Origin of the sequence: Streptomyces mutabilis, assembly GCF_046628145.1 — a bacterium.
Taxonomy (GTDB): Bacteria; Actinomycetota; Actinomycetes; order Streptomycetales; family Streptomycetaceae; genus Streptomyces; species Streptomyces mutabilis.
Genome location: NZ_CP176874.1, coordinates 573,286 through 628,955, shown reverse-complemented (window position 1 = coordinate 628,955; position 55,670 = coordinate 573,286). Strand labels below are relative to the sequence as shown.

General features: G+C 72.7%; 55 protein-coding genes and 1 pseudogene. 31 read left to right on the top strand and 25 right to left on the bottom strand.

What is annotated here, in order from left to right; translation table 11 throughout:
- Window positions 1–66: 66 nt before the first annotated feature.
- Window positions 67–846, top strand: coding sequence for a PepSY domain-containing protein (locus tag ACLIN4_RS02410; RefSeq protein ID WP_100044042.1), 780 nt, complete (start codon window positions 67–69; stop codon window positions 844–846).
- Window positions 847–938: 92 nt separating this feature from the next.
- Here ACLIN4_RS02410 and ACLIN4_RS02405 read toward each other — a convergent pair whose 3' ends face one another.
- The 3 genes from ACLIN4_RS02405 to mdlC form a co-directional block, all read right to left on the bottom strand.
- Complete coding sequence (locus ACLIN4_RS02405; RefSeq protein ID WP_289907911.1) at window positions 939–2,192, bottom strand: MFS transporter; 1,254 nt, start codon at window positions 2,190–2,192, stop codon at window positions 939–941.
- 93 nt (window positions 2,193–2,285) lie between these two features.
- Complete coding sequence (locus ACLIN4_RS02400) at window positions 2,286–3,740, bottom strand: benzaldehyde dehydrogenase (RefSeq protein ID WP_364909547.1); 1,455 nt, start codon at window positions 3,738–3,740, stop codon at window positions 2,286–2,288.
- Window positions 3,741–3,813: 73 nt separating this feature from the next.
- Window positions 3,814–5,394, bottom strand: coding sequence for a benzoylformate decarboxylase (gene mdlC, locus ACLIN4_RS02395; protein ID WP_100044039.1), 1,581 nt, complete (start codon window positions 5,392–5,394; stop codon window positions 3,814–3,816).
- Window positions 5,395–5,488: 94 nt separating this feature from the next.
- Here mdlC and ACLIN4_RS02390 point away from each other — a divergent pair, with 94 nt between their 5' ends.
- On the top strand, window positions 5,489–6,427 hold the full coding sequence (locus ACLIN4_RS02390; RefSeq protein WP_411575449.1) for a LysR substrate-binding domain-containing protein: 939 nt from the start codon (window positions 5,489–5,491) through the stop codon (window positions 6,425–6,427).
- Window positions 6,428–6,444: 17 nt separating this feature from the next.
- Here the strand turns inward: ACLIN4_RS02390 and ACLIN4_RS02385 are convergent, their stop codons facing one another.
- Complete coding sequence (locus tag ACLIN4_RS02385; protein WP_107479784.1) at window positions 6,445–7,260, bottom strand: SAM-dependent methyltransferase; 816 nt, start codon at window positions 7,258–7,260, stop codon at window positions 6,445–6,447.
- A gap of 417 nt (window positions 7,261–7,677) precedes the next feature.
- Between ACLIN4_RS02385 and ACLIN4_RS02380 the strand changes: the two genes are divergently transcribed.
- Complete coding sequence (locus ACLIN4_RS02380) at window positions 7,678–8,106, top strand: hypothetical protein (RefSeq protein ID WP_289908022.1); 429 nt, start codon at window positions 7,678–7,680, stop codon at window positions 8,104–8,106.
- Window positions 8,107–8,321: 215 nt separating this feature from the next.
- On the opposite strand, the gene ACLIN4_RS02375 is transcribed toward ACLIN4_RS02380, so the two are convergent.
- Complete coding sequence (locus ACLIN4_RS02375; RefSeq protein ID WP_107479783.1) at window positions 8,322–8,831, bottom strand: molybdenum cofactor biosysynthesis protein; 510 nt, start codon at window positions 8,829–8,831, stop codon at window positions 8,322–8,324.
- A 109-nt stretch (window positions 8,832–8,940) separates the two neighbouring features.
- On the opposite strand from ACLIN4_RS02375, the gene pgm reads away from it, so the two are divergent.
- The gene (pgm, locus tag ACLIN4_RS02370; protein WP_107479782.1) at window positions 8,941–10,581 is read left to right on the top strand and encodes a phosphoglucomutase (alpha-D-glucose-1,6-bisphosphate-dependent); all 1,641 of its coding nucleotides are present in this window, start codon (window positions 8,941–8,943) and stop codon (window positions 10,579–10,581) included.
- Between the two features lie 24 nt (window positions 10,582–10,605).
- On the opposite strand, the gene ACLIN4_RS02365 is transcribed toward pgm, so the two are convergent.
- Complete coding sequence (locus ACLIN4_RS02365) at window positions 10,606–11,808, bottom strand: cytochrome P450 (RefSeq protein WP_373429081.1); 1,203 nt, start codon at window positions 11,806–11,808, stop codon at window positions 10,606–10,608.
- 132 nt (window positions 11,809–11,940) lie between these two features.
- On the bottom strand, window positions 11,941–12,912 hold the full coding sequence (locus ACLIN4_RS02360) for a LysR family transcriptional regulator (RefSeq protein WP_107480331.1): 972 nt from the start codon (window positions 12,910–12,912) through the stop codon (window positions 11,941–11,943).
- A gap of 180 nt (window positions 12,913–13,092) precedes the next feature.
- Between ACLIN4_RS02360 and ACLIN4_RS02355 the strand changes: the two genes are divergently transcribed.
- Window positions 13,093–13,563: an ATP-binding protein gene (locus ACLIN4_RS02355; protein ID WP_100044034.1), complete on the top strand. Its 471-nt coding sequence runs from the start codon at window positions 13,093–13,095 to the stop codon at window positions 13,561–13,563.
- 28 nt (window positions 13,564–13,591) lie between these two features.
- Here ACLIN4_RS02355 and ACLIN4_RS02350 read toward each other — a convergent pair whose 3' ends face one another.
- On the bottom strand, window positions 13,592–14,149 hold the full coding sequence (locus ACLIN4_RS02350; RefSeq protein WP_411575448.1) for a GNAT family N-acetyltransferase: 558 nt from the start codon (window positions 14,147–14,149) through the stop codon (window positions 13,592–13,594).
- 4 nt (window positions 14,150–14,153) lie between these two features.
- Window positions 14,154–14,849, bottom strand: a complete 696-nt coding sequence (locus ACLIN4_RS02345; RefSeq protein ID WP_289907918.1) for a hypothetical protein — start codon at window positions 14,847–14,849, stop codon at window positions 14,154–14,156.
- 131 nt (window positions 14,850–14,980) lie between these two features.
- Between ACLIN4_RS02345 and ACLIN4_RS02340 the strand changes: the two genes are divergently transcribed.
- The 4 genes from ACLIN4_RS02340 to ACLIN4_RS02325 all read left to right on the top strand — a co-directional run bounded on the left by ACLIN4_RS02340 (window position 14,981) and on the right by ACLIN4_RS02325 (window position 19,665).
- Window positions 14,981–16,876 (top strand): SpoIIE family protein phosphatase, encoded by a 1,896-nt coding sequence (locus tag ACLIN4_RS02340; protein ID WP_381914746.1) that lies wholly within the window; start codon window positions 14,981–14,983, stop codon window positions 16,874–16,876.
- A 212-nt stretch (window positions 16,877–17,088) separates the two neighbouring features.
- Entirely contained in the window at window positions 17,089–17,523 is a 435-nt protein-coding gene (locus ACLIN4_RS02335; protein WP_100044031.1) for a hypothetical protein, read from the top strand.
- A gap of 136 nt (window positions 17,524–17,659) precedes the next feature.
- Window positions 17,660–18,346, top strand: coding sequence for a class F sortase (locus ACLIN4_RS02330; RefSeq protein ID WP_179342309.1), 687 nt, complete (start codon window positions 17,660–17,662; stop codon window positions 18,344–18,346).
- Between the two features lie 158 nt (window positions 18,347–18,504).
- Window positions 18,505–19,665: a SchA/CurD-like domain-containing protein gene (locus tag ACLIN4_RS02325; RefSeq protein WP_307653319.1), complete on the top strand. Its 1,161-nt coding sequence runs from the start codon at window positions 18,505–18,507 to the stop codon at window positions 19,663–19,665.
- Window positions 19,666–19,773: 108 nt separating this feature from the next.
- Here the strand turns inward: ACLIN4_RS02325 and ACLIN4_RS02320 are convergent.
- Together ACLIN4_RS02320 and ACLIN4_RS02315 are read right to left on the bottom strand one after the other, a co-directional pair.
- A pseudogene (locus tag ACLIN4_RS02320) lies at window positions 19,774–20,818 on the bottom strand (methyltransferase).
- A 52-nt stretch (window positions 20,819–20,870) separates the two neighbouring features.
- Entirely contained in the window at window positions 20,871–21,944 is a 1,074-nt protein-coding gene (locus tag ACLIN4_RS02315) for a right-handed parallel beta-helix repeat-containing protein (protein WP_107476726.1), read from the bottom strand.
- Between the two features lie 144 nt (window positions 21,945–22,088).
- On the opposite strand from ACLIN4_RS02315, the gene ACLIN4_RS02310 reads away from it, so the two are divergent.
- The 5 genes from ACLIN4_RS02310 (at window position 22,089) to ACLIN4_RS02290 (ending at window position 26,837) form a co-directional block, all read left to right on the top strand.
- Window positions 22,089–22,886, top strand: coding sequence for a restriction endonuclease (locus tag ACLIN4_RS02310; RefSeq protein WP_411575447.1), 798 nt, complete (start codon window positions 22,089–22,091; stop codon window positions 22,884–22,886).
- 75 nt (window positions 22,887–22,961) lie between these two features.
- The gene (locus ACLIN4_RS02305) at window positions 22,962–23,498 is read left to right on the top strand and encodes an isochorismatase family cysteine hydrolase (protein ID WP_100044025.1); all 537 of its coding nucleotides are present in this window, start codon (window positions 22,962–22,964) and stop codon (window positions 23,496–23,498) included.
- A 382-nt stretch (window positions 23,499–23,880) separates the two neighbouring features.
- The gene (locus ACLIN4_RS02300) at window positions 23,881–24,810 is read left to right on the top strand and encodes a dihydrodipicolinate synthase family protein (RefSeq protein WP_289907921.1); all 930 of its coding nucleotides are present in this window, start codon (window positions 23,881–23,883) and stop codon (window positions 24,808–24,810) included.
- 90 nt (window positions 24,811–24,900) lie between these two features.
- Window positions 24,901–26,370 (top strand): sialate:H+ symport family MFS transporter, encoded by a 1,470-nt coding sequence (locus tag ACLIN4_RS02295; protein ID WP_411575446.1) that lies wholly within the window; start codon window positions 24,901–24,903, stop codon window positions 26,368–26,370.
- A gap of 134 nt (window positions 26,371–26,504) precedes the next feature.
- Entirely contained in the window at window positions 26,505–26,837 is a 333-nt protein-coding gene (locus ACLIN4_RS02290) for a transglycosylase family protein (RefSeq protein WP_289907923.1), read from the top strand.
- Window positions 26,838–26,854: 17 nt separating this feature from the next.
- Here ACLIN4_RS02290 and ACLIN4_RS02285 read toward each other — a convergent pair whose 3' ends face one another.
- The 4 genes from ACLIN4_RS02285 to ACLIN4_RS02270 form a co-directional block, all read right to left on the bottom strand.
- The gene (locus ACLIN4_RS02285) at window positions 26,855–27,820 is read right to left on the bottom strand and encodes a YihY/virulence factor BrkB family protein (RefSeq protein ID WP_100044021.1); all 966 of its coding nucleotides are present in this window, start codon (window positions 27,818–27,820) and stop codon (window positions 26,855–26,857) included.
- Window positions 27,821–28,148: 328 nt separating this feature from the next.
- Window positions 28,149–28,979 (bottom strand): ABC transporter ATP-binding protein, encoded by an 831-nt coding sequence (locus ACLIN4_RS02280; protein ID WP_107476722.1) that lies wholly within the window; start codon window positions 28,977–28,979, stop codon window positions 28,149–28,151.
- Between the two features lie 117 nt (window positions 28,980–29,096).
- The gene (locus ACLIN4_RS02275; protein ID WP_179342308.1) at window positions 29,097–29,825 is read right to left on the bottom strand and encodes a S1 family peptidase; all 729 of its coding nucleotides are present in this window, start codon (window positions 29,823–29,825) and stop codon (window positions 29,097–29,099) included.
- A gap of 141 nt (window positions 29,826–29,966) precedes the next feature.
- Window positions 29,967–30,719 carry a sulfite exporter TauE/SafE family protein gene (locus ACLIN4_RS02270; RefSeq protein ID WP_411576725.1) on the bottom strand — a complete coding sequence of 251 codons (753 nt, stop codon included), beginning with the start codon at window positions 30,717–30,719 and terminating at the stop codon, window positions 29,967–29,969.
- 333 nt (window positions 30,720–31,052) lie between these two features.
- On the opposite strand from ACLIN4_RS02270, the gene ACLIN4_RS02265 reads away from it, so the two are divergent.
- The 6 genes from ACLIN4_RS02265 to ACLIN4_RS02240 all read left to right on the top strand — a co-directional run bounded on the left by ACLIN4_RS02265 (window position 31,053) and on the right by ACLIN4_RS02240 (window position 36,259).
- The gene (locus ACLIN4_RS02265) at window positions 31,053–32,231 is read left to right on the top strand and encodes an ATP-binding protein (RefSeq protein WP_289907924.1); all 1,179 of its coding nucleotides are present in this window, start codon (window positions 31,053–31,055) and stop codon (window positions 32,229–32,231) included.
- Window positions 32,228–32,629, top strand: a complete 402-nt coding sequence (locus ACLIN4_RS02260; RefSeq protein ID WP_073730178.1) for a roadblock/LC7 domain-containing protein — start codon at window positions 32,228–32,230, stop codon at window positions 32,627–32,629. The genes ACLIN4_RS02265 and ACLIN4_RS02260 overlap by 4 nt, the downstream gene beginning before the upstream one ends.
- Entirely contained in the window at window positions 32,626–33,003 is a 378-nt protein-coding gene (locus tag ACLIN4_RS02255; RefSeq protein ID WP_100044017.1) for a DUF742 domain-containing protein, read from the top strand. Before ACLIN4_RS02260 ends, ACLIN4_RS02255 begins: the two co-directional genes overlap by 4 nt.
- Entirely contained in the window at window positions 32,978–33,571 is a 594-nt protein-coding gene (locus ACLIN4_RS02250) for a GTP-binding protein (RefSeq protein ID WP_100044016.1), read from the top strand. The genes ACLIN4_RS02255 and ACLIN4_RS02250 overlap by 26 nt, the downstream gene beginning before the upstream one ends.
- A gap of 15 nt (window positions 33,572–33,586) precedes the next feature.
- Window positions 33,587–34,936: a cytochrome P450 gene (locus ACLIN4_RS02245; protein ID WP_107476720.1), complete on the top strand. Its 1,350-nt coding sequence runs from the start codon at window positions 33,587–33,589 to the stop codon at window positions 34,934–34,936.
- 207 nt (window positions 34,937–35,143) lie between these two features.
- Entirely contained in the window at window positions 35,144–36,259 is a 1,116-nt protein-coding gene (locus ACLIN4_RS02240) for a tryptophan dimethylallyltransferase family protein (protein WP_381943803.1), read from the top strand.
- A 92-nt stretch (window positions 36,260–36,351) separates the two neighbouring features.
- Here the strand turns inward: ACLIN4_RS02240 and ACLIN4_RS02235 are convergent, their stop codons facing one another.
- The 3 genes from ACLIN4_RS02235 to paaI all read right to left on the bottom strand — a co-directional run bounded on the left by ACLIN4_RS02235 (window position 36,352) and on the right by paaI (window position 39,569).
- Complete coding sequence (locus tag ACLIN4_RS02235) at window positions 36,352–37,650, bottom strand: flavin-containing monooxygenase (protein WP_381943806.1); 1,299 nt, start codon at window positions 37,648–37,650, stop codon at window positions 36,352–36,354.
- A 126-nt stretch (window positions 37,651–37,776) separates the two neighbouring features.
- The gene (gene paaK / locus ACLIN4_RS02230) at window positions 37,777–39,123 is read right to left on the bottom strand and encodes a phenylacetate--CoA ligase PaaK (protein WP_381914733.1); all 1,347 of its coding nucleotides are present in this window, start codon (window positions 39,121–39,123) and stop codon (window positions 37,777–37,779) included.
- Entirely contained in the window at window positions 39,120–39,569 is a 450-nt protein-coding gene (paaI, locus tag ACLIN4_RS02225) for a hydroxyphenylacetyl-CoA thioesterase PaaI (protein WP_257002895.1), read from the bottom strand. Before paaI ends, paaK begins: the two co-directional genes overlap by 4 nt.
- A gap of 179 nt (window positions 39,570–39,748) precedes the next feature.
- On the opposite strand from paaI, the gene paaA reads away from it, so the two are divergent.
- The 6 genes from paaA to ACLIN4_RS02195 all read left to right on the top strand — a co-directional run bounded on the left by paaA (window position 39,749) and on the right by ACLIN4_RS02195 (window position 45,145).
- Window positions 39,749–40,726: a 1,2-phenylacetyl-CoA epoxidase subunit PaaA gene (gene paaA, locus ACLIN4_RS02220; protein WP_107476716.1), complete on the top strand. Its 978-nt coding sequence runs from the start codon at window positions 39,749–39,751 to the stop codon at window positions 40,724–40,726.
- Window positions 40,723–41,016 (top strand): 1,2-phenylacetyl-CoA epoxidase subunit PaaB, encoded by a 294-nt coding sequence (gene paaB, locus ACLIN4_RS02215; protein ID WP_100044009.1) that lies wholly within the window; start codon window positions 40,723–40,725, stop codon window positions 41,014–41,016. Before paaA ends, paaB begins: the two co-directional genes overlap by 4 nt.
- A 9-nt stretch (window positions 41,017–41,025) precedes the next feature.
- Entirely contained in the window at window positions 41,026–41,853 is an 828-nt protein-coding gene (gene paaC / locus ACLIN4_RS02210) for a 1,2-phenylacetyl-CoA epoxidase subunit PaaC (protein WP_100044008.1), read from the top strand.
- Window positions 41,847–42,368: a 1,2-phenylacetyl-CoA epoxidase subunit PaaD gene (paaD, locus tag ACLIN4_RS02205; protein WP_307653323.1), complete on the top strand. Its 522-nt coding sequence runs from the start codon at window positions 41,847–41,849 to the stop codon at window positions 42,366–42,368. Before paaC ends, paaD begins: the two co-directional genes overlap by 7 nt.
- Window positions 42,368–43,483 (top strand): 1,2-phenylacetyl-CoA epoxidase subunit PaaE, encoded by a 1,116-nt coding sequence (paaE, locus tag ACLIN4_RS02200; protein WP_107476715.1) that lies wholly within the window; start codon window positions 42,368–42,370, stop codon window positions 43,481–43,483. Before paaD ends, paaE begins: the two co-directional genes overlap by 1 nt.
- Before the next feature lie 189 nt (window positions 43,484–43,672).
- Window positions 43,673–45,145 carry a hypothetical protein gene (locus tag ACLIN4_RS02195; protein ID WP_411575445.1) on the top strand — a complete coding sequence of 491 codons (1,473 nt, stop codon included), beginning with the start codon at window positions 43,673–43,675 and terminating at the stop codon, window positions 45,143–45,145.
- A 22-nt stretch (window positions 45,146–45,167) separates the two neighbouring features.
- On the opposite strand, the gene ACLIN4_RS02190 is transcribed toward ACLIN4_RS02195, so the two are convergent.
- On the bottom strand, window positions 45,168–46,070 hold the full coding sequence (locus tag ACLIN4_RS02190) for an aminoglycoside phosphotransferase family protein (RefSeq protein WP_289907927.1): 903 nt from the start codon (window positions 46,068–46,070) through the stop codon (window positions 45,168–45,170).
- Between the two features lie 79 nt (window positions 46,071–46,149).
- The gene (locus ACLIN4_RS02185; protein WP_107476713.1) at window positions 46,150–46,734 is read right to left on the bottom strand and encodes a tellurite resistance TerB family protein; all 585 of its coding nucleotides are present in this window, start codon (window positions 46,732–46,734) and stop codon (window positions 46,150–46,152) included.
- Window positions 46,735–46,944: 210 nt separating this feature from the next.
- Here ACLIN4_RS02185 and ACLIN4_RS02180 point away from each other — a divergent pair, with 210 nt between their 5' ends.
- The 3 genes from ACLIN4_RS02180 to ACLIN4_RS02170 all read left to right on the top strand — a co-directional run bounded on the left by ACLIN4_RS02180 (window position 46,945) and on the right by ACLIN4_RS02170 (window position 49,035).
- Window positions 46,945–47,346, top strand: coding sequence for a GtrA family protein (locus ACLIN4_RS02180; RefSeq protein ID WP_179342306.1), 402 nt, complete (start codon window positions 46,945–46,947; stop codon window positions 47,344–47,346).
- Between the two features lie 139 nt (window positions 47,347–47,485).
- The gene (locus ACLIN4_RS02175) at window positions 47,486–47,893 is read left to right on the top strand and encodes a RidA family protein (protein ID WP_100044003.1); all 408 of its coding nucleotides are present in this window, start codon (window positions 47,486–47,488) and stop codon (window positions 47,891–47,893) included.
- A 212-nt stretch (window positions 47,894–48,105) separates the two neighbouring features.
- A complete protein-coding gene (locus ACLIN4_RS02170; RefSeq protein WP_373420269.1) occupies window positions 48,106–49,035 on the top strand; it encodes an SDR family oxidoreductase in 930 nt (309 codons plus the stop codon).
- Window positions 49,036–49,197: 162 nt separating this feature from the next.
- Here the strand turns inward: ACLIN4_RS02170 and ACLIN4_RS02165 are convergent, their stop codons facing one another.
- Window positions 49,198–49,629, bottom strand: coding sequence for a hypothetical protein (locus ACLIN4_RS02165; RefSeq protein ID WP_289907928.1), 432 nt, complete (start codon window positions 49,627–49,629; stop codon window positions 49,198–49,200).
- 160 nt (window positions 49,630–49,789) lie between these two features.
- On the opposite strand from ACLIN4_RS02165, the gene ACLIN4_RS02160 reads away from it, so the two are divergent.
- Window positions 49,790–50,719, top strand: coding sequence for a GNAT family N-acetyltransferase (locus ACLIN4_RS02160; protein WP_411575444.1), 930 nt, complete (start codon window positions 49,790–49,792; stop codon window positions 50,717–50,719).
- A 22-nt stretch (window positions 50,720–50,741) separates the two neighbouring features.
- Here the strand turns inward: ACLIN4_RS02160 and ACLIN4_RS02155 are convergent, their stop codons facing one another.
- Complete coding sequence (locus tag ACLIN4_RS02155; protein ID WP_411575443.1) at window positions 50,742–51,539, bottom strand: sulfite exporter TauE/SafE family protein; 798 nt, start codon at window positions 51,537–51,539, stop codon at window positions 50,742–50,744.
- A gap of 84 nt (window positions 51,540–51,623) precedes the next feature.
- Between ACLIN4_RS02155 and ACLIN4_RS02150 the strand changes: the two genes are divergently transcribed.
- Window positions 51,624–52,442 carry an AraC family transcriptional regulator gene (locus tag ACLIN4_RS02150; RefSeq protein ID WP_107476710.1) on the top strand — a complete coding sequence of 273 codons (819 nt, stop codon included), beginning with the start codon at window positions 51,624–51,626 and terminating at the stop codon, window positions 52,440–52,442.
- Between the two features lie 45 nt (window positions 52,443–52,487).
- On the opposite strand, the gene ACLIN4_RS02145 is transcribed toward ACLIN4_RS02150, so the two are convergent.
- From ACLIN4_RS02145 to ACLIN4_RS02135, 3 genes are all read right to left on the bottom strand, one after another.
- Window positions 52,488–53,174, bottom strand: a complete 687-nt coding sequence (locus tag ACLIN4_RS02145; protein WP_411575442.1) for a GntR family transcriptional regulator — start codon at window positions 53,172–53,174, stop codon at window positions 52,488–52,490.
- Window positions 53,175–53,303: 129 nt separating this feature from the next.
- A complete protein-coding gene (locus ACLIN4_RS02140; RefSeq protein ID WP_411575441.1) occupies window positions 53,304–54,029 on the bottom strand; it encodes an aspartate/glutamate racemase family protein in 726 nt (241 codons plus the stop codon).
- Window positions 54,030–54,076: 47 nt separating this feature from the next.
- Window positions 54,077–55,564, bottom strand: coding sequence for an NCS1 family nucleobase:cation symporter-1 (locus tag ACLIN4_RS02135; protein WP_107476709.1), 1,488 nt, complete (start codon window positions 55,562–55,564; stop codon window positions 54,077–54,079).
- Window positions 55,565–55,670: the final 106 nt, after the last annotated feature.

Here is a 55,670-nt window from a genome sequence, read left to right as displayed (position 1 = left end):
GGCCATTGAGGTGGTTTCCCGGCCATACCGGTATGACAAGACGGTCATATGGTTACGGAGAGGTGCATGAGCTCTGTGCGACGTCTCCCGCCTCTTCGTTCGATGGCCGTCATCTGCGCGCTGGGCAGTTCCGTGCTGCTGGTGACCGGCTGCACGAACGCCGACACGACACGCTCCAGTGTCGCCGAGGCGGCCCAGACCACCCCTGCCACCAACACCGCATCCCCCACCGACACCAGCACCGCATCCCCCACCGGCACCAGCACCGGCACCACCTCCCCCTCTCCTTCCGAGACCATGACCGACGACCAGTCCGAGCGTCAGGCCCTGGTCCCGTTGGCGAAGGTCACCTGGGACAAGGCCGCCGACACGGCCGTCAAGGAGGTCCCCGAGGGCAAGCTCGTCGACCTCGAGCTGAAGCGCACGTCCGCCGAGGCCACCGAGTCGACCGGCTCGCCCAGCCCGAGCACGCCGAACCCGGCCCCCAGCCAGGGCGCTCCCGAGTGGGAGGCGAAGGTCGCGGCCTCCGACGGCACCGTGCACCGGATCGACATCGACGCGGTCTCCGGCAAGGTCTTCCGCACCCAGGCCGAGGACCAGGACGCGGACGACAAGCAGCAGATCGCCGACCTGCTGAAGAAGGCCACCCAGACGCCCGAGCAGGCCGTCAAGGCGGCCACCGACAAGGCCAAGGGCACCGTGACCCACGTCGAGCTCGACGAGAACGACGACCAGAAGGCCATCTGGTCCGTCGACGTGGTCTCGACCGACAACTGGAACAAGACGACCCTGGACGTCGACGCGACGAACGGCAAGATCCTGCGCGAGCACGTGGACCGCGACTGAACGCCGCCCCACGTCGCTGCGAGAAGTACCTCACGAAGACGGGAGCAGCCGGGTGAGTCACCCGGCTGCTCCCGTCGCGCGTGCCCGGGCCCTCAGGCGGCCGGCTCGACGGCCTTTGCCGGTACGCCCGCCGCCGTGCGCGGCAGGGTCAGTACGGCCAGGAAACCGAGGACCGCCACCGCGGCGAAGAAGTAGAAGCCCCACGGGTGACCGATCCCCGAGGAGACCAGGGCACCGGTGATCGACGGGCCCACGATCGAGCCGATGCGGCCGATCCCGGACGCCGAACCGAGCGCGGTGCTCCGCACGGCGGCCGGGTAGAAGTTCGTCACGTAGGCGTAGACGAGCACCATGGCGGAGAAGACGAACACGCCGGTGAAGAAGACGACGACGTTGAGCATCACGTCGCTCTCCATCTTGATGCTCAGGCACGCCAGCATGACCACCGAGACCGCGAACCAGCTCATCGTGGTGCCCTTGATGCCCCGCCGGTCGGCGACGAACCCGCCGAGCACCAGGCCGACGACACCGCCCACGTTGAGCACGAGGAGCTGGGTGACGGCCGTCGGCACCGGGTAACCGGCGTCGTTCATCAGCTTCGGCAGCCAGGTGTTGAGGCCGTAGACCAGCAGCAGCCCCATGAACGACGCGACCCAGATGCCGATGCCCGCCCGCAGGTACGCCGGCTTGAGCAGTTCGGTGAACGGCACCCGCTGCTCCCCGTCCTGCTCGGCCCGGACGAACGCCTCCGACTCCGGCAGCCTGAACCACTGGACGGCGGCGACCACGAGGCCGACGACGCCGAGCAGGTAGAAGAGGATCTCCCAGTTGTCGGTCACCTGGAGGGCCAGCAGCGAGGTGATCACCGCACCGGTGTGGTAGCCGGTCATCGTCAGCGTGCTGGCCCGCGCCCGGCGGCTGGCGGGCATGTGCTCGGCCATCATCGTGAGCGACACGGGCATGCAGGCGCCGAGGCCGAGGCCGGCGATGAGACGCAGCGCGGCGAACATCCACACGGACGTCGCGAGCGGCACCACGATGGTGAAGACGGAGAACAGCACCACCGAGCCGATGAGCAGCCGGCGGCGCCCCAGCCGGTCGGCGAGCGGACCGACGCAGACCGCGCCGATGGCTACGCCCACGAGGGAGAGCGTGGCGATGGTGGTCGCGTCACCCGCGGTCATGCCGAGGTGGTGGGTCTTGAGCAGGGTGGGAATGATGGCGCCGAGGACGACGAGGTCGTAGCCCTCCAGCAGGACGGTGATCCAGCAGAGGATCACCGTCCACTTGCTGTTGCCGGCGCGGCCTGTCCGCGCGGGCGCGCCGGACGTGGTGGTGGAAGCCATGATGAGTCTCCCCCCGGGGACGGGTGTGAGTGAGCGGAGCCGGGAAGGGCGGCCGGGGCGGCCGAAGGGGGCCGTGACGCTTGGCCGGCCGGATCAGAACGGGTAGTCGGCGATGTCCGGGCGGACCGTGACCCACTGGGTCTCGGTGAACGCCTCGACATTGGCCGCGGCGCCGCCGAAACGGGACCCGGTGCCGGAGTCCTTTACCCCGCCGAAGGGGGCGTTCGGCTCGTCGCTCACCGTCTGCTCGTTGATGTGGACCTTGCCCGAGTCGATCCGGTCGGCGAGCTTCATCGCCGTCCCGACGTCACCGAGGATGCCGACCGAGAGCCCGTACTCGCAGTCGTTGACGATCCGCGCGGCCTCCTCCAGCGTGGAGAAGGAGATGACCGGCGCCACGGGACCGAAGATCTCCTCGCGCCAGGCCGGCATCTCGGTCGTCAGGCCGGTCAGCACGGTCGCCCGGTAGCCGGCGCCGACGATCTCGCCGCCGGCGGCGACCTTCGCCCCCGCGGCGACACTGTCGGTGACGATGCCGTGCACCCGCTCCAGCTGGCGGCGGTCGATGATCGGGCCGAGCGCCACGTCCTCGCGGGCCGGGTCACCGACCGGCAGGGCCTCGGCCTTCGCGGCGAGCGCGGCGGTGTACTCCTCCACCAGCGACTCGTGCACGATGTGCCGGCCGGTCGTCATGCAGATCTGTCCCTGGTGCAGGTACGAGCCGAAGGCCCCCGCCGACGCCGCCTTCGGCACGTCCGCGCCCGGCAGCACGACCAGCGCGTTGTTCCCGCCCAGCTCCAGGTGGGCCCGCTTGAGCAGCCGTCCGGCCTGCTCGCCGATGATCCGCCCGACCGGCGTGGACCCGGTGAAGGAGATCACCCGGACCTCCGGGGCCTCCACGACCGCCCGGCCGACCGCGCCGTCCCCCGGCAGCAGGTGCAGGACGCCCGCGGGCAGCCCGGCCTCCTCGAAGATCCGGGCGATGACGACGCCACCGCTCACGGCGGTCCGCGGGTCCGGCTTGAGCAGCACGGCGTTGCCGAGGGCGAGCGCCGGGGCCACCGAACGCAGACCGAGGATCAGCGGGAAGTTGAAGGGCGCGATCACGCTCACGACACCGGCCGGCCGGCGGCGGGCGAGCGACCAGCGCGCCTCCTCGGAGGTCAGCACCTCGCCCTGCGGGTGCGTCGGCAGGCCCGCGCACTCGAAGCACTCGCCGATCGCGAGCCCCGCCTCGAAGGCGGCCTTGGACCGGACCGAGCCGGCCTCGCGCACCAGCCAGTCCTCGATCTCGGCGGCGTGCTCGGCGAAGAGGTCGCCCGCGCGGCGCAGGACGGCGGCCCGCTGCCGGGGCGGCGTCGCCGCCCACTCCCGCTGGGCCTCGGCGGCCCGCGCCGCGGCCCTGGCCACGTCCTCGGCCGTGGCCAGGCCCACCGCGCCGAGCCGTTCACCGGTCGCCGGCTCGGTCACCGGGTGCTCGGTGGGGGAGTCCTGCCAGCCGTCGCTGAAGAACTTCCGGCCCCAGACGTCGCTGTCCAGGAATGTCATGCGTCTTCCCCTTCTTCGGGATCTTCGGGTCGTCGAGCGCGTCAGCGGCTCCGCGCGCTCGGCCAGTGGTGTGTCAGGAGGGCGTGGTGAGTGCCGTGTCCACCTGGATCAGGCGGGGGTGGTCGGGCCGCTCGGCGAGTACCGCCCGCAGTTCCTCGACCCCGCCCACATGCTGGGCGCGCACCCCGTAGCCCTCCGCGACGCGGGTGAAGTCCAGCCCCGGGATGTCCAGTCCGGGCGCGTCCGGCACCCCGAGCAGACCGCCGAACCAGCGCAGCGCCCCGTAGGTGCCGTTGCGCAGCAGCACGATCGTCAGCGGGACCCGGTGCTGCGCGGCCGTCCACAGAGCGGTGATGCCGTAGTTGGCCGAGCCGTCCCCGATGACGCCGACGACCGGACGGCCGGGCTGGGCCATCGCCACCCCGACGGCGCCGGGCAGGCCGAAGCCGAGTCCGCCGGCCGCCGGGAAGTAGTAGGAACCCTGGCGGCGCAGATCCATCTGGCGCCACCACGCGGAGTTGGTCGAGGTGGACTCGACGACGTAGGCGGTGTCCTCGGGCAGTTCGTCGCGCAGGGCGGCGAAGACCTGCTCGGGGTGGAGGCTCGGTCCGTCGGCGGTGAGCGGCTCGGGCGCGGGCCGGTACGGGCCCGCGGGCTCGCCGCGCGCGTCGAGCGACCTCAGCAGCAGGCCGATGACGGCGCCGGGATCGGCGACCAGGGCCTCGCCCATCGGCGCCCGCGCGGCGGCCGACGCGTCCTCGGTCACCTGGACGAGCCGGGTGCCCTCGGGCAGATAGCGGCCGGGCAGGTACTCGTGGTAGCGGAACACCGGCGCGCCCAGCACCAGGACGAGGTCGTGCCCCTCGAATGCCTCCGAGACGGGCGCGATGCCGGCGGGCAGCACGCCCCGGAACTGCGGGTGCCGGTTGGGGAAGGGCAGCCGGAAGAGCGAGGGCGCCGCCCACACCGGGCCGCCCAGACGCTCCGCGAGCCGGACGGCGTCGTCGAAGAGACCGGCCGAATCGATGTCGCCGCCCAGCACCAGCGCGGGACGCCGGGCGGCGGCGACCCGCTCCACGAGCGCGCGGGCCTGCTCACCGCCGGGCACCGAGGCCCGCTCGACCCGCCGGTCCAGTACCGCCGGGGCGTTGTCGCCGGCCTCGGCCGACCAGTCGTCGTACGGCACGGAGAGGTACGTCGGCCGCTGCTGGAGCCGCGCCTCGAAGACGGCCTGCGCGAGGGCCCGCGGCACGTCCTCGGCGCACGCCGGCTCCGCCGCCCAGCCGACCAGGGGCTTCATCAGGGTCTGCGCGTCGACGCTGGCCAGGTTGGCCTCCGGCCCGATGGCCGGCCGCACCTGCTGCCCGGCGAGCACCACGAGCGGCGTACGGGACGCCACGGCGTTCGTCAGCGCCCCCATCGCGTTGCCCGAACCGGAGGCGGCGTGCAGGTTGACCAGCACCGGACGCCCGGACGCCTGGGCGTAGCCGTCCGCCATGCCGACCACGGCGCCCTCGTGCAGACCGAGGACGTAGCGGAAACCGTCGGGCAGGTCGGCGAGGAAGGGCAGCTCGTTGGAGCCCGGGTTGCCGAAGACGGTCGTGAGGCCCTGGCGGTCCAGGAAATCGTGGCAGAGGCGGCGCACGGTTGGCACGGACGTTCCTTTCGAAGTGATGCCGGACACGCTAGGGACCCCGCGACATGGGCACCAATAGATGTTTCGCCGAACCGATATAGAGTCCATCGATATGGGCACCTTCGATCTCAACCTCGCCCGTGTCTTCGTCCTGCTGTACGAGACCGGCAGCGTCACGGCCACCGCGGAGACGCTCCACGTCACCCAGCCCACCGTCAGCTACGGCCTGGGCAAGCTGCGGCGGCACTTCGACGACGAGCTGTTCCGCCGCAACGGGCGCGGACTGACACCCACGGCCGGCGCCCGGCGGCTGTACGAGCCGCTCCAGCGCGCCCTGGCGGAGATCGACGGGACGGTCCGGCAGGGCGACGCCTTCGACCCCGCCGCCATGTCGGGCCGCTTCACCATCGCCCTCTCCGACCTCGGCGAGGCCACCCTCCTGCCGAGGCTCCTGGCCGCCGCGCGCGAGCGTGCGCCGGGGGTGTCGTTCACGGTCCGGCCGTTCGACGTGGAGGACGCGGAGAGCCAGCTGCGCCGGGGCGACCTCGACGTGTTCGTGGCCACCCCGGTGATCACCTCGCACCTGACGGTGCGCATCCCGCTCTTCCGGGAGCGCTACGTCCTGATGGTCGCCGTCGACCACCCCCGGATCCGGGGCGACGAGGTCACACTGCCGGACCTCGCGGCCGAGCACCACGCGACGGTCTTCGGGCCGAGCGGTCACGTCGCGCCCCGGGCGGTACTGGCGGCGCACGGACTCCTGGAGCGGGTGGCCGTGGACGCCACCCGCTTCTCGATGCTGCCCTACCTGCTGGAGCAGACCGACCTGATCGCCATCGTCCCCGAGTACGTGGGAGAGGTCTTCACCGCCTCCCACCGGGTACGACTGGTGCGTCTCCCCTTCGAGACCGAGCCGATCGAGATCGCCCTGTACGCGCGGCACGAGTCCTCGCGCAGCCCGGCGCAGCGGTGGCTGGTGCAGTTCATGGCCCAAGTGCTGGGCGAGCAGGTGAGCCCGGCCCAGCTGCCGCCGACCGCGGCGGTGGCGTAACGGTCACCGGCCGGAGGTCATGCCTTGCGGCCCACCCCGCCGAACATGGCGACCTCGGCGGGGAGTTCGCCGTCACCGGACTCCGGGCGCCAGCGGTTGCAGGAGACCACGCCGGGGTGCAGCAGCTCCAGCCCGTCGAAGAACCGGGCCACGGCGTTCGGGGTGCGCTGCGTCAGCTTCGGCGTGCCGTGCTCGTTCCAGAAGGCCACGGCCGCGTCGACGTCGGGCATGTCCGGCCGGGTCACGGTGTGCGACAGCACGAGATGGCTGCCCCGGGGCAGGGCGCCGACCAGCCGCCGCACGATCCCGTACGCCTCCTCGTCGTCCTCGATGAACATCACGACACCCAGCAGCACCAGCGCGACGGGCTCGCTCATGTCCAGGGTGCGCGACGCGTGCTCCAAGACGGTGTCGACGTTGCGCAGGTCCTCGTCGAGGTAGTCCGTGCGGCCCTGCGGGGTGCTCGTGAGCAGCGCATCGGCGTGGGCCAGGACGATCGGGTCGTTGTCGACGTAGACGATGCGGGACTCGGGAGCGACGCGCTGGGCGACCTCGTGGGTGTTGTCCGCGGAGGGCAGTCCGGTGCCGATGTCGAGGAACTGCCGGATGCCCCGGTCGCCGGCGAGGTGGCGCACCGCGCGGCCCAGGAACTCGCGGTCGGCCAGGGCGTATTGCCCGATGCCGGGGTGCAGTCGGCGTATCTGGTCGCCGGCCTGCTGGTCCACCGGGTAGTTGTCCTTGCCCCCCAGCCAGTAGTTCCAGATGCGGGCCGTGTGGGGCTGGTCCGTCCTGATCCTCTGGCGGGCGTCGTTCACGGCGGGCGACTCGGTCATGGGAATGCCTCCGGTCCGGCTGCGTGATCGCTCAAGGGCAAACGTAGCCCGCCGAGTCGGCCGGGGCGACGCCTCGGACCGGGTCGTTGCGATCACCCTCATGTCGGCACCCGGACCCACCGTCCGCGCCGCCTCCCAAGGCCACCGCACGGGCGGCGGACCCGCGTCCTGTGCGTGGGCACGGCCATCGGGGACGCCGAGCATCTCACCGCCCGGATGAAGCCGGGCCGCCCGCGTCGCCGGTTCCGACCTGCGCCCCTTCACCCGTTGCCGGTGCCCGACGAGGGGCCGCCGGCCGCCGACCCACCGGCTCGTCGCCGACGGCACCCTGCCCGCGGCCCCCTGATCGGCTCCTTGAGCGGCGGTCGGACCCCGACGTACGCGTTTGCCGCCGGTGTGAGAGGCAAAGCGGAGTCCATGAGCGATCCGAACAAGAACACGAACCAGAAGCGCAGCACCACACGGACCGCCGAGGTCAAGGCCGGCGGCGCCGCGGACGAGGCGGCCGCCACCGCCTCGCGTGCCGGAAAGTCCGCTGCGGACAAGGCGGGTGACGCGGCGTCAGTGGCCAAGGCGGGAGCGCAGCGTTCGGCCCGGGCCGCGAACGGCGCCGTGGAGTCGGCGGCCAAGGGCGTCGAAGCCGGGCGTCAGGCGGTCATCACCACGTCGGAGCAGGTCGCGGCCGGGGCGAAGACCGCGTGGACGGTCATCGCGAACCGCAAGCTGGTCGCCGCGGGCGTGGGCGCCGGCATCACCGCGCTGAGCGCCGCGTCGTACGCGGTGGGCCGCCGCGCGGGACGTCACACCCACGGTCCCCTCACCCGGCTCACCGGCGGCCGGATCTGACACGTCCCGGCCGGCTTCGTCGGCGACGGTCCGTGCCGCGGCCGGCCGGGGCGGGGCCGTCGTCGAGACGGGGGGGGGGCTGCGACGCGGACGCCTGTCTCGCGGACGCCCGCGGCGCGAACGGGGCGGCGTGACGGGTAGTCGACGGCGTGACGGGCGTGTGCCGGGCAGACGACGGTGCGACGGGCGTGTGCCGGACGGGTGCGTCCGAAGGGCTACACCGCCCCGCCCGGCTCGTCGACCACCTCGAACGTCGCCGGGCCGAGGGCGAGCGCACCGTCGCTCAACGGCGTGCACCGGACGCCGCCTCTCCCGCGCAGCGCACGCTGGGCGCCGGGGCCGACGGTGACGTCCATCCAGGCGCACGGGCGCGCGGGGCGGTTCACGGCGAAGAGCACCGGACCACGACCGCAGTCCAGGGCGACGGTGGCCCCGAGCCAGGCGTCGATGTCGACGCCCCGGAGCAGGACGTTGCGCCGGGTGTGCCGGAGGTCGGCGTCGGGGTTGATGTCCAGGGGCAGGTTCTCCGCGGACATGAGGGTGACGGCCGCGTTCCGGTGGGCCGGGCGCGCGTAGTACCGGTCGCCGACCAGACCGAGACCTGCCCGCACCTCGACGCGGGGCACGCGCTCGTCGGCGGGACCGGGCGAGGGCCCGTCCGCAGGGCGCCCGGCCAGCCGGTGCGCGGGCGAGACGAGCAGCTGCACCACCTCCACCTCGGTCATGTGTTCACCTTGACCACGGCCCACCCCAGGTACCGATCCCGTGTCGGCGCACCGGACAGGGGAAGATGGGTCCGCGAGCGAATGCCCGACGATGCGGAGGAGTGGGCGCATGCAGCATGACCGAGCCGGGAAGCCGGCCGGCCCCGAGGACCTGATCGACGTCGCCCGGCTGGTGACGGCGTACTACGCGCTGCACCCGGACCCGGCCGAGCCCGGCCAGCGCGTGGCCTTCGGCACCTCCGGCCACCGGGGGTCGTCACTGGCGGCCGCGTTCAACGAGGACCACATCGCGGCCACCAGCCAGGCCATCTGCGAGTACCGGGCCGCACAGGGCACCGACGGCCCGCTCTTCCTCGGCGCCGACACCCACGCCCTGTCCGAGCCGGCCAGGATCACCGCGCTGGAGGTGTTCGCGGCCAACGACGTGACCGTCCTGATCGATACCGCGGACGGCTACACCCCGACCCCCGCGGTCTCCCACGCCATCCTCACCCACAACCGGGGCCGCACCTCGGGCCTCGCCGACGGCGTGGTCGTCACCCCCTCGCACAATCCGCCCTCCGACGGCGGCTTCAAGTACAACCCCCCGAACGGCGGCCCGGCCGGCTCCGACGCCACGTCCTGGATCCAGGACCGCGCCAACGAGATCATCGCCGCCGGGCTGAAGGACGTACGACGCGTCCCCTACGCCCGGGCCCTCGCCGCGCCCGGCACCGGCCGCCACGACTTCCTCGACGCCTACGTGTCCGACCTGCCGAGCGTCCTGGACCTCGACGCGATCCGGTCGGCGGGCGTGCGGATCGGCGCCGACCCCCTCGGCGGCGCCTCCGTCGCGTACTGGGGGCGCATCGCCGAGCAGCACCGCCTCGACCTGACGGTGGTCAACCCGCTCACCGATCCCACCTGGCGGTTCATGACGCTGGACTGGGACGGCAAGATCCGCATGGACTGCTCGTCGCCGCACGCGATGGCCTCGCTCATCGAGCGGCGCGACCGCTTCGACATCGCGACCGGCAACGACGCCGACGCCGACCGGCACGGCATCGTCACCCCGGACACGGGGCTGATGAACCCCAACCACTACCTCGCCACCGCCATCGCCTACCTCTACGCCCACCGCACCGAGTGGCCGGCCGACGCGGGCGTGGGCAAGACGCTGGTGTCCTCCGGGATGATCGACCGGGTCGCCGCCGACCTCGGGCGCCCGCTCGTGGAGGTGCCCGTCGGCTTCAAGTGGTTCGTGGACGGGCTGGTCGACGGCACGCTCGGCTTCGGCGGCGAGGAGTCGGCCGGCGCGTCCTTCCTGCGCCGCGACGGTTCCGTGTGGACCACGGACAAGGACGGCATCATCCTGGCCCTGCTCGCCTCCGAGATCACCGCCGTCACGGGGAAGACGCCGTCCGAGCACTACGCGGCCCTCACCGGCCGCTTCGGCGAACCCGCCTACGCCCGCATCGACGCCCCCGCCACCCGCGAGGAGAAGGCCCGCCTCGCCAAGCTGTCCCCGGCCCAGGTCACCGCCGACACCCTCGCCGGGGAGCCGGTCACGGCGGTGCTCACCGAGGCACCGGGCAACGGAGCGGCCATCGGCGGCATCAAGGTGACCACCGAGAACGCCTGGTTCGCCGCCCGGCCCTCCGGCACCGAGGACGTCTACAAGATCTACGGGGAGTCCTTCCTCGGGGCGGACCACCTGCGCCAGGTGCAGGACGAGGCCAAGCTCGTCGTCCTCGGCGCCCTCGGCGACTGACGCCGTACCCGGCTCCCGGGCCGGTCAGCCGCGACCGGCCCGGGGGAGTGCCACGGTCAGCCCGCGGATCTCGTAACCGCCGATCGCTTCCTGGAAGGCGACGCGCGGCTCCCCGCTCATGCGGATGCCGTCCAGGGCGAACAGCCGGCTGAGGAACACGTCGGTCTCCAGCAGGGCGATGTGCGCCCCGGGGCACCGGTGCGGGCCGTCGCCGAAGGAGAGCCCGGCGCCCACCTCGGCGGCGCGGCCGGGCCGGAGCAGCAGCGGCTCGTCGCCCACGGCCTTCGGGTCGGTGTTGGCGTCGTCCAGGAGGAGGGCGACGTACTCGCCCGGGCGCACGGTCACCGGCCCGCCGGGACACGGCAGCTCGACGGGCTCGGTGGCCCGTCGGCGCAGCTGCCCGATCACGGGCTCCAGCCGCAGCAGCTCCTGGAGCGTGGCCAGTCGCCCCGTCTCGTCCGAGGCGCGGTAGTGGGCCAGCAGAGCGGCGTCGGAGAACAGGTGCCAGGCGGCCAGGCAGACGAACTCGCGCGTGGTGACCATGCCGGCCGCGGCGAACGTCAGGCACTCACCGAGGATCTCCGCGTCCGAGCACCCCTCCGCGATCAGGTGGGAGATCAGGTCGTCGTGCTCCCGGCGACGGTGCGCGCGGATGGCGGGGCGGACGTCGGCCAGGTGGATGCGGAGCCAGTTGGCGTTCTGCCGCAGCAGCCAGTACAGGCCCCGGAGACTGGTCAGGCCGGGCTCGCCGAACTCCTCGGGGAAGAACCGCTCCAGCCGGCCGCGGATGCCGGGCCGGCCGTACCGCAGCCCGACGACCTCGCTCACCACGCCGATGGCCAGCTCGAAGGCCAGGTCGGAGAGCGGGGCCTCGCCCGCCGCGCGCAGCACGGCCAGCTGTTCCCCGGCGATGCGGGCCATCAGGTCGCGGTAGTGCTCGTCCACCCGGCGGGGGGTGAAGAAGCGCGCGGTCTGCCGGCGGTGCTCCCGGTGTTCGGGGCCGTCCCGGTAGAGCACGGGCCGGCGGACGCGCGGCGGGAGCTTCTCCACCGTCTCGACGCCGAGACCGGCCTGTACGGTGCCGGGTCCGCGCAGCAGCGCACGCGCGACCTCGTAATCGTGCACCTGCCACGTCCCGTCCGCCGCGCGGCTGACCGGGCACGTGGGCCGGGGCCGTCCCCGGTCGGCCTTCCGTGAGGACCGCGCCGCTTCGTCTCCGCCGTGCACCCCAGCACCCCCCCCGGAGCCCGGCCCCGGGCGGTCCCGATGACCGCGCGGTCGGCCGGCGTCCTCACAGGATCAGTCAGCCGGCGGCCCCTGACCACCCCCCGGAATCCGTCGGGCCGGCAGCACGGGTCGTCACGTCGGGGCACGACCGTCCGGTGGACGCCGGCGCAGGGCCCACGGCGGCGCCCAGACCTCCGCGGCCAGGTGGCCGGACGGCCGGGAGGCGAGGTGGGCAAGGAGCGCCGACAGCGCGGGGTGCGGGTTGTCGGCGTGCCGGAGCAGGGAGTGCGGGTAGACGGGTGTCGGGTCGCGCAGCGGGATGCGCCGCAGGCCCTGGACGGCGGGCTTGACGAGCGGTGTCCGGTCGCTGAGGAAGGTCGCGACGGTCGAGGACTCGGCGATCGTGTCGAGCAGGTCCTCGACGCCGAAGTTGGGCCCCGCCGTGTCGATGGTGAACCCGAACTCGGCGGCGAGGGCGTCGTAGTAGGCCGACCACTCGGCGCCGGGGACGTTCCCCGGCATCCAGACGCGGTGCCCGGCGAGCTGGGCCGGGGTGATCTCCTGCGCCGCCGCGAACTCGTGGGCCGGCCCGGTGACCAGATGGAGCGGTTCGTCGAAGACGGGCGTGGCCTCGATGCCGTCCGGCAGTTCGAGCCCCGGCATCGTGACGCAGCGGAAGGACGCGTCGACCGCCCCGGACCGGATGGCGTCGACGGCCGCCCGCACGTCGGGGAGGGTGACGACGTCGAGGGCGACACCGGGACGGGCACGGTGGAAGTCGCGCAGCACGCCCGCCGTGGCGGCCCGCCTGCCGATCACGTCGACCCGCAGCGGGCGGCGTCCGGGCCGTACGGAGGCGAGGGCCCGCTCCTCGGCGTCGAGCAGCGCACGCGCGTGCGGGAGGAAGGCCTGCCCGTCGACGGTGAGCCGCACCCCTCGGGCGGTGCGGGTGAACAAGGAGACGCCCAGACTCTTCTCCAGGGCGGCGACGCGTTTGGACACCGCCTGCTGGGTCACCGCCAGCCGGTCCGCGGCGATCTGCAGCTGCCCCGCCTCCGCAGCGGTGACGAAGGTGCGAACGGCGAGGAGATCCACGCCCGCCATCCTAGGAGCTCCGAGCGGTCACGGTCCGGGGTGCCGGTCCTCCTGGGACCCCACGCGTCCGGCCGGGCGGGGCGGCCGGCGCCCCGTCGGACGGTGATCGTGACGGCGGTCCGATGTTTCCCGGATTCGGGGGTAGACGGGCTGGCGTGACGGTCAAGGCTCAGGAAGAGGGCGGATCGAATGAACGGGGCTGTCCAGAACGGGAACCGGCCGAGAGAGGTGCCGGTCAGGGTTTCTGCGGAGTACGAGGGCAGGCCCGGCGACATCGCCCGGGGCCGGGAGCTGGCCCGCGGCTTCCTGGCACGGGTGCGGGCAACGCGGAACCGGCCGGTCTCCGACCGCGCGGTGGATCTGGTGCAGCTGGTGGTCAGCGAGCTGCTGACGAACGCCTGCAAGTACGCGCCCGGCCCGTCACTCGTCGACCTCGAGCTGGCCGAGGACCGGGTGGAGGTCACGGTGTGGGACAGCGCCCCGGTGCTGCCGGTGGCCGAGGGCCCGGACCCGGACCGGATAGGGCGACACGGGCTGGAGATCGTCATGGCCGTCTGCCAGAGCTTCGAGGTGCACCGGGAGCCCGTGGGCAAGCGCACGAGGGCCGCGGTGCGGCTCGTCGACGACCACAACGGCACGGCCCTCGGCCACGCCTCCTGATCCGCCGGTGATCCCGCCCCGTCGCGTCCTACGGGCCGGCGGGCCCCCGCTCACCCGCCCCGATCCGGTAGACCACGCTGCGGCGCAGTGGGCCCTCGGGCACATCCGGGTCGTCGAAGTCGTCGGCCGGGTCGCGGGTCATGCCGAGGCGGCGCATCACCGCCCGCGAGCGGAGATTCGTGGCCGTGGTCACCGCCAGGACCTCCGCCAGTCCGAGTTCCTCGAAGCCGAAGGAGACCACCGCCCGCGCGGCCTCGGTGGCGTAGCCGTGCCCCCAGGCCGGACGGGCCAGCCGCCAGCCGGCCTCCACCCCGTCGAACGGCATCCCCTCCTCGACGGGATCGAGTCCGGTGAACCCGATGAACTCGCCCGTGGCGGCCACCTCCACCGCCCACCAGCCCCAGCCGCGCCGTTCCAGGTCGGCCTGGAAACCGGCCACGGACGCATCGCTCTGTTCCCGGGTGAGCGTCCCGGGGAAGTACTCGCGGACCACCGGGTCGGCGTTCATGGCCGCCCAGGGTTCGAGGTCGGAGGCCCGCCACTCGCGGAGCAGGAGACGCTGGGTACGGATGCCGGAGCCGCTCACGGCCTCACCTCGTCGCCTCTTCCGCGTCGATGACCTCGGCCGGGTCCGGCGCCTTTATGTCCAGCGGCTCGTCGAAGCCGGTGAAGGACGTGGTCGTGTCGTAGTCGGCGCCCTCGTAGACCACCTTGAGCAGATGGGGCTCGCCCTCCGTGGCGACGTGGAAGGTGTACGTCCCGCCCTCGCCGCCGTCGGCCACGGTCAGCTCGACGGCCGCCCGGCCGGAGACGGGGGCGGTCTTCCCCTTCTTCGCCGTGCCGAACGAGGTGAAGGGCCGTGCGCAGGAGGAGAGGCCGTCGCCGGGCTGCGCGGAGTCGGCAGGCGTCCTGATCCACAGCCGCTGCTCGCCCGTGCCGCCGCCCGGCTTCCGCTTCTCCAGATAGGTGCGGTCCGGACGGACGTAGTCGGTCTCGCCGATCCGGATCTGCTCGATGCTGCCGCCGTCGGGGAACGTGGTCTTCCCGGAGCACCGGCCGTCGAGGTCGGTGACCAGCCGGCTGGTCACCGTACCGCCCTTCGCGGCCGTGCTGGTGGAGTCGATCCGCACGGACTCCAGTGCCCGCATCGTGGCGTTGGCGTCCTCGAGCATCTCGTCGGCGGACTTCGTCCGCCCCGTGTCCTCGGCGCCGCACCCCGCCGTGAGAGCCCCTGCCAGCAGACAGCTCAGCACGGCCGTCGCCGCGGTCGTGGTCCTGGTCCGCACACACCCCTCCGAGGTACAAGATCGGCACGGGGAGCTTACCCGACCTCCCTCCTTCGGCCCTCCGGAGCGGTTCACCCCCGGCCGGTGGGGGAACCTGGCGGGATGGACGGCATCGGAAGGCTGTGAGGGTCGTGGCGTCACGCTGGGCGGGCCACCGGGAGGCCGACGGACCAGGGCCGGAGAACGCGAACGGCGTCGCGGAGCCCGGATTCGCCCGTGCCGTGCTGCGGGCCCTCGGTGCCGGCGTCCTCACCCTCGACCAGGCCGGCCGGATCACCTCGGTGAACCCGTGGGCCGAGCGACTCCTGGGCCGGCCGGCGCGGGACATGGTCGGACACGACGCGCACGACCTGCTGCACCGGCACGCCGACGGCAGCCCCGTACCGCGCGAGCGGTGCACCCTGCGCAACCCCCTGTCCGGGACGTCGTCCGAGGAAGGCAGCGAGGAGTACTTCCAACGGGCGGACGGCACCACCGTGCCGATCATCTGGGCCACCACCCCGCTGGTCCGGGACGGCCGGCGCGAGGGGCTGGCGCTCGTCTTCCACGACTTCAGCCTGCACCGCAGCGCCACCGAGGAGATCGAGGCGCGCACCGCCGCCCTGGAGGCCTTCACCACCCAGCTGCACCTGGTGGCCGAGATCTCCACGGTCCTCGTCCCCACCGAGCGCACCTCCGTCACCCTCCGTCGTCTCCTGCGGCTGCTGGTGCCGGAACTGGGCCAGTGGGCCGCGGCCGACCTGCACCGGGGCGGGGCGGAGGTCCTGGAGCGGGTCGCCGTCCGCAGCAGCACCCACCCGCACCGGGCGGGAAGGCTGAGAGGAGCGGTCGCCCCGCTGCCGGACCCCGCCCGCGCCGCGCTGAACCGGCTGGTCAACGGCGACCGTCCCGCCCCGCTGAGCGCCGAGGAGGTGCTCGACGACCCGCACCACCCCCTCGCCCCCACGCACCGGGTGCTGTTCGAACGCCTCGGCGGGCACTCCGCCGTCGTCGTCCCGCTCCGCACCCGGCAGCGGTCGTACGGGACACTGACCGTGGCGCGCGCGGGGGACCACCCGGCGCACTCCGAGGCGGAGACCGCCCTGCTCGCCGACATCGGCCGCCGCGTCGGACTGGTCCTCGACAACGCCCGGCTCTACCAGGAGCAGCAGAACGTCGCCGTGACCATGCAACGCCAGCTGCTGACCCCTCTCCCACAGGTCGACCACCTGCGCATGGCGGCCCGGTACCGGCCCGCCGAGAGCGCGATGGAGGTCGGCGGCGACTGGTACGACGCCTTCCTGCTCGCCGACGGCGTCATGGCCCTGGTCATCGGGGACGTGGTCGGCCACGACCTGCAGGCCGCCGCCCACATGGCCGAGGTCCGCAACATGCTGCGCGCCCTCGCCTGGGATCACCAGGAACCGCCCAGCATCGTCATGCGGCGCCTGGACGAGGCCGTGACCAACACCAGCGACGCCCCGATGGCCACGCTCGTCTTCGCGCGCGTCGAAGGCCCCGAGGGCGGTCCCTGGAAGTTCCACTGGGTCACCGCCGGCCACCCGCCGCCGCTCCTCGTCACCCGGGACGGCGCGACCCGCTTCCTGGAGGCGGGGCACGGCCCGCTCATCGGCATGAGCGCCACCCTGCGCCTCGGCCTGGACTGGCCCGACGCGCGCGAGGAACTCCCGCCGGAGAGCATCCTCCTGCTCTACACCGACGGCCTGGTGGAGAGCCGCGACCGCCCGATCGACCTCGGCATGGCCAAGCTCCGCCACCACGCCGGCGTCCTGGCCTGCCGGCCGGAGGAGTGGACCATCGACGAGTACTGCGACGAACTGCTCGCCCGGATCGAACCCCGCGGTGACGACGTCGCCCTGCTGGCCCTGCGCCTGCCCGCCGCGGGCGTCGGCGCCCCCGGCGACACCTCTCCGCCGCCACCGCCCCAGTCCGCACACAGCGACGCCACCCCCGACCGGGCTGCGCCCGGCTCCCGCCGCCAGGAGTCCGAGGTGCTCGACCCGACACAGGCCGACCCGGACGAGTGACGGGATCCACCGACGGTCCACCGGCGGTTCCACGCGCGGACCCACCGGCCGATCCATCGGCCGATCCATCGGCCGATTCACCCACGCCTTCACCCGCCTGAGCGTCTTGAGTGGTGAGACACGGACGACGGGCTGACGGTAATTCACGTCGGGCCCGGGTCACCTCAGCTGACGAAGCACCAGCTGCCCGGTCGCGACGGAAGGAACCTCAGATGCGTTCTGCTCGCATGCTCCTGACCACTGCGGCGGCCTCGGCCGTCCTCGTCCTCGGCGCACCCGGCGCCCACGCGGCGACCGCCGGCGACTGGGAGCACGACGACTCTTCCCACAGCAAGGAGCACGACAACGGAGGCAAGCACGACGAGCCGCGCGGCGGGATGCACACGGGCGGCGGCGCCCTGGCCGCGGTGAACGAGGGCGACTGGGACGGCGGCGGCTCCAAGGAGGGCTCGCAGACCTACAAGCAGGACGAGGGCGAGAAGTCCTGGGGCGGCGGCGAGCACGAGAAGCCGCGCGGCGGCATGCACACCGGCGGCGGCGGACTGGACACCCCGGCCACGACCGCGGGCGGGCTGGCCGTCCTGGCCGTCGCCGCGACCGGCCTGTACGCCGTCCGACGCAGGAAGTCGGCCGACGGAGTGGCGTGAGCCGTGCCGGGCGCGATAGCAGTCGGGCCGCCACCCGGGAAACATGTGGCGGCCCGGCTCGCCTCCACGCCCGCCCGTCCGCCCCCCGCCCGTCCTCCGCCCGCCGCGCTGCCGCGCCCAAGTGAGGTGGTCCTCGATGGCAGTCCCCCCTACTTCCTCCACCGACGACACGCCGGCGCCCACCGGACAGGGGTCCCGCCCCGGCATGACGGTGCTGCTCGCCGTGGCCCTCCTGGTCCTGGCGGTGAGCCTGGTCGGCGGCAACGACACGTCCGCCGACTCCTCACGCCCGCCCCTCGCCCCGCAGCCCGGCGCCTCGGCCCCGTCGGCCCCCTCGGCCCCGTCGGCCTCGGGCGACACCCGGACGGACCTGCCGCGGTCGAAGCCGGTGCGCCTGCTGATCCCGGACATCTCCGTCGATGCCCCCTTCACCGACCTCGCCATCGGCGAGAACGGGCAACTCGAAGCGCCTCCCCCCGCCGACACCAACCTCGTCGGCTGGCACGCCGACGGCACCTCCCCCGGCGAGACGGGCACCTCGATCATCGCCGGGCACGTGGACACCAAGACGTCCCCCGCCGTCTTCGCCCGCCTCGCCGAACTCGACGAGGGCGACGTCTTCCACGTGGAGCGGGCCGACGGACGCACGGCGTCCTTCACGGTGGACAGCCTGGAGACCTTCGACAAGGACGACTTCCCCAGCGAGCGCGTGTACGGCGACGCCGACCGCGCCGAGGTACGGCTCATCACCTGCGCGGGCGACTACGACCGCAAGGCCAAGGACTACACCGACAACCTCGTGGTCTTCGCCCACCTGACCTGAGCCGGGCACCGTCCCCGCCCCGGTCACCCGCGCAGTGCACACGAGTCGCGCGCCCCGAGGGGCGGGCACAGGATCGAGGCACGCCGACGGCGTATCACCGCGGCCGGCACCCAGTTCCGCCGCCCCCGCGAAGGACCCGCGAAGGAGATGTGCGCAGGATGACCACCACGCCCACCCCCGCATCCGAACCGCTGACACGACAGGTGTCGCACCACGTCTCCCAGTCCGTGTTCGACGGCTCCCGACTGCGGGTCGTCCTGCTGGTGGAGGTCTACGACGGAGCCCAGCAGCAGTTCCTCGAGACGTACGAGCAGCTGCGCAGCCACGTCGAGTCCGTGCCCGGGCACCTCGGCGAGCAGCTGTGCCAGTCCATCGAGAACCCCTCGCAGTGGCTCATCACCAGCGAGTGGGAGAGCGCCCCGCCGTTCCTGAACTGGGTGAGCAGCGAGGAGCACGTGCGGATGGTGAAGCCGCTGCACAGCTGCGTCCGGGACACCCGGTCGCTCCGCTTCCACGTCGTCCGCGAGACGAATCACCCGGCCCCGGGCGCCGAGTCCGCGGCCCGCGGCGGACTCCAGGCGTCGCCGCGGATCGGGGACGGAGTGATCCGGCACGCCCTCACCTTCACGGTGAAGCCGGGCAGTGAGGACGCGGTCGCCGGGATCCTCGCCGACTACACCTCGCCCGAGCCACGGGTGGACGACACCACACGGCTGTGCCGCACCTCCCTCTTCCTGCACGGCAACCGTGTGGTGCGGGCCATCGAGGTCCGCGGAGACCTGCTCGCGGCGCTGCGGCACGTGGCGGAACAGCCCGAGGTGCGGGCCGTGGAGGAGGCCCTCAACCCGTATCTGGAGCAGGACCGGGACCTCGGTGACCCGGAGTCCGCCCGGGTGTTCTACACGCGGGCCGCCCTGCCCGCCGTACACCATGTGACGGCGGGCGAGGACGACCCGGCGGCCCGTCGGCACGCGCTGTCGTACCCCGCCCGGCCGGGTTGCGGCATGCGGCTGGCCCAGCTGCTGGCCGAGGCCGACGAGGCGGCGGCGGACGATCCGCGCACCCCGGTCCTGTGCAGCACGATCTTCCAGCGCGACGACGTCGTGGTCCGGCTGGTCGACGTACGCGGTGATCTCGACGACGGAGACCCGGCGGTCGCCCTCGGTCTCGCGGATCCCGCCCGGGTGGCCGAACTGACGACCCTGCTGGACGGTTCCGTCGCGGTTGACGGCGGCGCGCCCGCGGGGAGCGAGCTCGCCCGTGCTCTCGGGGGAGCCCGCATGGACCTCGTCACGGACCGCCGCGCGCCCGGCGTCTGACCCGCGCCCCTCCCACGGCCCGCACACGTCGGCCGCCGGACCGCGACGTGCGCGGTGCGGCGGCCGACGTGGGGGGCGGCGCCCGACGTGCGCCGTGTTCCCGTCAGCTCACTCGGGCACGGTGCAGTCGAAGGCGTGCAGGTAGGGGTTGACCGGGCGGATGTCGTCGATGACGAGGCCCGCGTCGGTCAGCCGGCCGACCATGCTGTCGGTGGTGTGCTTGGCACCGCCGACGTTGAGGAGCAGCAGCAGGTCCATCGCGGTGCTGAACCGCATGGAGGGCGTGTCGTCGACGAGGTTCTCGATGACCACGACCCGTGCTCCGGGGCCGCCCGCCGCCATCACGTTGCCCAGTGCGCGGGCGGTGCTGTCGTCGTCCCACTCCAGGATGTTCTTGATGACGTAGACGTCGGCCTTCACCGGGACGGCCTCCCGGCAGTCGCCCGGCACGATCCGCACCCGGTCCGCGAGCGATCCGCCCGCGCGCAGCCGGGGGTCGGCGTTCTCCACCACCCGGGGCAGGTCGAGGAGGGTGCCGTGCATCGACGGGTACTTCTCCAGCAGGCTCGCCACCACGTGCCCCTGCCCGCCGCCGATGTCCGCGACCGACGTACAGCCCGACAGGTCGAGGAGCGCGGCGACGTCCTGGGCCGACTGCCGGCTGGACGTGGTCATGGCGCGGTTGAAGACCTCGGCCGACTCGGGGGCGTCCTCGTTGAGGTAGGTGAAGAACTCCTTGCCGTACAGGCCCTCGACGACGTTGTCGCCGGTGCGCACCGCCTCGTCGAGCAGGGGCCACGCGTCCCAGGTCCACGGCTCGGTGCACCACAGGGTGATGTAGCGCAGGCTGTGCGGGTCGTCCTCGCGCAGCAGCAGGGACATGTCGGTGTGAGCGAACGTGCCGTCCCTGTGCTCGGTGAAGACGCCGTAGCAGGTCAGCGCGCGCAGCAGCCGGCGCAGCGGCCTGGGCTCGGTCTTCACCGCGGCCGCGAGGTCCTCCACGGCCATCGGGGTGTCGCCGAGCGCGTCGGCGACACCGCGCGTCGGCGACACCGAGCCGGGCGGTCGCGCGGAGGGCGGCGGCACATGCCGCCCCGAACACGAGCTCCCGCAGCCGCATGGGCGGGGGCGGGACGGTCTGTGCGGTCGTCATGTGCCGCGTTCCTTCCTTCTTCTTGGGTTCTCGGGTGACTACGGCCGGCCGGTCAGCACAGTCCCGCGGGCTTGGAGGCGCCGCAGGTGTTGCCGGTGAAGGTGTTGCTCGCGGCGGTGTCCGCGGTCTCGGCGTTGACCAGGTCGGCGGGGGAGTTCTCGCGCAGCCTGTTGCCGTTGACCTCGTTCTTCGAGTTGCCGGCGCCCACCATGCTCTTGGCCAGGACGATGCCGCCCGACATCGACGACTTGCCGGAGTTACCCTCGACCGTGTTGTCGGCGACCAGGACCTTCTCGACGCCGGTCAGGACGATGCCGGAGCCCTGGAGCGCCTCCAGCCGGTCGGTCTTCGGGCAGGACTTGTTGTTGCGCACGACGTAGTTGTCGCGCACGACGAGGTCGCCGGCCTTGGGCTTGTTCTCGTCGCCGACGACGAAGACGCCCGCGCAGTTGCCGGTGATGTGGTTGTCCGCGACGGCGAGGTTGCGCAGCCGCCGGACGGTGACGCCGATCCGGTTGCCCTCGAGCCGGTTGTGGGCGACCTCCGTGCCCTGGGAGTCCGCGGCGCCTGCCTCGGCCGTGATGGTGTTGGCGATGAAGATGCCCGCGTCGCCGTTGTCGCGGGCGGTGTTGCCCCGGAAGATCCCGTGGATCGACTGCTCCTGGGCGATGCCCCAGACCCCGTTCTTCACGGCCGTCACGTTCCGTACGGTCAGCCCGTCGGTGGCCATGGAGAACACGCCGGTGCGCTTGAAGCCGGTCACCGTCAGGTTGGCGACGGTGACGCCCTTGACGTTCTCGTCCTTCGTGCCGACCACGCAGATGCCGTTGCCGTCTTCGGCGCAGGTGTTCTCTTCGGCGGCCTTCTCCGTGCTCGGCTTGATGACGGTGTCGCGGCCCATGCCGCGCAGGGTGAGCCCGGGGGTGCTCACCTTGACGCTCTCGTGGTAGGTGCCGGGGGTGAGGAGGACGGTGTCGCCCGACCGGGCGGCGTCGACCGCCTTCTGGATCGATTCGCCGGGGTGGACCACGTGGGTCGTGTGGCCGGCGGACGCCGGGGCCGCGCCGATCCCCGTTCCGATCATCGCTGCGGTGCACACCAGGTACACGACATGGCATTTCTTCATATTCCGCACGTTATGCCCGAAAGATTGGCGCACTGGTCGGATGAGCCATCCGACGGCGTGTCATGAACCGACGGTGAACGCCGGGTTCTTGGGCAGACGGACCTAAGTGATCTTCACGTCGTCGGCCGGAAAGGAGGGACCGTCGTGACCGTTCCCGCACGAGGCCCCCGTCAGAGGCGCTCCGGGCGCCGCTTCGACCTCCGCGCGACGGCCCTGTTCTTGGGACTCGCCGCCGTCGGCCTGTGCGTCGCGGGGTGGGTCGTGCGGATGGCGCTCGACGTCGCCGAGCAGCGCCCCGTATGGGCCGTCGTCCTGGTGCTCGGCGGAGTACTGGCCTGCCTCGCCGGCCGGCGAAGGCGCACCGTCCCCCTCGCCTCCGGCCTGGCCCGGCGCACCACGGGCGCACTGGAGAAGGGCACGGCGACGGCCCTGGACGCCCTGGAGGAGACCCGGACGGCCGTACGTCCACCGGAGGCGCACCACGTCCAGGAGCCCGCGACCGCGGTGATCGACGACCACGAGGCGTTCGGCCCCGACGAGTTCGAGCAGGCGACGGCCGACCTCTGCCTGCGCGACGGCTGTGCGGAGGTGGAGGTCGTCGGTGGCGCGGGCGACCTCGGCGCGGACGTGACGGCGGTGACCCCCGACGGCCGGCGCCTCGTCATCCAGTGCAAGTACTACGGCGAAGGCAACAAGGTGGGCTCCGAGGAGATGCAGCGCTTCGGCGGTACCTGCTTCACCGTCCACGAGGCCGACATAGCGGTCGTCGTCACCACCAGCGAATTCACCCGGCCGGCCGCCGAGTACGCCGAGCAGTGCGGAATAGTCTGCGTGGACGAGCGCCGGCTGCGGGAGTGGAGCGGGGGCACCGGGCCGGCGCCCTGGGCGCTCGGCCCTCGCGCGACCGAGGAGACCACGCCCCTGGACCAGGACCTGTGGTGAACTCCGCCGCCACCCGCCCCGGCCGTCGGCCGGGGCGGGACGGTTTCCCCGCCGTTCAGTGGCAACCTGTGCCGCATGGGCAAAACAGCGCTGATCGTCATCGACATGATCAACACCTATGACCACAAGGACGCCGATTCGCTGGTTCCCTCCGTGGAATCCGTACTCCCCGCCGTGACCGGCCTGCTGGAGCGGGCGCGGCGGCAGGGCGTCCCCGTGATCTACGTCAACGACAACTTCGGCGAGTGGCGCTCGCACCACGGCGAGATCCTCGACCAGGCCCTCGCGGGGCCGCACGCCGACCTCGTCGAGCCGCTGCGGCCCGACGACTCCTCCCTCTTCGTGGTCAAGGCGCGCCACTCGATCTTCTTCGAGACCCCGTTGACGTACCTGCTGTACGAGCAGGGCATCGACCGGCTCGTGCTGTGCGGGCAGGTGACCGAGCAGTGTGTGCTCTACTCGGCGCTCGACGCCCACATCCGGCACCTTCAGGTCATCGTGCCGCGCGACGCCGTCGCCCACATCCACGCCGACCTCGCGGACGCCGCACTGCGCATGATGGAGCGGAACATGGGTGCCCGGGTGTGCGACAGCGGCGAGTTGTGGACGTGACACGAGCGCTGCGGCAGCCGGCGGAGGCAGGCGCACGGTGGTAGCGAGCGTGCCGGGGGCGGCGGTTCGCAGGGGACGCGGGTCGGTCGAGGCCGCGGAGGTCACCGCGAGACCGTGAGGGCGTCGCGACGCACTCGCCCGCCGCCCTCGCGCCGCTGCGGCCCCCGGTGGCGGGCCCGGTCGATGCGGGCGGTGCTCTCGTCCGCCTCGCGCACCTCCGTGTGCCGTCCCCCCCCACGACCCTTGACACCTCCGGCTCCGCCGTGTGTCACTCCCACAGGACGTGGGAGGGCCTACGTCCGGCTCACCCCGGGGGACGGCAGACGGCACGGCCCCGCCCGCCTCCGTCACGGGGCCGGAGAAGAACGACCTGGAGTACCGCATGCCCTTGCCCACGCCGCTGCGCGGCGTCGTCCCGCCGGTCATCACTCCCCTCACCCCGGCCGGCGAGGTGGACACCGCCTCGGTCCGCCGGCTCACCGAGCACCTGATCGATGCCGGTGTGCACGGCCTGTTCCTGCTCGGCTCCAGCGGCGAGGCGGCCTACCTCACCGACGCCCAGCGGCTGACCGCGCTGGAAACGGCCGTGGACACCGCGGCGGGCCGCGTCCCCGTGCTGGCCGGGGTCATCGACACCACCACCGCCCGGGTACTGGACCGCGCGGCCGACGCCGTCCGGGCCGGTGCGCAGGCGCTCGTGGCCACGGCGCCCTTCTACACCCGCACGCACCCCGTCGAGATCGCCGACCACTTCCGGCGCGTCCGCGCGGCTGCCGGTCTGCCGCTGTTCGCCTACGACATCCCGGCCGCCGTGCACACCAAGCTGCCCCGCGCCGTGGTGCTCGACCTCGCCGCCGACGGCACCCTCGCCGGGCTCAAGGACTCCAGCGGTGACGAGGGCTCGTTGCGCCGCCTGCTGGTCGAACTGCGCCGCAGCACACCGGACTTCTCCGTTCTCACGGGCTCCGAACTCACCGTCGACTGCGCGCTGCTGGCCGGCGCCGACGGCGTCGTGCCCGGACTCGGCAACGTCGACGCCGAGGGCTACGTGCGGCTGTACGAGGCCGCCCGTGCCGGGGACTGGGCCGCCGCCAAGGCCGAGCAGGACCGCCTCGCCGCCCTGTTCGCCCTCACCGAGGAGGGCGACCCGGCGCTGATGGGGCCCAGCTCCGCCGCGCTCGGCGCCTTCAAGGCCGCCGCCCGCCTGCTGGGCCTCATCGACTGCGCGGCCACCGCCGCACCGCAGGTCCCGCTCGACGAGGCGGCCGTGGCCCGGATCGGCGACCGGCTCGCCGAGGCCGGCCTTCTGTGACACCCCGTCCGGGAACGCCGGCCCCGCCCCGGTCCCGCCGCTCCACCCGCCGCCCCTGACGCGCGTCTTTCCACCCGCATTGGACCCGCCATGTCATCTGCGCGCACCACCCCGCCGTCCCCGTCCTGGTACCGCGAGGTGTCCCGGGAGAAGTGGAAGTCGTTCTTCGCCGCCTGGATCGGCTACCTCCTCGACGGCTTCGACTTCGTCCTGATCACCCTCGTACTGACCGAGATCGCCGACGACTTCGGACTGTCCACCGTCGAGTCCGCGAGCCTGGTGTCCGGCGCCTTCATCACCCGCTGGCTCGGCGGCGCCGTGCTCGGTGCCCTCGGGGACCGTTTCGGCCGCAAGAGCGCCATGGTGGCCAGCATCCTGCTGTACTCCGTCGGCACCTTCGCCTGCGGCTTCGCCTGGGACTACACCAGTCTGTTCACCGCCCGCCTGCTGATCGGCATGGGCATGGCCGGCGAGTACAGCGCCAGCGCCACCTACGTCCTGGAGAGCTGGCCCGCCCGGCTGCGCAACCGCGCCTCCGGCTTCCTCATCTCCGGCTTCTCCCTGGGCGGCGTCCTCGCGGCCGAGGTCTACGAGCACGTCGTGCCGGCCCACGGCTGGCGCTGGCTGTTCTACATCGGCCTCTTCCCCGTGGTCGTCGCGCTGTGGGTGCGGCGGGCGCTGCCCGAGGCCGACGACTGGGAGGCGAAGGTGGGGGCTGCCGGCGAACGGCCGAATCCGTTCCGGCCGCTGTTCGCGGGCCGCCGCCGGGCGACCGTGAACACGGCGCTCGCCGCCGTCGCCACCGGATCGCTCTTCGCGGTCTTCACGCCGCTCGGCGAGGGGACCGTGCCCGTGCTCTCCGTCGTGGCGGCGGCCTGTCTGACCGCGTTCGCCGTGCAACTGGGCGGCCGCAGGCGGTGGGTGCTGTTCGTCGCGCTGTGCGTCACCGTCTTCTGCGCCTTCCTCTACAGCTGGCCGGTCCAGGCCCTGCTGCCCACCTACCTCAAGACGGAGCTCGGCTTCACGCCCGCCCAGGTCAGCGACGCGCTCTACTACGCGGGTTTCGGCACGATGGCCGGCTGTATCGTCACCGGCTTCGTGGGGGACCGGTTCGGCACCCGCAAGGCGTACGCCTGCACCCTGCTGATCGGCATCGCCTTCGTCTTCCCGGTCTTCGCGATCCGGGACAGCCGTATCGGGCTGGGTGTCCTGCTGTTCCTGATGCTGGCCTGCATGCAGGGCATCTCGGGACTGCTGCCCAAGTTCATCGCCGGGCATTTCCCGACCGAGACCCGGGCGGCGTCGCTGGGCTTCACCTACAACGTCGGAGCGCTGGGCGGCGCGGTCGCCCCGGTGCTGGGGGCCGAGCTGGCGTCGACGATGTCGCTGGGGCAGTCGCTCGCGGTCCTGACCTTCTCCCTGACCCTCGTCGTGATCGTGCTGATCGGCTTCGACGTCCCGAGCCGGCTCAACCGGCTCATCGACCCGCAGGCCGTACCGGACTACCTGGCCGCCGAGGCGGCCACGGACGACACGGCCCGCGTACGGTCGGCGAAGTGAGGGCGCGGCGGGTGCCGACGGGTGATCCGCCTGCTCCGACCGGCCGAACGGGACAGTGGTCGGCGAGGCGCCGTGCCGTCACCCGGTGTAACAGTCTCGGTATGATCTGTAGACGAGATGCTCATCGAAGCGGCGTGCGCGGCTCGCGCGGCCGTACGGTCCGCTCTTCGGCGGTGGCCCTCTTCGCCGTGGTCGCACTGGGCGCGACCGGCCAGACGGCGGCCTCGGCGTCGGTTCCCCTGCGCACCGACTGGGACGCCATCGCCGCCTGTGAGTCCGGCGGCAACTGGAAGGCGAACACCGGCAACGGCTACTACGGCGGTCTGCAGTTCGCCGCGTCGAGCTGGGTCGCCGCCGGTGGCCTCGAGTACGCGCCGCGCGCGGACCTCGCCACCCGCGGGGAACAGATCGCCGTCGCCGAGCGCCTCGCCCGCATCCAGGGCATGTCGGCCTGGGGCTGCGCCTGACGCGCGGAGCCGAACCGTCAGTCACCCGGCCCCGGGTCCGGCCGGACCGGCGTTCGGATGCCGGCCCGGGCCGCCTCCAGCTGGGCCGCGAAGGCGATGCCGAGGAAGAGCGCCACCGCCGTGAGGTTCGCCCACAGCAGCAGCGCGATGAACGCGGTGAGCGGCCCGTACACGGCACCGAACGCGCCGCTGTGACCGACGTACAGCGCGAGCAGCCAGGTCGCCGACACCCACAGCACCAGGTGGACCGCGGAACCGAAGGCCAGCCAGGTGTAGCCGGGCTGGTCACGGCGGGGCGACCAGCGCAGGATCACCGCCGAGGCGACCCAGGCCAGCAGCAGCCCCGCCGGCACCTCCAGCGCGGTCCACCACCCGGGGGCGCCGGCGCGGTCGCCGGTGGAACGGGCCACGGCGTCGCCCACGGCCTCACCCGCGACGAGCACCAGGAACCCCAGCACCATCGGCAGGCCCGCGCAGAGCGCGAGCACCAGCGCCCTGCCGTACTTGCGGGGGAAGGGGCGGTCGCGCTCGATGCCGTAGATGCGGTTGGCGCCCCGCTCGATCTGGCCCATGGCCGAGGAGAGGTTCAGCAGGGCGAACGCCAGCCCCAGCCACAGCGCCAGCGTGCCCCACGCGTCGCTCCCGGCGCTGCGCCGGGTGCCCTCGAACGCCTTCTCCACGACGTCGGCACTGGCCCCCGGCACGATCCGGCCGAGAGTGAGCTCGACGACCCGGCCGACACCCTCGGTGTGGACCGACGTGGCGAGGCCGACGAGCACGACGGTGAACGGGACGAGCCCGAGCACCACCTGGAAGGCGAGGGCCCGGGCGTTGGTGAAGCCGTCCGCGTAGCGGAACCGGGCGAAGGAGTCGGTCAGCAGCCGCAGGCCTCCGTAGTGGCGCAGGGCGGTCAGGGCTTCGTCGCCGGAGAGTTCCTCTCCCAGCATGTCCCGGGTCTGCGGGACGTGAACGGCGGTTCCCACGGTGTGGCTGCTCCTCGGCTCGCAACGGTCGGAGGCGCGGGCCTCCACCCATGCACATGCCCCGTGAACGAGCCGGACAGCGCCGACCGGACGACCGGCCGGGCCGATCGGGTGGCGGCGGGCCGGCGGAGCGCGGCCTCACCGTGCCGGACCGCGAGCGGGGACCTGTGTTGACCGGGGTAACCCGTGGGCGTGCACTTGCTCCGGCCGGCTGCGTCTCCCGTTTCCTGCGGGCGGCCGGTGGGCAGTCCCCTGGCGGGGGAGCCGAGGGGCGGTCCCGGACGTTCCGTACGCCGATACCTCCGGGGCCGCCCTCGCTGCCGAGGGCTCAGGAACGGCGCCCCGAATAGGCGGACCAGCGTCCGTCCCGCCTGGCCACCGTGATGTCCCGGCCGAAGCACGCCGTCAGCAGGGAGTCGGTGAGGACGCCGTCCACGGGCCCGCGCGACAGGATCCGGCCCTCGCGCAGGAGCAGTGCGTGACTGACGGCGGGGAACAGCTCCTCGAGATGGTGGGTCACCGTCACGGTGGCCAGCTGCGGGCGCCCCTCGGCCAGCTGGTGCATGGCCTCGACGAGATCCTCGCGGGAGGGCAGGTCCAGTGCGTTGAAGGGCTCGTCCAGGAGCAGCAGCGCCGGGTCGGCCATCAGCGCCCTGGCGATGAGGACGCGCGCCCGCTGCCCGCCCGAGCACACGCCGTACGGGCGGTCGGCCAGTTCCTTGACCCCGAGTTCGGTGAGCAGGTCGCGGGCACGCCGGCGGACATCGTCGTCGTACGTCCGCCACAGGGGCTGCACGGTGCCGCTGTGCCCGGTGAGGACGACCGCGTGGGCGGTGAGGTCCTGCGGCACCCGCTGGGCGGAGTTGACGTGACCGATGCGGGCCCGCAGTTCGCGGACGTCCACCCGGCCGAGTCGGCTGCCGAGGACCTCCACGGTCCCGGTGGTCGGGTGCATCAGCGCGCCGAGCAGCCGCAGCAGGGTGGTCTTGCCCGCGCCGTTGGCTCCCAGCAGGGCCCAGTGCTCGCCCGGGTGGACCGTCCAGTCGACCCCGTCGAGGATGAGCTGGTCCGTGGTGTGGCGGCGGACGCCCACGTCCTCGAGCCGCAGGACGGCGGTCTCCTCCCCGCCCACCAGGGAGTTGGCTGTCTGTCCGGCCATTGCGGAGCTCCTTCGCGCGGCACGCCGATCGTTCACGCCGAACGGTAGATGCATCCGCCACGCGCCTGCCGGGCCGTCCGGCTGCTGGACGGCCCGGCCCGGTCCTCGGCCGACGGGTCAGACGCCCGCCACCGACTGGATCCACGAGCGGTAGGCCGTCACGTTCGTGTACGCCGTGGTGGTCTGGCGGTCGCTGGTGGAGGCGACGCCGACCTGGACGCCGTCGGCCGTCATCGGGCCGCCGGAGTCGCCGCCCGCGGTGATGCCGTCGCCGGGGCGGGCGCAGATGGCCTGTCCGTAGTAGGCGTCGTAGCACCCTCGGGTCACGGTCAGGTTGGCGACCTTCAGGTACCGGGACTGGCAGTTGATCTCGGAGCCGCACCGGGAGGTGGCGCCCCAGCCGTAGACCTGCACGGCCTGGCCGACCCGCACCGTGCCGGGTTGCCCGAGCCGCGCGTAGGTGGCGGAGACGGAGCGGTCGAGGCGTACCAGCGCGAGGTCCGCCGAGGAGTGGGTGACGGTCTGGACGCCGTTCGCCACGGTGCCGCCGGAGCTCTGGTCGAGGCTGCCGATGCGGAAGGAGAGCCCTCCGCCGCTCACGCAGTGTTTGGCGGTGAGTATCCAGGTGGGGGAGATGATGGTCGAGCTGCAGGTCTGGGTTCCGTTGGAGAACAGCCGGGCCGCCCAGGGGGCGTTCTGCGCGTAGCCGCCGCCGATGATGGGCTGGGGGCCGCCGTCACCGGGCTTGGGTTCGGCCGCGGAGGCGTTCGGGGCGAGCGCGACGGCGGACAGCAGCGCGGCCATGAGCGCGGCCAGCAGGGCGGGGACGAGTCTGGTGATGCGCAAGGCTCCTCGATTCCGACGACACGCGTGGGGCCGCGTGTGGTGGGTGGGGGCGCTCAGCATCTCGGGCGCGGATCGCGGGCCGCCAATCCCGGCTTTCCATAACACGCCGTTATGGGAGGGAGGGCCGGGCCGGACGGCGGCTCAGCGCAGCAGCAACTGCACGAGGGCCACGGTGCCGACCGTCACGACGAGTATCCGCAGGACCAAGGGGCTGAAGCGCCGGCCCACCTTCGCCCCGGCGTATCCACCGAGGGCCGAACCCGCCGCGAGGAGCCCGACCGCCGTCCAGTCGAAGTCCGCGGCGAAGAGGAAGAAGAGCGCGGCGACGGTGTTGACGACGGCGGAGAGGACGTTCTTGACGCCGTTGAGGCGCTGCAGGGGCTCGTCGAGCAGCATGCCCATCAGGGACAGGTAGATGATCCCCTGCGCGGCCGTGAAGTACCCGCCGTAGACGCTCGCCAGCGTCAGGCCGCTGAGCAGGAGGGGGCCGCCGTCCCGGCGCGGCGAGGCGCCGGTGCGTTCGCGGCGGCGCTGCACCCACCTGCCGATCTGCGGCTGGAGCGCCACCAGCACCAGGGCGAGGCTCACCAGCACCGGCACGATCGTCTCGAACGCGTCCGCCGGCAGGGCGAGCAGCAGCGTGGCGCCGGCCAGGCCGCCGAGCAGCGCGCCGGCGCTCAGTTTCAGCACGCGCCGGCGCTGGCCGCTCAACTCCTCGCGGTAGCCGATGGCCCCGCTGATGGAGCCGGGGATGAGGCCGAGGGCGTTGGACACCGTCGCGGTGACGGGGGACAGCCCCGTGGCCAGCAGCACGGGGAAGGTGATGAGGGTCCCGGAGCCGACGACGCTGTTGATGGCGCCCGCTCCCACCCCCGCCGCGAACACCGCGGCCATGGCCTCCGGTGTCACGCCGTGCCGTCCCGTGCCGGCTCCGCGTGCGGCCGGAAGGTGTCTTGTGCATCTTTCACGGGGCCGACTGTACCCACCGCCGAAGTGACGGGAAGTGCCGGTTCCAACCGGTCCTGGATGAACACTTCTTGACGTAAATTCACCTGATCATGCGGTGATACGATCACCGCGTTTGCGGAGCGGGCGGATGGGTGAAAGACGGCATCCCCGACTTCAGGGACAGCCCGGGCAGCACCCCCCGGTGCCGGGCGGTCCACCGGACCGCCCGCGTGGACGGGAACTCAGCGAACCGGCCTTCAGTCGCCTGAAGAGAGTCTTATGACGGAATACACAGGGAACCCATTGGTCTGGGCCCTTCTCGTCGCCCTCGTCGCCGCCGCCGTGCTCATCGGCCGGCAGCGCAGGGCGGCACGAGCTCTGCGGCAGGAGGTCCAAGGGCTCAAGCAGCACTACACGGAGCTGGAGAACGACTACGGCAGGTCCGTGCGGGCGGCCCAGGAGCGGGCCGAGGACGAGACCAAGACCGTGCTCAAGTCGGCCATGCGGACCCTCCAGGGCCTCGCCGCCGAGCAGCAGCTGGTGCTCTCCCGGCTGCAGACCAAGTACGGTGACTCGGCCCTGCTCCAGGACCTGCTGGAGATCGACCACACCAACTCGCAGTTCGGCCGGCGCGCCCAGTCCATCGCGGTGCTGTGCGACGGCTGGCTGGGCGGCCGCCGGGACACCGCCTCGGTGTACGACGTGGTGCGCAGTGCCCAGGGCCGCATCCGGCACTTCCGGCGGGTGGAGATCCTCTCCCAGGTCGACTTCGGCATCACCAGCCGGGCCGTCGAACCCGTCGCCCTGGCCCTCGCCGAGCTGCTCGACAACGCCACCAGCTACTCCAGCCCGGACACCGTCGTCGAGATCAACATCCGGACCGTGCCCAAGGGCATCTGCGTCGTCGTCGACGACGCCGGTGTCGGCATGAGCGACGAGGAGCGCGCCCGCGCCGACAAGCTCCTCGCCACCGAGCGCGCCTCGGGCGTGGCCGGGCTCGGGAACCCGCCGCAGTTCGGCTTCGCGGTCATCGGCCTGCTGTGCGAGCGCTTCGGCTTCGAGGTGTCGGTGGACTCCTCCTCTCCCTACGGAGGTGTACGGGCGGTGGTCCTGCTCCCGCACGACCTGCTCACCGCCATGCCGGAGAAGAAGGCGCCCGCACCCGCCCCCGCCGCCCGGAGCACCGCCCGGCCGGTTCTCGACGGCGGACCGGAGGCCGCGCTCGCCCCCTCCGAGACCAGCGACGGACTGCCCCGGCGGCGCCGCAAGCGCCCGATGGCCATCGTGCCCGGCAGTGGTTCCACCCCGCGCCCCGCCGGCCGCTCCGACGCCGAGCAGGCGCAGGTCATGGCCGCCTTCCAACGGGGCACGCAGACCGGCCGCGTCACCCGGTCCGAGGACGCCGACCGGCCCCGCAGAACACCCGGTGCAAGCAGAGAAGGACATGAGGACTCGTGAACGACGACCTGTCATGGATGCTCGACAGCGCCCTGGAGATTCCCGGGGCCCTGCACGCGGTCCTGATATCGGCCGACGGCCTGCTGATGGCCCGTACGCAGGACTTCGACAAGGACGACGCCGACCGGGTGGCCGCCGCGATGAGCGGCGTGCAGTCGCTCAGCCGGACGCTCGCCTTCTTCTGTGAGGACCCCAGCCAGTCCTGGCGGCAGACCCTGGTCGAGTTCGACGGCGGCTGGGTGTTCCTGATCTCCGCCGGCGAGGGTGCCTACCTCGGCGTCTCCGCCTCCCCGGACGTCGACATGGCCGACATCACCTTCCGGATGCAGCAGCTCGTCGCCCAGCTCGGCAAGCGGCTGACGACACCGCCGCGCGAGAACCTCGGTTCCCGCTCATGAGCGGCCACGACGGCTGGGAGCCCGAGGCCCCCGAATTAGTGCGGCCGTACGTCATCACCAAGGGCCGCGGCCTGCCCGACGAGGAACACCTCTCCCTCATCACCCTCGTCACGGCCGCCGAGGGGGACCCGCAGCGGCCCCTGAGGCTCTCCCCCGAGGAGCAGAGCCTGCTGGACCTGTGCTCCGCCGGCTATCTGTCGGTCGCCGAGATCGCCGGGCACACCCACTTCCCGCTGGGCGTGGTGCGCATCCTGCTGGCCTCCCTCATGGAGGGCGGCCACCTCATGACCCGTCCGCCGGTGGCCCGTGCCCGCCTGGCCGACAAGGAGATCCTGGAGGAGGTGCTCAATGGGCTCCGCGCCAAGTTTGGATGAGCGGGACTACGTGCGCGGCGGGGCGACCCAGACCGCGGTGAAGATCCTCGTCGTCGGCCACTTCGCGGTGGGCAAGACCACCCTCATCGGCTCCATCTCCGAGATCGAGCCGCTGTCCACCGAGGAGACGATGACGCAGGCCGCCGAGTCGGTCGACGACCTCAAGGGAGTCCAGGGCAAGACCACGACCACGGTCGCCATGGACTTCGGGCGCCTGACCATCAGCGACCGCGTCGTGCTCTACCTGTTCGGCACCCCCGGGCAGCAGCGCTTCGTGCAGATGTGGGAGGACATGGCGCGCGGCGCGCTCGGCGCCCTGGTGCTCGTCGACCCCGAGCGGCTGGCCGACTCCTTCCCGGTCATCGACCTCATCGAGCACTACGGCCTCGACTACGCCATCGCCGTCAACCACTTCGACGGCGCGCCGCTGCGCGACGAGCGGGCGCTGCGCGAGGCACTCGACCTGCTCGACGACACCCCCGTCGTCACCTGCGACGCCCGCGACGAGAAGTCCTCGGCCGCCGCACTGACCACCCTCGTCCGCTACTTGCTGGACCGCACCCGCTAGGAGCTGGGAGCAGACATGAACGCCCACGACACCGCTCCGGTGCCACCGCCCGGGTGCCCGGCCCACGGCTCCGGCGCCCGGGTCCCCCTGCACGGACCCGAGTTCGCCGCCGACCCGCAGGCCTACTACGAGTACCTGCGCCACTACGGGGCCGCGGCGCCCGTCGAACTGGCCCCGGGGGTCGAGGCGACGCTGGTCACCGACTACGCGGCGGCGCTCCAGCTGTTGCAGGACTCCGGCTCCTTCCGCAAGGACGCGCGGCGCTGGCGGGCCTTCAACGAGGGCAAGGTCGGCCCGGACAGCCCGGTGGCCCCGCTGCTCGCCTACCGGCCCAACTGCATGTTCGCCGACGGCGCCGACCACATCAGGCTGCGGCAGGCGGTCACGGACAGCATGGCGCGCGTGGACACCCGCCGGCTGAGCCGCAGCACCGAGCAGATCTCCGGCTACCTCATCTCGCAGTTCGGCTCCCGCGGCTCCGCCGACCTGCTCGGCGACTACGCCAAGCAGCTTCCGCTGTTCGTGTTCAACGAACTCTTCGGCTGCCCCGCCGACATCGGCGACCGGGTGCTGTTCGGCATCTCCGGGATGTTCGACGGCGTCAACGCCGAGAAGGCCACCGCGGTGCTCTTCCAGGCGGTGGGCGAGCTGGTCGCGCTCAAGCGGGACAAGCCCGGCGAGGACGTCACCTCCTGGCTGATGCGGCACGAGGCGCGGCTCAGCGACGAGGAGATGGTCCACCAGCTCGCGCTGCTGCTGGGCGCGGGCGCCGAGCCGCTGCGCAACCTCATCGGCAACACCCTGCACCGGCTCCTCACCCACGAGCGGTACGCGCGCGAGGGGGGCCTGATCGACGAGGCGCTGGACGACACGCTGTGGGAGAACCCGCCCATGTCGAACTACGCGCCGCACTACCCGGCCGCCGACACGGAGCTCGCCGGGCACCACCTCCAGGCGGGGGACCTGGTCCTGGTCAGCTTCGCGGCGGCCAACACCGGCCCCGCCCTCAAGGCCTCGCGCCAGGCCGGCAGCAACCGCGCCCACCTGGCCTGGAGCGCGGGCCCGCACGCCTGCCCCTCGAAGGAGCCGGCCCGGCACATCACCGTGACCGCCATCGAGCACCTCTTCAACGAGCTGCCCGACGTCGAACTCGCCGTCCCGGAGGACAGCCTGACGTGGCGTCCGGGGCCGTTCAACCGCGCCCTCGCCACGCTCCCGGCCCGCTTCACCCCGGTGCGCTCCGGGCGGCGTGGCGACCCGCAGCCGGGCACCGTGACCGCCGAGCGGGAGACGGCGGCGAGTCCCGCCCGCCCGGCCGAACGCGGAGGCATGTGGAGCCAGTTCCTCAACTGGCTCACACGGTGACATGCGCAACACCCGTCCAACCAGCCACTTCCGCATGAAGGTTCAACGGCACGGGTAGTGAGCAACGCGGCATTCAAGTTGCTCACGAGTAAAAGGAGGTTTCGTGGAGCACATATCCACGAACGCCGCTTTCCCGCCGCCGAACCACCCGATACCCGCCTCGCCAGGCGGGTATCTCTCTGTGCGGCTCCGGCGGGGGAGGAGCCGGTGAGCCCCGCGGACCCGGGCGGCGCACCGACGCTCGGTTCGCTCACCGCCGGTCAGCTGCGAAGACTCGGCGCGGTCGCGGGTCTGACCGCGGCCGACGCGGAGACCTACGCCGGCGTCCTGACCGACTCCCTGGGGCCGGTGGCCGAGCGCCCGCTGAGTCTGCCACCGCCCAACCGCACCTTCCTGTCCGACGACCACACCCCCGTGGAGTTCTCCCTCTCGTTCCAGCCGGACGCCGCTCCCGCCCTGCGGGTGCTCCTGGAGCCGGGCTGCGGCGCAGACAGCCTGGCTCGGGAAGGCCGCGCCGGCCTGGAGGCGGTCCGGGCGATGGCGCGACGCTGGAACTTCTCCACCGCCGCGCTCGACGGCCTCCGGGACCTGTTCCTGCCGCCGTCCCCGCACGGGCCCCTGGCCCTGTGGATCGCCCTGGAACTGGAGCCCGGAGGCGTACCGAAGGTCAAGGTCTACCTGAACCCGGCCGCGCGTGGGGCGAAACGTTCCGCCGCGACGGTGCGCGAGGCGCTGGACCGGCTGGGCCACCGGCGGGCCTTCGCGAGCCTGCCCGAGGGCAGCGGTTACCCCTTCCTCGCCCTCGACCTGGGTGACTGGGAAGAACCCCGGGCGAAGGTCTACGTCCGCCACGAGAGCCTCACGGCCGGTCAGGCCGGGCGGCTGTCCCGCATGGCGCAGGGCCCGGGCACCGCGGCGGTCGAGGGCTTCTTCCGCACGGTCGCGGGCCTCGGCCCGGACACCACGGGGCTCGGCCGGCGGCCGGGCCTGTCCTGCCACGCCTTCACCGACACCGCCTCCGCGCGGCCGAGCGGGTTCACCCTCCACATCCCGGTGAGGGACTACGCCCGGCACGACGGGGAGGCCCTGGCGCGGGCTTCCAGGGTGCTGCGCCACCACGGCATCGACGACTCCGTGCTGGTCCGCGCCCTGGCCGCCCTCACCGAGCGGCGGCCCGAGGACGGGGTGGGCCTCATCGCCTACCTCGCGCTCGCCCACCAGCAGGGCCGCCCGCCACGGGTGACGGCCTACCTCTCGTCGGAGGCGTACGCGGTCCGGCCGCCGGCCGTGGAGGCGGTGCCCGAGCCGGTGGCGGTCGGCTGAGCCGACCGCCGGTCCGGCACACCGCAGGGCTCCCGGTGGGACGCACCGGGAGCCCCGGGCGAGGACGCGTCGGAGGACGGGTGCCCGGTGGGTCAGACCGTCGCCGACTCCCGGAACTCCGCCAGGTACGGACCCACGTCGACCTGGATCGAGGCGCCCTGCGTCCGGCCGTACCGCCGCACGATGGAGGTGAGGTAGGCGTCGATCTCCTCGCGCATCTCCTCAGCGGGGGGCAGCGAGGTCTCCCCGTCGATGATCCGGGCCACCCACTGGGCCTGGGCTTCCACCAAGCGGGTGATGGCACCCACGGGCCGGACCAACCCCACGAAGTACAGCCCCGGACGGTCGGCCGGCACGACCCGTCGGTACAGCTCGACCGAGCCGTCCGCCGCCACCGGACAGCCGGCGGGCAGGAAGGGCCAGGTCATGTGGAAGCCGGTGCAGTAGACGACCGCGTCCGCCGCCGTGGAGGTGCCGTCGGTGAAGACGACCCGGTCGCCGTCGAAGGAGTCGATCGCGGGCCTGGGCGTGACCGCGCCGTGCCGGATGCGGCTGAGGATCTCGTCCGAGAGGGTCACGGCGGAGGAGAAGACGGGGTGGTCGGGCTCGGGCAGGCCGTAGTCCGACAGCTTGCCGCGCGCGACCAGCAGGGCCTGCTCCACCCACTGGATCCGCTCGGCGAAGGACATCTCGTTCCACCAGGGCGCTTCGGCGATCACGTCGACCGACATGCCGTAGAGCTGCTTGGGCACGATGTGCAGTCCCCGGCGCACCGAGAGGAAGGTCTCGGCCGCGTGACGGGAGAGGTCCGCCGCGATGTCGACCGCGGACGCGCCCAGCCCGACCACGACGACGCGCCGGCCGGCGAAGTCGGCACCGGTGCGGTAGTCGAGGGAGTGGAGAATCGTTCCGGCGAAGGACTCGGCCCCCTCCGGGAGGGGATCGGGCAGCGCGGGGTCCGTGTGATGGCCCGAGGCGACGATCACCTGCTCGAAGCGGCGCGACGTCACCGCGCCCCCCGCGTCCCGGCTCACCACGGTCCACATGCCGTCCGCCTCCTGGCGCACGGACGTCACCTCGGTGCGCAGCTCGACGTGCTCCCGCACCCCGGACCACTCGGCGAAGGAGCGCAGGTACGCGGCGAACTGGCTGTGCCGGGGGTAGAGCGGGTACGACTCCGGCATCGGGAAGTCCGCGTAACCGGTCAGCTGCTTGGCGGTGTTGAGGTGCAGGGACTCGTAACCCGGGCCCCGCTCACCGGCCTCCGGCCGGCGCCAGATGCCGCCGACGTCGTCCGCCTTCTCCAGGCAGACGAAGCCGATGCCGCGCTCCCTCAGGGCATGGCCCACCGCCAGCCCCGACAGACCTGCACCGATCACACACACACGCACGGGATTTCCCCTCAGGACGGACTCGTTCTCCCCCGATCATGCACTCACTGCCCATCCGCATCTCCGTGCACACCGGTTCGGGAGCGGAGCGGACGTGTCCGTCCTCACGTTTTCGCCCGTCGGCGCTCAGGCACCGCGCAGATCGCTCACCCGGCGGATCTTGCCGAGCGAGCGCTCCAGCGTCTCCGGCTCGACGATCTCCACGTCCACGGTGACGCCCACGCCGTCCTTGACGCCCTGCCCGATCGCCCTGGCCGCGTCCTGGCGCTGCTCGGGGCCGGCGTCGGGGCGGGCCTCGACCCGCACGGTCATGTGGTCCATCCGGCCGCGCTCGGTGAGCCGGATCTGGAAGTGCGGTGCCACGCCGGGCGTGCGCAGCACGATCTCCTCGATCTGGGTGGGGAAGACGTTCACCCCGCGCAGGATGATCATGTCGTCGCAGCGGCCGGTGACCTTCTGCATCCGGCGGAAGGCGGGCCGGGCGGTGCCCGGCAGCAGCCGGGTCAGGTCCCGCGTGCGGTAGCGGATGACCGGGAGTGCCTCCTTGGTGAGGGAGGTGAAGACGATCTCGCCCTCCTCGCCCTCGGCCAGTACGGCGTCCGTGAGCGGGTCCACCACCTCCGGGTAGAAGTGGTCCTCCCACACGTGCAGACCGTCCTTGGTCTCGACGCACTCCTGGGCCACGCCGGGGCCGATCACCTCGGACAGGCCGTATATGTCGACCGCGTGGATGTCCATCCGCTCCTCGATCTCGCGGCGCATCTCCTCGGTCCACGGCTCGGCACCGAAGATGCCGACCTGGAGGGACGTGGTGCGCGGGTCGACGCCCTGGCGCTCGAACTCGTCGAGCAGGGTGAGCATGTAGGACGGGGTGACCATGATGATCTCGGGCCTGAAGTCCTGGATGATCTGGACCTGCCGGGCCGTCATGCCCCCGGAGGCCGGGATCACCGTGCACCCGGCGCGTTCGGCGCCGTAGTGGGCGCCGAGGCCTCCGGTGAACAGGCCGTATCCGTAGGAGATGTGCACCTTGTGGCCGGGCCGTCCGCCCGCGGCCCGGATCGAACGGGCGATGACGTCCGCCCACATGGACAGGTCGTCGTCCGTGTAACCGACGACGGTGGCCCGGCCGGTGGTGCCGCTGGAGGCGTGCACGCGCCGCACCTCGGACATCGGGACGGCGAACATGCCGAAGGGATAGGTGTCCCGCAGGTCGGCCTTGGTGGTGAAGGGGAACCGGGACAGGTCCGCGAGGCTGCGGCAGTCCTCGGGTGTCACCCCGGCGGCGTCGAACTTCTTCCGGTACAGCTCGACGTTGTCGTAGGCGTGCCGCAGGGTCGCGCGCAGCCGGTCGAGCTGGAGCTCCGCGAGCTGCTCCCGGGACAGCCGCTCGGCGTCGTCCAGGAGGTCGTGGGGGAGGGGGTCTCCCCGGCGGGGCGCCGGGGTCGTCCCGGTCGTCGGCTCGCTGCTCATCGCGACTCCTTCGTCGTCGTACCCGGCGTCTCGCGCGCCGTGGTGTCCCGCACGCTGCGGCTGCGTCCGCGGAACTCGGCGATCACCTCCGTGCCGCGCCGCACGGTCACGTCGTAGACACCGCTGCGGCCGAACCGGGCGCGTTCCTCGGCGCGCGCCACCAGCACGTCGCCCTCGCGGGCCGGCGCCACGAACACGATGTCGGCGCCCGCCGCGACGGTCACGGGACCGTGGCTGTTGCAGGCGCAGGCGAAGGCCGTGTCGGCGAGCAGGAACAGGTAGCCGCCGTGGGCGATGCGGTGTCCGTTCACCATCGCCGGGGTCACGGCCATGCGGAGGACCGCGGACCCCTCGCCGTGCTCGACCAGCTCGATGCCCAGCCGCCGGGACGCCTCGTCCGCGGAGAACATCACCTCTGTGGGCGTCGGCTCAGTGGCCTGCGACACCTCTCCCACCACCTTGTCTCCCGACCGACCATTCGGTTAGCGCGCGGCAGGGGCCCAGTAATCCAGCCGTGGGGACGCCCTGTCAAGAGTGTGACCGACGACGCTCCCGGGTCTTGCCCGGTGCGGGGAAAGGCGTCACACTGATACCGAACGAATGGTCGGTTGGGAAGCTGGTGACGATGACCACGACAGAAGCCGCCGAGGCACCGCCCCCGGAGCCGTTGCAGGAGCACTTCGACGCGACGATCGCGCACGACCAGCGCATCGAGCCGCGCGACTGGATGCCGGACGGGTACCGCAAGACGCTGATCCGGCAGATCGCCCAGCACGCGCACTCGGAGATCATCGGCATGCAGCCGGAAGGCGAGTGGATCACCCGCGCGCCCTCGCTGCGCCGCAAGGCGATCCTGTTCGCCAAGGTGCAGGACGAGGCCGGCCACGGGCTCTACCTGTACTCGGCCGCCGAGACGCTCGGCGCGGACCGCGCGGACCTCACCGAGCGGCTGATCGACGGACGCCAGAAGTACTCGTCGATCTTCAACTACCCGACGCTGAGCTTCGCGGACGTGGGCGTGATCGGCTGGTTCGTGGACGGCGCCGCGATCTGCAACCAGGTGCCGCTGTGCCGCAGCTCCTACGGGCCGTACGCGCGCGCGATGGTGCGCATCTGCAAGGAGGAGTCCTTCCACCAGCGGCAGGGCTACGAGCTGCTGATGACGATGATGCGCGGCACCGCCGCCCAGCGGGAGATGGTCCAGGACGCGGTGGACCGCTGGTGGTGGCCGTCCCTGATGATGTTCGGCCCGCCCGACGACGCCTCGCCGAACTCGGCGCGGTCGATGGCCTGGAAGATCAAGCGGCACAGCAACGACGAACTGCGGCAGCGCTTCGTCGACATGACCGTCCCGCAGGCCGCGAAGCTCGGCGTCACGCTTCCCGACCCGGAGCTGCGCTGGAACGAGGAGCGCGGACACCACGACTTCGGCACCCCCGACTGGGACGAGCTGATGCGCGTCATCAAGGGCGACGGTCCCTGCAACGCACAGCGGATCCAGCGCCGGCGGGCCGCACACGAGGAGGGCGCCTGGGTGCGCGAGGCGGCCACCGCCCACGCCGCCAAGCAGGCCGCCCGCGCGAAGAAGGGAGCGGCGGCATGACCTCCGACAAGCAGGGCTGGCCGCTGTACGAGGTGTTCGTGCGCGGCAAGCGCGGCCTGAACCACGTCCACGTCGGATCGCTGCACGCCGCCGACGACGCGATGGCCCTCACCCACGCCCGCGACCTCTACACGCGGCGCAACGAGGGCGTGAGCATCTGGGTCGTGCGCTCCGAGCACATCGCGGCCTCCACCCGCGACGAGAAGGACCCGTTCTTCGCCCCCAGCGCCGACAAGGTCTACCGCCACCCGACGTTCTACGACATCCCCGACGACGTCCCGCACATCTAGGAGCAGGGCATGAGTGACGACCACGTCTACCTGACCCTGGCCGAGGGACACGAGGACGACACCCGCTGGGCCTACGGCACCGGCTTCGAGGACCCGCTGCACGGCGTCGACACCACCGTGCCCGAGGGCGTCGACGCCGGCGAACTGGCCGCCGAGTGCGTGGCGCTCGCCGACGACGCACTGGTGTCGGCGCAGCGGCTCGCCGAGTGGGTCACCCGGGCACCGGAACTGGAGGAGGAGGTGGCGCTGGCCAACATCGGCCTCGACCTGCTCGGCCAGGCCCGCCTGCTCTACTCCCGCGCCGGCCAGGTCGACGGCACCGGCCGGGACGAGGACGCCTACGCCTACTTCCGGGACGCCGGTGACTTCCGCAACGTGACCCTGGCCGAACTGCCCGGCGGCGACTTCGCCTTCGCGATCGTGCGGCTGCTGGTGCTCTCCAGCTGGCGCCTCGCCCACTTCCAGCAGCTGGTCACCCACCCCGACCCGGTCCTGGCGGCGGTCGCCGCCAAGGGCGTCAAGGAACTGACGTACCACCGCCAGTACGCCGCCGAGTGGGCCGTGCGCCTGGGCGACGGCACGGACGAGTCGCACCGCCGGATGCGCGCGGCGCTGGAGCGGGTCGCCCCCTACCTCGGCGAGCTGCACGCGGCGCACGACGCGCGCGAGGAACTCGCCGACGTGCTGCGTCAGGTCACCGAGGCGGCGGGGCTGCCCCTGCCGGTGTACCGCCCGCTGCCCGGCTCCGGCCGCGCCGGTGAGCACACCGAACATCTGGTGCCGCTCCTCACCGAGCTGCAGGGCGTCGCCCGCGCCCACCCGGAGGCGACATGGTGACCGCACGCCTCGACGCCCGCCGCGCCCGGCACATCGCCGAGCAGGTGCCCGACCCCGAGCTGCCCATGCTGACCCTCGCCGACCTCGGAGTGCTGCGGGACGTCGAGGTGACCGGGGACGGCACCGTCGTCGCACGACTCACCCCCACGTACTCGGGCTGCCCGGCGATGGCCGAGATGCGGGCGGACGTCGCCGCCCGGCTGCGCGAGGCGGGGTACGCGAGCGTGGAGATCCGTACGGTCCTCGACCCGCCGTGGACCACCGACTGGATCACCGAGTCCGGTCGCCGCAAGCTCACCGAGCACGGCATCGCCCCGCCCGGCCGTGCCCCCCGGGGTCCCGTCCCCCGCGGTCCCGTCCCCCTCGTCCTGTCGCCCGCCCGGCCGGCGGTGCCCTGTCCGCGCTGCGGCTCGCGGGACACCGAGGAGACCTCCCGCTTCGCCGCCACGTCCTGCAAGGCGCTGTGGCGCTGCCGCGACTGCCGCGAGCCGTTCGAGTACGTCAAGGAGATCTGATGGCCCCGACCGCCCCCGCCTCGGCGTCCGCCGCACCGGCGGTGCGCGCCCGCCGCCGCCCCGCCTTCCACCGCCTGCGCGTCGCCGCCGTCGAGCGGCTGTGCGCGGACGCGGCGGCCGTGAGCTTCGAGGTCCCGGACGAACTGGCCGAGGAGTTCGCCTTCGCGCCCGGCCAGTCGCTCACCGTCCGGCGCGAGGTCGACGGCCGCGACGAGCGCCGCTCGTACTCGATCTGCTCCCCGGCCGGCTCCGTCCCGCGCATCGGGGTCCGGGTGGTGCCGGGCGGCCTGTTCTCCTCATGGCTGGTGAGCGAGGTGCGGCCGGGCGACACCGTCGAGGTGATGGCGCCCACCGGCATCTTCACGCCCGACCTGACCACCCCCGGCCACCACGTGCTGATCGCGGCCGGCTCGGGCGTCACGCCCATGATGTCCATCGCCGAGTCTGTGCTGGCCGCCGACGACCGCTCGACCGTCACCCTCTTCTACGGCAACCGCCGCACCGACACGGTGATGTTCGCCGACGAACTGGCCGACCTGAAGGACCTGTACCCCACGCGTTTCCAGCTGGCCCATGTGCTCTCCCGTGAGCCCAGGGAGGCCGAGGTGCTCTCCGGCCGCCTGGACGCCGAGCGGCTCGCGGCGCTCGTCGGTGCCCTGGTGGACGTGGAGACGGCGGACCACTGGTGGCTCTGCGGACCGCAGGGCATGGTCGCCGACGCACAGCGGGTCCTGGCCGGCCTCGGCGTCCCGGCGGTCCGCGTGCACCGGGAGCTGTTCTTCGCCGAGGACGAGCCCGTGCGGGAGGTCCGGCACGAGGACGCCGGCCCGCAGGGGCCCGTCAGCGAGGTCGTCATCACCCTGGACGGCCGCTCCACGACCTCCTCCCTGTCCCGGGAGCGGACCATCCTCGACGGCGCCCAGCAGACCCGCCCCGACCTGCCCTTCGCCTGCAAGGGCGGCGTCTGCGGCACCTGCCGCGCCCTGGTCACCGACGGCCGGGCGGACATGCGCCGCAACTTCGCCCTGGAGGAGGCCGAGGTCGACGCCGGATACGTACTGACGTGCCAGTCGTACCCGGTCTCGGAACGGCTGACCGTGGACTACGACAGCTGACCGACCGGGCCCGGCATCGCGCCGCCGGCGACGACCTCGCGGTCTTCACGAAGAGCACACTCACCGGCGGGTCCGGCGGCCGGGGAACACTATGAACGCAATGATCGAAGGGGTGGCTCCGGCTCCCGCGGGTTCCTAACATCCCGGCTCGCAGCGCAACTTCGCGCACAGCACGTACAGGAGCCGCCCGTGACCACCCCCCACGCGCCCGCCCGTGTCCCCTGGGCCTCGCACCGCCGTCGCCGTCCGGCGGTGCTGGCCGCCGTCCTCGCCGCCGTGTTCCTCGGCACGCTCGGCAACGTCTCCGCCGCCCCCGCGCCGGCCGCCCGGCCGGCCACGCCTCCGGCCGCCGCCGACTGCCCGGCGGAACTGGCCGGCAAGGCGCGGTGCTACACCGGCCGGGACGCCGACGGCGCCCACTACGCGATGGCCGTACCGACCCACTGGAACGGCTCCCTCGTCGTGCACGCCCACGGCGGCCCCGACCTCGGCGACGCCTCCGACCCGGCCCGCAGCACCGACGACCTGGAACGCTGGGCGGTCATGGTCCAGGAGGGCTACGCGTGGGCCGGCTCCGCCTACCGCCGCGGCGGCTACGGGGCCAGGATGGCGGCCGCCGACACCGAGAACGTGCGCCGGCTGTTCACCGAGCACTTCGGCCGACCGGAGCGGACGTACCTGCACGGACAGTCCTGGGGCGGCAACGTCGCCGCCAAGGTCGCCGAGACCTACGGCAGGCGACCCGGCGCCTGGGACGGGGTGCTGCTGACCAACGGCGTCCTCGGCGGCGGTTCGCGCGGCTACGACTACCGGGTGGACCTGCGGGTCGTCTACCAGTACTACTGCCACAACCACCCGCGTCCGAACGAGCCGCAGTACCCGCTGTGGCAGGGGCTGCGCGCGGGCTCCACCATGACCACCGCCGGACTGCGGGCCCGGCTCCAGGAGTGCACCGGTTACGCATCCGACCCGGCGGACCGCACCGCCGGGCAGCAGCGCAACCTCGACGACATCCTCGCGGTGACCGGCGTACCGGAGCGCACGCTGGAATCCCACCTGCGCTTCGCGACCTTCACGTTCCGGGACATCGTCAACGACCGGCTCGGCGGCCGCAACCCGTTCTCCAACCGGGGCGTGCGGTACTCGGGTTCGCACGACGACAAGGCCCTCAACGCGGGCGTCGAACGCTTCTCGGCCGACCCCGCCGCCCGCCGCGACCTCTCCTACGACAGCGACCTCACCGGCAAGGTGTCCCTGCCCGTCCTCACCCTGCACGCGATCGACGACCCCACGGCCTTCGTGGAGCACGAGGCGGCCTACCGTGCCACCCTCCGGGGCGCCGGGCGGGGCGGGAACCTGGTGCAGACGTTCACCGACGAGCACGAGCACAGCTCGCTGAGCGACTCCGAGTACGCCAACTCCATCGCGGCGCTGGACGACTGGGTGCGCTCAGGCCGCAAGCCGACCCCGCGCTCGGTCGCGGCCTCCTGCGCCGCCTTCGACGCGAAGTACGGCAGCGGCTGCCACTACGAACCCGGGTACCAGCCGGCGTCGTACGCCTCCCGGGTGCTGCCCCGGCCCGGCGGCCTGCACTGGCCCGCCATGACCGCCGCCCAGGAGCGGGCGTGGAGCCGGATCGACGGTGTCGGTATCGCGCCTTAGCGGATCCGGCCCGGGCGGCTGCTCAGTCGGCCTCCGCCAGCACCGCCCGGATGACATGCCGGGCGTTGCCGGCCATCGCGGGGTTGGTCTTGCGGTAGTACGGCAGCGCGATCAGCGCCTGGGAGAGTGTCCGCCCCCGGCCGCGCCTCCAGGTCGCGTCGTCCACGCCCAGTGCCTCGCGGAAGACCTTCCGGGCGGTGGGCGGCAGCAGATTCCACGCCGGGAAGAGATCGCAGGCCGGGTCGCCCACCCCCATGCACCCGAAGTCGATCACCGCGGTCAGTCTGCCCCCGTCCACCAGCAGGTTCCCCGGCATCAGGTCGGCGTGCAGCCAGACAGGCGGCCCGTCCCAGTCCGGCGCCCGCAGCGCGTCCTCCCACACGGCGGCCAGGGCGGAGCAGTCGACGGCCTCTTCGGGAAGGGCGCGCAGTTCGTCGAGGGCGGCCCGCGTCTGCCCGTCGAGTGTGGCGAGTGGGCCGCCGCGATAGGCGCCCGGCGCGTCCGGCAGGGCGACGTCGCGCATCGCCGCGACGAAGCCGGCCAAATCCCGGGCCAGCGACTCCGGTTCGGCCAGCGCCCCGGCCTCCGGGAGGTCACCGGGCAGCCACCGGTACACCGACCACGGCCACGGATAGCCCTCGGCCGGCTCACCGGCGCCGAGCACCTCGGGAACGGCGGTGGGGAGCAGCGGTGCCAGGCGGGGCAGCCACTCCCGCTCCGCCCTCACGTCCCCGGCCCCGCCTTCGACCAGCGGCAGCCGTACGACCATGTCGTCGCCCAGCCGGTACATCGCGTTGACCGTGCCGCCGGACGGGAAGCGTTCGACCGGCAGCCCCCGCCATCGCGGGAACTGCCCGGCGACCAACCGCCGTACGAGACGGGCGTCGAGGGGGTACCGGCCCGGATGCGTCTGCCCAGAACTCATGGACGTCATCCGACCCCTCGACGCCGACGCCGTCAATCGCTTTCCCGGCCGCCGGCCGAGCGCACCCGGGGCCGCTGGATCAGACGCCGAACTCCGAGGGCGGCACGCCGAGGGCGGTGCAGGCCTCGCGGATCGCGTACTGCTCGGACGGCTCGAAGACGCCGTCGGCACCGGCGATGACCATGCCGGTCTGGATGACCGCCCTGGCCTCCGCGGGCTTCTTCGCGGCCTTGGCGATCACCTGAAGGGCCTCGCTCTTGCCCAGCTCGAAGTTGGCGACGAGCTTGTCCACATGCTGGTTGAAACGTTGGCGGAGCTGGTCCGCCGGGAAGTTCTGCAGCACCTCGTTGGAGACGATCAGCTCCTCCACGCGCTGCCGCTCCGCCGGCTCCACCTGGCCGTCGGCCGCGGCGACCAGCGCGCACATGGCCATGCTGGCGTCCCGGTAGGCGCCGCTCTTGAGCTCGGTCTTGACCGACGCCAGCTGGGACTTGAACAACCCGATCAACTGGGCCTTGGAGCCGCCCGAGGACGACCCCGACCCGCCACTGTGACCCTGCTGCCCATACCCCTGCTGCCCGGGTCCGTGACCGCTTGCTCCTCGAGTGCCCTGGGACTGCTGGAAGGTCTTGGCCTGGTCCTTGATCTTGTCCCACATCGCCACTCGTGCCACCTCGGCTTCTGTTGCTGTGTATTCCGTCTTGGAACTTCTGCACCGTGCCCGCGAATATCTCGCGGTCATCAGCTTGAACGCGCCCGGGAGCCATGTGGTTCCCGAAAGGCAAAGGCAGGGCAAAGTGTCTCACGGTGACGGCGTAGTAGGCTGCGGGATCAGGAGTTCGAAGGCCGGTTCGGCCGGCTGGGGGCGTGCGGTGTGGGTCGGCTGAGGGAGGTCGGCTGGTTCGGCGCCATCGGCGTCGTGTCCACCGTCGGACAGGCCCTGCTCTACTGGGTTTTGCGCCTCTGGTGGCCCCCGGCCGCCGCCAATCTGGTCTCCCTGCTGGTCCTCACGGTGCTGAACACCGAAGCGAACCGGCGCCTGACGTTCCGGCACGCCGCCGCCGACCCGGTCCGCGCCCATCTCGGGGCCGGCGGGCTCTTCCTGCTCGGCTACCTGGCGACGTCCGGCGCGGTGCTGTGGTTCAAGCACGCGGAGCCCACCGCCTCTCCGGCCGCCGAGACCGCGGTCCTCGCCGTGACGTCGGTCGCGGTCACAGTGGTGCGCTTCGTCGTCCTGCGGCTGGCGGTCTTCCGCCCCCGTGTCCGCCGCGGCTGACCCCTCCCCGCCCCGCTGGGTAACCAAAAGGTTCCCCGGTCACTCAAAAGTGCGTTCTTCCATGTCAGAGGCCACTCTCCTACGGTTCCCGAGTAACCACCGGAGACCGGAAGGTCTCCCGCACGAGGAGACGGAACCCATGGCCATCACCCTGCTGAACCCCGCTGGACTGCCCGAGATCGACGTCTACCGGCAGGTGTCGATCGCCGCCGGATCGAAGCTGGTCTTCGTCGCCGGTCAGGTTGCTTGGGACGCCGACGGCACGACGGTCGGCGAGGGCGACCTCGCCGCGCAGACCGAGCGGTGCTACCTCAACGTCGCCACCGCCCTCGCCGCGGCCGGCGCCTCCTTCGCCGACGTGGCGAAGCTGAACGTCCAGGTCGTCGACTGGACCCCCGACAAGATGCCCCTGCTCCTGGAGGGCATCGCGCGCGCGTCCGCCGCGCTGGGGACGACCCCGGTGCCGCCCGCCACGCTCACGGGCGTCGCGGCACTGGACGTGCCGGAGCACCTGATCGAGGTCGAGGCCACCGCGGTGATCGACTGACGAGGCGTCACGGCCCCCGCCGGCACCCGTCAGCACCGGCAGGGCAGGTGCGCTCCCGCCGGTCATCGGGCGGCGGCCGCCGTCGTGCCCGGTGTCCTGCCCACAGGAGACGGGTTCGTTTGAGGTTCCGAGCGCGGGACACGCGAGTGCTGGGCGCCGTCGGCCGTCGGCCGACGGCGCCGACCACGTACGCGATCGTGTGGAGGTCAGTGATGGCGGAGAGGAACGGCGCGGGCGGCGGACCGCTCGACCGTCCGGCGATGCCCCAGGAGGAAGCGGAGATCACGCCGCCGTACCGCTTCCAGCGCCAGCAGCGGCCCGGCCTGGAAGAGCGCATGGAAGTGCGCCCGCGCTACCGCGCCCCGAACTACCGGGGCTCCGGGAAGCTCGCCGGGAAGGTGGCGCTGATCACCGGGGGCGATTCCGGCATCGGCCGTGCGGTCGCCGTGCTCTACGCCCGTGAGGGGGCCGACGTCGCCGTCGTCCACCTGCCCGAGGAACGGAGCGACGCCGACGAGACCCGGGCGGCGGTCGAGAAGGAGGGGCGCACCTGTCTGCTGCTGCCGGGCGATCTGTGCGATCCGGCCTTCTGCGCGAACGTCGTAGAGCGCACGGTGGAAGAGCTGGGCGGTCTCAACGTCCTGGTGAGCAACGCCGCCTACCTCAACAGCCAGAACAGCCTGTCCGACCTGACGGCCGAGGACTTCGACCGGGTCTTCAAGACCAATGTCTACGCCTATTTCCACCTGGTGATGGCGGCCCTGCCGCACCTGTCCCACGGGGACGCCGTGATCGCCACCGCCTCGGAGGAGGCGCTCAAGGGCAGCGAGATCATGATGGACTACGCCGCCTCCAAGGCCGCCCTGGTCGTCTTCACCAAGTCCATCGCCCCCCACCTCGCCCAGCGCGGCGTCCGCGCCAACATCGTCTCCCCGGGCCCCACCTGGACGGTGCTCAACCTGGCGGGGCAGCGGTTCACGGACGACTACCTGACCAACCTGGGCAGCTCGTCCCCCATGGGGCGCGTGGCCCAGCCGGAGGAGGTGGCTCCCGCCTACGTGTACCTGGCCTCCGACGCGGACTCCAGCTTCACCGTCGGTGAGGTCATCGCGGTCACGGGCGGCCTCACGGACACCCGTTGACGCCCTGCTCCCGGCCGCTCAGCCGTCGCGCAGTCGTGGCGCGGGACCGGCCGGCACGCGCTCGCCCTGCGGACGACACCGGCGTACGGGGCCCGCTGACGGGGGCGGGGACGGGGCGAGGACCGGGCCGGAACCGTCCCGTGGTGACGTCCGGCAGGCGCCTCACGGGCTGGTGCGGGCCCGGTTCCGTTCCGGACTGCCGCTGTGGCGGCGGCAGTCCGTGTCGTGCCGGGTGCCCAGGGAGGTCCACCACGGCTCGCAGCAGCCCTCGCCGATCACGGCGCGGGCGGCCGTCGGGCGGGTGCACCGCGGGCCGTGCACGGCGCCGTCGGAGTGCTGCCAGAACGCGCAGCACGGTACGGGCACGAGGGGCTGCCGCGGGCGGGGACGGGACAACCGCTCGGCACGCTGCGCCCGCGCGAGCCTGAGCCGGTGCTCCGTCCGGGCGCGCGCGGCGCACCAGGCGAACACGGCGGCGGCGTACAGACCCGGCAGGGCGAGCCAAGGGTGATGGCCGGCCGCGTATCCGGCGGTGGCGAGAAGCAGCACGGCGGCGGCACGACACGCACGGGCGGTGCGCAGGCTCGGCGTCACGGGGACTCCCGTCGGTCGGCGGTCAAGGAGCTCGGGACCTCCGTATGCCCCCTGTTCGCCGATCCACGTGCCCTCGGCGCGACCTGCCTCGCCGCTCTCGGCTCGGGGGCCGCCGGAAAACCCGTTGCGGTGACCCACCGTCAACCCCAACCCTGCACTCATGCCCCCTGTTGCCGTGCGGCCGGCCACCCTCGCCGACGCCCCCGCCATCACCGACCTCCTCAACGAGATCGACCGGATCGAGATCGGCCGGCCCGAGACCGACCAGCACACCGTCGAGGCCGACCTCAAGCACCCGGAGACCGACCTGGCCCGGGACTCGTGGCTGGCCTTCGAGGACGGCCGACTCGTCGCCTACGGGCTGCTGTGGGACGAGTCGGGCGGCGAGCGGGTCGACATCGACCACTACGTGCTGCCCGACCACCAGACGACCGGGCTGCGCGTTCTCGCGGCCATGGAGGCCCGCGCCCTGGACAAGGCGCGGGCCAACGGAGCCGCGCGGGCCGTGGTCCACCTGCACCTGAACACCCGGCCCACGACCGACACCGGACTCCTCACGGCCAGGGGCTGGAGCGTCGTCCGGCGGTACCACGTGCTGCGCCGCGCCGTCGATCCGGCCAGCGACCTCCCGCCCGAGGCCCCAGCGGGCGTACGGGTGCGGGCCTGCGCCACGGAGGCGGACCGCTTGCGGGTGCACGAGCTGTACCAGCTGGCGTTCGCCGACCACTTCGACTTCCAGCCGCGCGAGTACGCGCTCTGGCTCAGCGACATGGACGCGGAGCGCCTGGACTGGTCCCTCGTGTGGATCGCCGAGACCGACGACCTCGGCGACGCCGGGTTCCTGCTGGCCCGCGACGACCGCGCGGCCATGGGCTGGATCCGCGCCATCGGCGTCCTCGGCGAGGCCCGCGGCCGCGGCCTGGGCGGATTCCTGCTGCGGCACGCCTTCGCGCACTTCGCGGCGCGGGGCCGGGACACGGTGGGCCTCGGCGTCGACACCGCCAACGCCACGGGCGCCCCGCGGCTCTACGGCCGCAACGGCATGTCGGTCCACTACGCGGTCGACACCTGGGAGGCCGTGCTCGCCTGAGGCCCGGCACGGGCAGTGGTGCTCAGAGCACCATCGCCACCGTGACGGCCCCGAGCAGCGCGATGTACGTCCAGGCATGGACGCGGTCGGGGATGCGCGGCGGACGGCGCCGCAGTACCGCGATCACGGGCAGGGCGCCCAGGAGCAGTGCCGTGGCCGCCGCGACGTCGACGAGACCCACCAGGCGCGCGTGCCCGTGGGCCGCCGCGGGGCCCTCGGCGCCGCCCAGGAAGACGAGCGCCGCCGGGAGCGCGATGGCGAGGGTCAGGGGGTTGGCCAGTGAGGTGGCCACGCGCATCGAGTGCCCGGCCCTGCGCATCGCGGGGACCGTCATGACGCTGCCGCCCACACCGAGGAAGGCGGCCACCGCGCCGACGGGTGCGCCGACGACGGCCGGCAGGGGACGCGGTGCGTCGTGGGCCGGCCCGGACGGAGCGGACGGGCGCAGGAAACCGGGGCGCAGCAGCAGGTCGACGACGGTGAGGGCGACGTACAGGACGAAGGCCCAGCGGACCGGGCCGGGCGGAGCATGACGGGCGAGGAGCGCGCCGGCCGACGCGCCGGCCGCCAGCAGGAGGAGCAGCGGGCCGCTGCCGCGCAGGGCGGCGAGCACCCGCCGGGGTGTGACGGCCGTGGCGAAGGCCGCGTTCACCACCATGACCAGCGCCGAGGTGGCCGTCGCCACCCGCATCGCGTCCGCGCCCAGGGCGGCGTCCGCCCATATCACGACCGGGACGGCGACGAAGCCGCCGCCGAACCCGAACAGGACGGTCGTCAGGCCGGTGAGCAGCCCGATGCCGAACAGAGCCAGAAAGTCCACGCGGACCACTCCACCAGCCCGCCGTCCGGTCCCGCATTCGATGCCCGGCCCGATTCCTTCGCGTTCCGGTCATAGGGTGGCCACGTGAAGAACGTGCCCCTGGCCGACGTCGACCACGTGGACCGCGCCGTGCTGCCGATCGGCACCGACTACCCGCCCGGCCACCTCCTGGACTGGCACGAGCACCGGCGCGCGCAGTTCCTCCACGGGGCGACCGGGGTCATGGTCGTCGACACCGCCGACGGCACCTGGACCGTGCCGCCCGAGCGGGCCGTGCTGATCCCGGCGGCCACCCGGCACCGGGTCCGCATGCTCGGGGTGAGCACCCGCAGCCTCTACGTCGAGCCGGACGCCGTGCCCTGGTGGCCCGGCACCTGCATGGTCGTGGACGTCCCGCCGCTGCTGCGCGAACTGCTCCTGGCGGCGGTCGAGTTCGAGGCCGACTACGACCTCTCCGGCCGGGAGGGCAGCATCGCCGACCTCCTCCTGCACGAGATCGCGGCCCGTGCCCCGCTCCCGTTCCACGTCCGCATCCCGGTCTCCGACGACCTGGCGAAGCTCTGCCGCGCCTACCTGGCCGCCCCGGACACCGGTGTCACCAACGCCGACTGGGCCGAGCGGACGGCGATGAGCGAACGGGCCTTCACCCGCCGCTTCCGCGAGCAGACCGGCGACAGCCCCGCCGTGTGGCGGGCCCGCGCACGGCTGCTCGCGGCCGTCCCGATGCTGCGCACGGCGTCGGTGAGCGAGGTCTCGGGCCGCCTCGGTTACGCCTCTCCCGCCGCGTTCACCGCCGCCTTCACCCGGGCGTTCGGCGCACCGCCGTCGCGCTTCACGGCGAGCCGTCGAGGGCTGCGCCAGGGCGCTCGTTCGGATCGGTCCGCAGGGAAGGGACGTGGCTGATCGATGCCGGGCCCCCGCGTCCGCGACCTGCCCCGGACGACAGCCCTAGGACGCGTCCCTCTCCTCGTCCTGCTCGCGGCCCGCGGCCCGCTCCCGGGCGTGGTGGCCGAGGGCCGCGCTGCGGCTGGTCGCCAGGTGGTGCAGGACCAGCGTCTGGACGCGCTCGACGTCGCGCTCCGCGATGGCCTGGTACAGGGCCTCGTGCTCCAGCGCCACGGCCAGCAGGTCGTCGTGCTGGCCCATGAGCCACCGCAGCCGGCTGCGCAGCACGCGTTCGAGTTCGTTGAGCAGCTCGTTGGCGGCCAGGGAGATGACGGTCTCGTGGAAGTCGGCCGCCGCCCGGCGGGCCCGCACCGCGTCACCCGCGCGGGCCGTCTCCAGTTCGGCGTCCACCGTCGCGCGCAGCCGTTCCAGACCGTCGCGCGTGTGCCGTTGCGCGGCGAGCCGGAAACCCAGGGTCTCCAGGCCCGAGCGCACTTCGTCGAGGTCGGCGATGTCGCTCGTGGTGAACTCCCGCACCACCGCCCACGACCGCGGCCTCGGCGTCACCAGCCCCTCGGACACCAGCGTCTTGAGGGCTTCCCGCACGGGCAGGCGGCTCACCCCCAGTGCCTCGGCCAGCTCGCGCTCGACCAGGCGGCTGCCCGGGCGCCGGGTCCCGTCGATGATCTCGTCGCGCAGCCGCCGCGTGACCCGCTCGGACTCGGGCTTGAAGCCCCCTGACGCAGTCATCGCCGTCCTTCGTCCTTCTTCCCGTTCCGAGCCACGCCGACCGTGCGGTGCGGTGCGTCGGTCGGGCGGCCCGTCAGAATACCCCGGGGCCGGGCGCGGTCCCGGGGCGAGGGACGGGGGCGGAACGGGTCAGCCCGCCTTCGGGGGCCAGTTGACGATCTGCTTGGGGCGCGGCCGGGCGTAGGTGCGCACCTTGGACGTGGACAGGCCGAGCCGGACCAGTGACTCGGCGATCGCCACGGCGGCGGCGACCCCGTCGACCACGGGGACACCCGTCCGCTCCACCACGCGCTCGGCGAGGCCGGCCATGCCGCCGCAGCCCAGGCAGATCACCTCGGCCCGGTCGTCGGCGACCGCGCGGGCGGCCTGCTCGGTGATGGCCTCCACGGCGGCCTGTTCGTCCCGCTCCAGTTCGAGCACCGCCAGCCCGCTGGCACGCACCGAGGCGCACCTCGCGCTGAGGCCCGCCACCTCCAGCCGCTCCTCGATCAGCGGGACCGTACGGTCCAGGGTGGTGACGACGGAGTACCGGCGCCCCAGGAACTGCGCGGTGCTCGCCGCGGCCTCGGTGATGTCGACCACGGGGACGTCGAGCAGCTCCTGCAGCCCTTCCCTGCCGTGTTCGCCGTATCCGGCCTGGATCACCGCGTCGAAGGGCTCCGGGTGGGCCCGGACGGTCTCCATGACGGCGACCGCGGCGAGGTAGCTCTCGTAGTTGCCCTCGACGGACTCGGCGCCGAAGGCGGGGGTCAACGGGACGATCTCGGTGCCGGGCGAGGCCGCGCCGGCCGCCTGCTTGCCGATCGCGTCGGTGATGGACTGCGTGGTGTTGACGTTGACCACGAGGATGCGCATGGAGGGGGCCTTCTGCTCGGGAGGGGGACGGTGCGACGGCGCCGGGGCTATTCGGCCGCCACGGCGATTGCCTCGCCGTCCACGTCGCGGATGGGGGAGGAGCGGTCGGCGACGACCGCGTACAGCGCGGCGGCGAGGATCGCGCCGATGAACCAGGAGAAGCCGGCCGCGGCGTGGAACCAGGGCACCAGGGCGACGACGACGGCGATCGCGGCGCTCGGGACGAAGGCGGCGACGGCCCTCGGGTTGTAGCCGCGGCGGTAGTGGTACTCCGCTCCCGCGTCCTCGGTGTAGAGGGCGGGCACGTTCACCCGGGATTTCCGCAGCAGCCAGTAGTCCGCCATGATCACGCCGAAGAGGGGGCCGAGCAGCGCGCCGAGCCCGCCGAGGAAGTAGTTCACGACGACCGGGCTGTTGTAGAGGTTCCAGGGCGTGATGACCAGGCCCAGCACCGCGCTCACCAGGCCGGCGCGGCGGAAGTCGAGCCGGCGGGGGAAGAGGTTGACCAGGGCGTAGATCGGGGCGACGAAGTTGGCCAGCAGGTTCACGGCCACCGTCAGCGCGATGAGGGCCAGCGAGGCGACGGCGAGCAGGAACATGTTGGGCACGGTGCGGACGATGTCCGTCGGGCTGGTGATGACGTGCCCGTCCAGACTGAACTGCGCACCGCTGAGGACCGCCACGATGACGGCGAAGAAGAGCATGTTGACCGGGATGCCGATGACGTTCCCGCGGACGATGGAGCCGCGGCTCCTCGCGGAGCGGGTGAAGTCGCAGAAGTTCAGCACGAACGTCCCGTAGATCACCACCCAGAGGGCGGCGGCCTGCAGCACCTGGAGCCACATCGCGCCGCCGGTGAGCGGGGCGTCGACGGACAGGGAGATCGAGCCGTCCGCTCGGACGAACATCCACACCGCCAGGGCGCACATGGTGAGCAGCGTGGTGGGTGCCGCGAACGCCATGTACCGGCGGATCATCTGCATCCCGTAGCTCACGATGACGACCTGCACGGCCCACAGGACCAGGAAGGTGATCCAGCCGAGCGTCGACTGCCCGAGCAGGGAGTTCGTGTCCAGACGGGCCAGTCCCGGGAACATCGCCACCAGGAGCGTGCTCAGCACCGCGGAGGCGAGGTAAGTCTGGATACCAAACCAGGCGATGGCCACGGCGCCCCGGACGGCGGCCGGTATCTTCGCGCCCTTGATGCCGAACGCGATGCGGCTCATGACGGGGAACGGTACGCCCGTCTTGTGGCCCATGAACCCGGACAGTGTCAGCAGCAGGAAGAGCAGGACCGAGGCGAGGGTGAAGGCGGCGAGGATGCCCCACACGTTCAGCCCGAGGGCGAACAGTCCGATGGCGAACGCGTAATTGCCCAGGCTGTGCACGTCGTTGGCCCAGAGGGTGAAGACGTTGTAGGCGCCCCAGCGGCGTCCTTCCCGTTTCGTCGGGGCCAGGTCGTAGGTGTAGAGGCCAGAGCTGGTGGCGGTGACGTCGGTCTCGGTGGCCGAGCGGCGGTCTTCCAGGGCAGTCATACGGGACTCCTGGGCTCAGGAAGCGGGGAGTTGGAGAGTTCCACAAAGCGGAAGCGGCGTTCCGGTGAACAGAACGTAGTTTTCGCCGAACGGCACCGTCAAGGGG

Coding starts and splice junctions, on each gene's coding strand:
- ACLIN4_RS02410 (WP_100044042.1), top strand. CDS start 67: ATGAGCTCTGTGCGACGTCTCCCGCCTCTTCGTTCGATGGCCGTCATC.
- ACLIN4_RS02405 (WP_289907911.1), bottom strand. CDS start 2,192: ATGGCTTCCACCACCACGTCCGGCGCGCCCGCGCGGACAGGCCGCGCC.
- ACLIN4_RS02400 (WP_364909547.1), bottom strand. CDS start 3,740: ATGACATTCCTGGACAGCGACGTCTGGGGCCGGAAGTTCTTCAGCGAC.
- ACLIN4_RS02390 (WP_411575449.1), top strand. CDS start 5,489: ATGGGCACCTTCGATCTCAACCTCGCCCGTGTCTTCGTCCTGCTGTAC.
- ACLIN4_RS02385 (WP_107479784.1), bottom strand. CDS start 7,260: ATGACCGAGTCGCCCGCCGTGAACGACGCCCGCCAGAGGATCAGGACG.
- ACLIN4_RS02380 (WP_289908022.1), top strand. CDS start 7,678: ATGAGCGATCCGAACAAGAACACGAACCAGAAGCGCAGCACCACACGG.
- ACLIN4_RS02375 (WP_107479783.1), bottom strand. CDS start 8,831: ATGACCGAGGTGGAGGTGGTGCAGCTGCTCGTCTCGCCCGCGCACCGG.
- pgm (WP_107479782.1), top strand. CDS start 8,941: ATGCAGCATGACCGAGCCGGGAAGCCGGCCGGCCCCGAGGACCTGATC.
- ACLIN4_RS02360 (WP_107480331.1), bottom strand. CDS start 12,912: ATGGCGGGCGTGGATCTCCTCGCCGTTCGCACCTTCGTCACCGCTGCG.
- ACLIN4_RS02355 (WP_100044034.1), top strand. CDS start 13,093: ATGAACGGGGCTGTCCAGAACGGGAACCGGCCGAGAGAGGTGCCGGTC.
- ACLIN4_RS02335 (WP_100044031.1), top strand. CDS start 17,089: ATGCGTTCTGCTCGCATGCTCCTGACCACTGCGGCGGCCTCGGCCGTC.
- ACLIN4_RS02330 (WP_179342309.1), top strand. CDS start 17,660: ATGGCAGTCCCCCCTACTTCCTCCACCGACGACACGCCGGCGCCCACC.
- ACLIN4_RS02325 (WP_307653319.1), top strand. CDS start 18,505: ATGACCACCACGCCCACCCCCGCATCCGAACCGCTGACACGACAGGTG.
- ACLIN4_RS02315 (WP_107476726.1), bottom strand. CDS start 21,944: ATGAAGAAATGCCATGTCGTGTACCTGGTGTGCACCGCAGCGATGATC.
- ACLIN4_RS02305 (WP_100044025.1), top strand. CDS start 22,962: ATGGGCAAAACAGCGCTGATCGTCATCGACATGATCAACACCTATGAC.
- ACLIN4_RS02300 (WP_289907921.1), top strand. CDS start 23,881: ATGCCCTTGCCCACGCCGCTGCGCGGCGTCGTCCCGCCGGTCATCACT.
- ACLIN4_RS02295 (WP_411575446.1), top strand. CDS start 24,901: ATGTCATCTGCGCGCACCACCCCGCCGTCCCCGTCCTGGTACCGCGAG.
- ACLIN4_RS02280 (WP_107476722.1), bottom strand. CDS start 28,979: ATGGCCGGACAGACAGCCAACTCCCTGGTGGGCGGGGAGGAGACCGCC.
- ACLIN4_RS02270 (WP_411576725.1), bottom strand. CDS start 30,719: ATGGCCGCGGTGTTCGCGGCGGGGGTGGGAGCGGGCGCCATCAACAGC.
- ACLIN4_RS02265 (WP_289907924.1), top strand. CDS start 31,053: ATGACGGAATACACAGGGAACCCATTGGTCTGGGCCCTTCTCGTCGCC.
- ACLIN4_RS02255 (WP_100044017.1), top strand. CDS start 32,626: ATGAGCGGCCACGACGGCTGGGAGCCCGAGGCCCCCGAATTAGTGCGG.
- ACLIN4_RS02250 (WP_100044016.1), top strand. CDS start 32,978: ATGGGCTCCGCGCCAAGTTTGGATGAGCGGGACTACGTGCGCGGCGGG.
- ACLIN4_RS02245 (WP_107476720.1), top strand. CDS start 33,587: ATGAACGCCCACGACACCGCTCCGGTGCCACCGCCCGGGTGCCCGGCC.
- paaK (WP_381914733.1), bottom strand. CDS start 39,123: ATGAGCAGCGAGCCGACGACCGGGACGACCCCGGCGCCCCGCCGGGGA.
- paaA (WP_107476716.1), top strand. CDS start 39,749: ATGACCACGACAGAAGCCGCCGAGGCACCGCCCCCGGAGCCGTTGCAG.
- paaB (WP_100044009.1), top strand. CDS start 40,723: ATGACCTCCGACAAGCAGGGCTGGCCGCTGTACGAGGTGTTCGTGCGC.
- paaC (WP_100044008.1), top strand. CDS start 41,026: ATGAGTGACGACCACGTCTACCTGACCCTGGCCGAGGGACACGAGGAC.
- paaD (WP_307653323.1), top strand. CDS start 41,847: ATGGTGACCGCACGCCTCGACGCCCGCCGCGCCCGGCACATCGCCGAG.
- paaE (WP_107476715.1), top strand. CDS start 42,368: ATGGCCCCGACCGCCCCCGCCTCGGCGTCCGCCGCACCGGCGGTGCGC.
- ACLIN4_RS02190 (WP_289907927.1), bottom strand. CDS start 46,070: ATGAGTTCTGGGCAGACGCATCCGGGCCGGTACCCCCTCGACGCCCGT.
- ACLIN4_RS02175 (WP_100044003.1), top strand. CDS start 47,486: ATGGCCATCACCCTGCTGAACCCCGCTGGACTGCCCGAGATCGACGTC.
- ACLIN4_RS02170 (WP_373420269.1), top strand. CDS start 48,106: ATGGCGGAGAGGAACGGCGCGGGCGGCGGACCGCTCGACCGTCCGGCG.
- ACLIN4_RS02160 (WP_411575444.1), top strand. CDS start 49,790: ATGCCCCCTGTTGCCGTGCGGCCGGCCACCCTCGCCGACGCCCCCGCC.
- ACLIN4_RS02145 (WP_411575442.1), bottom strand. CDS start 53,174: ATGACTGCGTCAGGGGGCTTCAAGCCCGAGTCCGAGCGGGTCACGCGG.
- ACLIN4_RS02140 (WP_411575441.1), bottom strand. CDS start 54,029: ATGCGCATCCTCGTGGTCAACGTCAACACCACGCAGTCCATCACCGAC.
- ACLIN4_RS02135 (WP_107476709.1), bottom strand. CDS start 55,564: ATGACTGCCCTGGAAGACCGCCGCTCGGCCACCGAGACCGACGTCACC.